Source organism: Novipirellula galeiformis (genome assembly GCF_007860095.1).
GTDB lineage: Bacteria > Planctomycetota > Planctomycetia > Pirellulales > Pirellulaceae > Novipirellula > Novipirellula galeiformis.
In genome coordinates, this window is the sequence record NZ_SJPT01000002.1 from 173,015 (window position 1) to 230,685 (window position 57,671).

44 protein-coding genes (2 of these 44 running past the window's edge) are annotated in these 57,671 nt (G+C 55.9%); 22 read left to right on the plus strand and 22 right to left on the minus strand.

What is annotated here, in order from left to right; genetic code table 11:
- Both Pla52o_RS05835 and Pla52o_RS05840 read right to left on the minus strand, forming a co-directional pair.
- Window positions 1-450 carry the start of a Tex family protein gene (locus Pla52o_RS05835; protein ID WP_146593675.1) on the minus strand. Its footprint begins 1,722 nt before the window's first position, so 450 of the gene's 2,172 nt are visible here — the first part of the coding sequence; its start codon is at window positions 448-450; the stop codon falls past the left edge of the window.
- A gap of 267 nt (window positions 451-717) precedes the next feature.
- Window positions 718-1,281 (minus strand): M50 family metallopeptidase, encoded by a 564-nt coding sequence (locus Pla52o_RS05840; protein WP_146593676.1) that lies wholly within the window; start codon window positions 1,279-1,281, stop codon window positions 718-720.
- 143 nt (window positions 1,282-1,424) lie between these two features.
- On the opposite strand from Pla52o_RS05840, the gene Pla52o_RS05845 reads away from it, so the two are divergent.
- The 3 genes from Pla52o_RS05845 to Pla52o_RS05855 all read left to right on the plus strand — a co-directional run bounded on the left by Pla52o_RS05845 (window position 1,425) and on the right by Pla52o_RS05855 (window position 4,895).
- Window positions 1,425-2,525 carry a linear amide C-N hydrolase gene (locus tag Pla52o_RS05845; RefSeq protein WP_197169030.1) on the plus strand — a complete coding sequence of 367 codons (1,101 nt, stop codon included), beginning with the start codon at window positions 1,425-1,427 and terminating at the stop codon, window positions 2,523-2,525.
- A 160-nt stretch (window positions 2,526-2,685) separates the two neighbouring features.
- Window positions 2,686-4,125 (plus strand): PDZ domain-containing protein, encoded by a 1,440-nt coding sequence (locus tag Pla52o_RS05850; protein WP_197169031.1) that lies wholly within the window; start codon window positions 2,686-2,688, stop codon window positions 4,123-4,125.
- Window positions 4,126-4,361: 236 nt separating this feature from the next.
- Entirely contained in the window at window positions 4,362-4,895 is a 534-nt protein-coding gene (locus Pla52o_RS05855) for a hypothetical protein (protein WP_146593679.1), read from the plus strand.
- Window positions 4,896-4,923: 28 nt separating this feature from the next.
- Here Pla52o_RS05855 and Pla52o_RS05860 read toward each other — a convergent pair whose 3' ends face one another.
- Both Pla52o_RS05860 and Pla52o_RS05865 read right to left on the minus strand, forming a co-directional pair.
- Window positions 4,924-5,784 (minus strand): NADP-dependent methylenetetrahydromethanopterin/methylenetetrahydrofolate dehydrogenase, encoded by an 861-nt coding sequence (locus tag Pla52o_RS05860; protein ID WP_146593680.1) that lies wholly within the window; start codon window positions 5,782-5,784, stop codon window positions 4,924-4,926.
- Between the two features lie 266 nt (window positions 5,785-6,050).
- Entirely contained in the window at window positions 6,051-7,460 is a 1,410-nt protein-coding gene (locus Pla52o_RS05865) for a Gfo/Idh/MocA family protein (RefSeq protein ID WP_146593681.1), read from the minus strand.
- A 323-nt stretch (window positions 7,461-7,783) separates the two neighbouring features.
- Here Pla52o_RS05865 and Pla52o_RS05870 point away from each other — a divergent pair, with 323 nt between their 5' ends.
- From Pla52o_RS05870 to Pla52o_RS05885, 4 genes are all read left to right on the plus strand, one after another.
- Complete coding sequence (locus tag Pla52o_RS05870) at window positions 7,784-9,142, plus strand: leucine-rich repeat domain-containing protein (RefSeq protein WP_146593682.1); 1,359 nt, start codon at window positions 7,784-7,786, stop codon at window positions 9,140-9,142.
- Between the two features lie 172 nt (window positions 9,143-9,314).
- Window positions 9,315-9,896, plus strand: a complete 582-nt coding sequence (locus Pla52o_RS05875; protein WP_146593683.1) for a DUF2760 domain-containing protein — start codon at window positions 9,315-9,317, stop codon at window positions 9,894-9,896.
- Window positions 9,897-10,159: 263 nt separating this feature from the next.
- The gene (locus tag Pla52o_RS05880; RefSeq protein WP_146593684.1) at window positions 10,160-11,962 is read left to right on the plus strand and encodes an Hsp70 family protein; all 1,803 of its coding nucleotides are present in this window, start codon (window positions 10,160-10,162) and stop codon (window positions 11,960-11,962) included.
- Window positions 11,963-12,127: 165 nt separating this feature from the next.
- Window positions 12,128-15,634, plus strand: a complete 3,507-nt coding sequence (locus Pla52o_RS05885) for a tetratricopeptide repeat protein (RefSeq protein ID WP_146593685.1) — start codon at window positions 12,128-12,130, stop codon at window positions 15,632-15,634.
- 116 nt (window positions 15,635-15,750) lie between these two features.
- Here the strand turns inward: Pla52o_RS05885 and Pla52o_RS05890 are convergent, their stop codons facing one another.
- The 6 genes from Pla52o_RS05890 to Pla52o_RS05915 all read right to left on the minus strand — a co-directional run bounded on the left by Pla52o_RS05890 (window position 15,751) and on the right by Pla52o_RS05915 (window position 24,552).
- Entirely contained in the window at window positions 15,751-16,419 is a 669-nt protein-coding gene (locus Pla52o_RS05890) for a DUF2059 domain-containing protein (protein ID WP_146593686.1), read from the minus strand.
- A gap of 34 nt (window positions 16,420-16,453) precedes the next feature.
- Window positions 16,454-17,722: a polysaccharide biosynthesis/export family protein gene (locus Pla52o_RS05895; protein WP_231612129.1), complete on the minus strand. Its 1,269-nt coding sequence runs from the start codon at window positions 17,720-17,722 to the stop codon at window positions 16,454-16,456.
- Window positions 17,723-17,790: 68 nt separating this feature from the next.
- Complete coding sequence (locus Pla52o_RS05900) at window positions 17,791-19,431, minus strand: hypothetical protein (protein ID WP_146593687.1); 1,641 nt, start codon at window positions 19,429-19,431, stop codon at window positions 17,791-17,793.
- A 480-nt stretch (window positions 19,432-19,911) separates the two neighbouring features.
- A complete protein-coding gene (locus Pla52o_RS05905; protein ID WP_146593688.1) occupies window positions 19,912-21,414 on the minus strand; it encodes a sulfatase in 1,503 nt (500 codons plus the stop codon).
- Window positions 21,415-21,587: 173 nt separating this feature from the next.
- Complete coding sequence (locus tag Pla52o_RS05910) at window positions 21,588-22,715, minus strand: aldose epimerase family protein (RefSeq protein WP_146593689.1); 1,128 nt, start codon at window positions 22,713-22,715, stop codon at window positions 21,588-21,590.
- Between the two features lie 196 nt (window positions 22,716-22,911).
- Window positions 22,912-24,552, minus strand: coding sequence for a solute:sodium symporter family transporter (locus tag Pla52o_RS05915; RefSeq protein ID WP_146593690.1), 1,641 nt, complete (start codon window positions 24,550-24,552; stop codon window positions 22,912-22,914).
- Window positions 24,553-24,838: 286 nt separating this feature from the next.
- On the opposite strand from Pla52o_RS05915, the gene Pla52o_RS26670 reads away from it, so the two are divergent.
- From Pla52o_RS26670 to Pla52o_RS05925, 3 genes are all read left to right on the plus strand, one after another.
- A complete protein-coding gene (locus tag Pla52o_RS26670) occupies window positions 24,839-25,000 on the plus strand; it encodes a hypothetical protein (protein ID WP_197169032.1) in 162 nt (53 codons plus the stop codon).
- Window positions 25,001-25,824: 824 nt separating this feature from the next.
- The gene (locus tag Pla52o_RS05920; protein WP_146593691.1) at window positions 25,825-26,220 is read left to right on the plus strand and encodes a hypothetical protein; all 396 of its coding nucleotides are present in this window, start codon (window positions 25,825-25,827) and stop codon (window positions 26,218-26,220) included.
- 167 nt (window positions 26,221-26,387) lie between these two features.
- Complete coding sequence (locus tag Pla52o_RS05925) at window positions 26,388-27,227, plus strand: sugar phosphate isomerase/epimerase family protein (RefSeq protein WP_146593692.1); 840 nt, start codon at window positions 26,388-26,390, stop codon at window positions 27,225-27,227.
- 69 nt (window positions 27,228-27,296) lie between these two features.
- Here the strand turns inward: Pla52o_RS05925 and Pla52o_RS05930 are convergent, their stop codons facing one another.
- Window positions 27,297-28,229: a hypothetical protein gene (locus tag Pla52o_RS05930; RefSeq protein WP_197169033.1), complete on the minus strand. Its 933-nt coding sequence runs from the start codon at window positions 28,227-28,229 to the stop codon at window positions 27,297-27,299.
- Window positions 28,230-28,395: 166 nt separating this feature from the next.
- Here Pla52o_RS05930 and Pla52o_RS05935 point away from each other — a divergent pair, with 166 nt between their 5' ends.
- The 3 genes from Pla52o_RS05935 (at window position 28,396) to Pla52o_RS05945 (ending at window position 31,803) form a co-directional block, all read left to right on the plus strand.
- On the plus strand, window positions 28,396-29,445 hold the full coding sequence (locus tag Pla52o_RS05935) for a ThuA domain-containing protein (RefSeq protein WP_146593693.1): 1,050 nt from the start codon (window positions 28,396-28,398) through the stop codon (window positions 29,443-29,445).
- Between the two features lie 200 nt (window positions 29,446-29,645).
- Window positions 29,646-30,137: a DinB family protein gene (locus tag Pla52o_RS05940; RefSeq protein WP_146593694.1), complete on the plus strand. Its 492-nt coding sequence runs from the start codon at window positions 29,646-29,648 to the stop codon at window positions 30,135-30,137.
- A gap of 184 nt (window positions 30,138-30,321) precedes the next feature.
- Entirely contained in the window at window positions 30,322-31,803 is a 1,482-nt protein-coding gene (locus Pla52o_RS05945; protein WP_146593695.1) for a BNR-4 repeat-containing protein, read from the plus strand.
- Between the two features lie 792 nt (window positions 31,804-32,595).
- On the opposite strand, the gene Pla52o_RS05955 is transcribed toward Pla52o_RS05945, so the two are convergent.
- Complete coding sequence (locus tag Pla52o_RS05955) at window positions 32,596-33,642, minus strand: hypothetical protein (RefSeq protein ID WP_146593697.1); 1,047 nt, start codon at window positions 33,640-33,642, stop codon at window positions 32,596-32,598.
- Entirely contained in the window at window positions 33,642-35,576 is a 1,935-nt protein-coding gene (hemE, locus tag Pla52o_RS05960) for a uroporphyrinogen decarboxylase (protein ID WP_146593698.1), read from the minus strand. Before hemE ends, Pla52o_RS05955 begins: the two co-directional genes overlap by 1 nt.
- Before the next feature lie 199 nt (window positions 35,577-35,775).
- Between hemE and trmB the strand changes: the two genes are divergently transcribed.
- The 4 genes from trmB (at window position 35,776) to Pla52o_RS05980 (ending at window position 40,331) form a co-directional block, all read left to right on the plus strand.
- The gene (gene trmB, locus Pla52o_RS05965) at window positions 35,776-36,429 is read left to right on the plus strand and encodes a tRNA (guanosine(46)-N7)-methyltransferase TrmB (protein ID WP_146593699.1); all 654 of its coding nucleotides are present in this window, start codon (window positions 35,776-35,778) and stop codon (window positions 36,427-36,429) included.
- 1,442 nt (window positions 36,430-37,871) lie between these two features.
- On the plus strand, window positions 37,872-39,149 hold the full coding sequence (locus Pla52o_RS05970; protein ID WP_146593700.1) for a valine--pyruvate transaminase: 1,278 nt from the start codon (window positions 37,872-37,874) through the stop codon (window positions 39,147-39,149).
- Between the two features lie 496 nt (window positions 39,150-39,645).
- Entirely contained in the window at window positions 39,646-40,131 is a 486-nt protein-coding gene (locus Pla52o_RS05975) for a hypothetical protein (protein ID WP_231612130.1), read from the plus strand.
- A gap of 26 nt (window positions 40,132-40,157) precedes the next feature.
- Window positions 40,158-40,331 carry a DUF1501 domain-containing protein gene (locus tag Pla52o_RS05980; protein ID WP_146593701.1) on the plus strand — a complete coding sequence of 58 codons (174 nt, stop codon included), beginning with the start codon at window positions 40,158-40,160 and terminating at the stop codon, window positions 40,329-40,331.
- A gap of 7 nt (window positions 40,332-40,338) precedes the next feature.
- Here Pla52o_RS05980 and Pla52o_RS05985 read toward each other — a convergent pair whose 3' ends face one another.
- The 5 genes from Pla52o_RS05985 to Pla52o_RS06005 all read right to left on the minus strand — a co-directional run bounded on the left by Pla52o_RS05985 (window position 40,339) and on the right by Pla52o_RS06005 (window position 47,411).
- The gene (locus tag Pla52o_RS05985) at window positions 40,339-40,956 is read right to left on the minus strand and encodes a HupE/UreJ family protein (RefSeq protein WP_146593702.1); all 618 of its coding nucleotides are present in this window, start codon (window positions 40,954-40,956) and stop codon (window positions 40,339-40,341) included.
- Between the two features lie 219 nt (window positions 40,957-41,175).
- Window positions 41,176-41,793, minus strand: a complete 618-nt coding sequence (locus Pla52o_RS05990; protein WP_146593703.1) for a phosphatase domain-containing putative toxin — start codon at window positions 41,791-41,793, stop codon at window positions 41,176-41,178.
- 223 nt (window positions 41,794-42,016) lie between these two features.
- Entirely contained in the window at window positions 42,017-42,685 is a 669-nt protein-coding gene (locus tag Pla52o_RS05995) for a response regulator transcription factor (RefSeq protein WP_146593704.1), read from the minus strand.
- Window positions 42,682-44,616, minus strand: a complete 1,935-nt coding sequence (locus Pla52o_RS06000) for a sensor histidine kinase (RefSeq protein WP_146593705.1) — start codon at window positions 44,614-44,616, stop codon at window positions 42,682-42,684. The genes Pla52o_RS05995 and Pla52o_RS06000 overlap by 4 nt, the downstream gene beginning before the upstream one ends.
- A 2-nt stretch (window positions 44,617-44,618) precedes the next feature.
- Window positions 44,619-47,411, minus strand: coding sequence for a chemotaxis protein CheB (locus Pla52o_RS06005; RefSeq protein ID WP_146593706.1), 2,793 nt, complete (start codon window positions 47,409-47,411; stop codon window positions 44,619-44,621).
- A 780-nt stretch (window positions 47,412-48,191) separates the two neighbouring features.
- Here Pla52o_RS06005 and Pla52o_RS06010 point away from each other — a divergent pair.
- The 3 genes from Pla52o_RS06010 to Pla52o_RS06020 all read left to right on the plus strand — a co-directional run bounded on the left by Pla52o_RS06010 (window position 48,192) and on the right by Pla52o_RS06020 (window position 52,468).
- A complete protein-coding gene (locus Pla52o_RS06010) occupies window positions 48,192-48,410 on the plus strand; it encodes a hypothetical protein (RefSeq protein ID WP_146593707.1) in 219 nt (72 codons plus the stop codon).
- 80 nt (window positions 48,411-48,490) lie between these two features.
- On the plus strand, window positions 48,491-48,940 hold the full coding sequence (locus Pla52o_RS06015) for a hypothetical protein (protein ID WP_146593708.1): 450 nt from the start codon (window positions 48,491-48,493) through the stop codon (window positions 48,938-48,940).
- Between the two features lie 696 nt (window positions 48,941-49,636).
- Window positions 49,637-52,468 (plus strand): hsp70 family protein, encoded by a 2,832-nt coding sequence (locus Pla52o_RS06020; protein ID WP_146593709.1) that lies wholly within the window; start codon window positions 49,637-49,639, stop codon window positions 52,466-52,468.
- Between the two features lie 128 nt (window positions 52,469-52,596).
- On the opposite strand, the gene Pla52o_RS06025 is transcribed toward Pla52o_RS06020, so the two are convergent.
- The gene (locus tag Pla52o_RS06025; protein WP_231612131.1) at window positions 52,597-52,854 is read right to left on the minus strand and encodes a hypothetical protein; all 258 of its coding nucleotides are present in this window, start codon (window positions 52,852-52,854) and stop codon (window positions 52,597-52,599) included.
- A 134-nt stretch (window positions 52,855-52,988) separates the two neighbouring features.
- Between Pla52o_RS06025 and Pla52o_RS06030 the strand changes: the two genes are divergently transcribed.
- Window positions 52,989-54,437: a sulfatase family protein gene (locus Pla52o_RS06030; RefSeq protein ID WP_197169035.1), complete on the plus strand. Its 1,449-nt coding sequence runs from the start codon at window positions 52,989-52,991 to the stop codon at window positions 54,435-54,437.
- A gap of 15 nt (window positions 54,438-54,452) precedes the next feature.
- Here the strand turns inward: Pla52o_RS06030 and Pla52o_RS06035 are convergent, their stop codons facing one another.
- From Pla52o_RS06035 to Pla52o_RS06040, 3 genes are all read right to left on the minus strand, one after another.
- A complete protein-coding gene (locus Pla52o_RS06035; RefSeq protein WP_146593711.1) occupies window positions 54,453-55,298 on the minus strand; it encodes a PA4780 family RIO1-like protein kinase in 846 nt (281 codons plus the stop codon).
- A gap of 285 nt (window positions 55,299-55,583) precedes the next feature.
- The gene (locus Pla52o_RS26675; protein WP_197169036.1) at window positions 55,584-55,733 is read right to left on the minus strand and encodes a hypothetical protein; all 150 of its coding nucleotides are present in this window, start codon (window positions 55,731-55,733) and stop codon (window positions 55,584-55,586) included.
- 141 nt (window positions 55,734-55,874) lie between these two features.
- Complete coding sequence (locus tag Pla52o_RS06040) at window positions 55,875-56,171, minus strand: transcriptional regulator (protein ID WP_146593712.1); 297 nt, start codon at window positions 56,169-56,171, stop codon at window positions 55,875-55,877.
- 417 nt (window positions 56,172-56,588) lie between these two features.
- On the opposite strand from Pla52o_RS06040, the gene Pla52o_RS06045 reads away from it, so the two are divergent.
- On the plus strand, window positions 56,589-57,671 hold the 5' portion of the coding sequence (locus Pla52o_RS06045; protein WP_146593713.1) for a hypothetical protein. Its footprint extends 1,713 nt past the window's final position; only the first 1,083 of its 2,796 coding nucleotides appear in the window; it begins with the start codon at window positions 56,589-56,591; its stop codon lies beyond the right edge, outside the window.

Consider the following 57,671-nt stretch of genomic DNA (forward strand, 5'->3'; position numbering starts at 1 on the left):
GTCGTCCTTTGATTTCCCGAGTTTGCTTTGACTTAACAACAGCTCAGCCAAAGGCGCCAAACCGCGTTCGCGTGCGATCGTTGCCCGAGTGCGACGCTTCGGTTTATACGGCAGATAGATCGCTTCGAGCGTGGCTAGGTCCGGGCACTGTTCGATCTGTTTGCGAAGCGCCGCGGTAAGCAGGCCTTGTTCGTCAATGGTTTTCAGCACGGTGGTTTTGCGTGCCGCGAGCGCCATCGCTTTTTCCAGGGCATCCTCGATCGCACGCAACGCTATTTCATCGAGTCCCCCAGTGGCCTCTTTGCGATAGCGAGCAATAAACGGAATTGTATTGCCAGCATCAAGGAGCTCGACCGCCGATTGCACCTGTTTCGGTGGCAGACCTAGTTCGCGGGCAATGGCTTGGGTGGCCGTTGCAATGTCAAACACGTTTTCCGTTTTCGTAGCCATCAGTTAACTCAGTGAAATGTTTTGTCGATGCTGTCAGCAAGGCGGCGGATTTTAGCTATCGCCGTCTTCAGTGTCATTAGCATCTTCAATGCAATCATTGCGATGGGGAATGACGTCAAAACGCTCAATTTAGAGTGTGGTGAGCCGATCCCCCCTCGAGGTTGCGCGGGGTTGAGCAAGTGAGTCGCAGGCGTGGTAGTGGTGCTTCGGTCGTCTGGTTGGGAAAACACCGGGGCAGCGCGACTGAGATGAGATGACGATGCGAGGCTAAGGTTTGACCGCCATGTTGAAAAAATGTCGCACCGCACGACCGCTGATGGTGGTCTTGAGGAGCAGTTCTTTGGCAATCAATTCGATCGCTTTGGCGTGCCCCTCGTCTCCCAATCGATACGCGGTCTTATCAATCAACCGGCGTTCAATCCGCTCCATTTGACGTGGCGTTGCAGGACGATTGTGCAATAGACGGCGGGCGGTCCGGAGGTCCTGGGCGGCGCCTTTTTCACAGTAGTGGCCCGTGATTGTCGCTTCGGCGACCATCCCGGCAAAGAGGATCAGAACCTCATCCTCGAGCCAATCGCGACTCGATTTGGTCCGCCCCTTTTGGATTTTACAGGCCCCCAATCGCACACCCTCAACTTGCAATCGACGCGGCGAGATGGTCACTTTGTCGATTGACCGACCAAGCGACAATGCCATCACCGCATGCCCCGCTTCGTGAAACGCTGTCGCGATCAATTCGGGACTTGGCGCATCTGAGTTTGGCGAATCGGGAACTGGACTCGAAGTCGCTCGTGCTGGCGGTTTTTCGCTCGATTGCGGTGGTTGTTTCATTCCCCGAGTGTATCGCACATAATGAGGGAAACAAACGGCCGTTCGGATACATCGGATCCAAATATCCGCGACGTTGTGAAGACCGCGAAGACCGCGACGCGTCGAAACGGCAAACGGCGTCTAAAAAGTCACTGGAAGATCGTATGAAATCACAACACCGCTCCGTCGCCAACATGCTGGTATGGGGTTTGATTGCGAATTTGCTGCTCGCCGGCTCGATCGGCCAAGCGTGCACGGTGATGCGATTCTCGTTTGAAGATCGAGTCATCGTTGCCCGCAATCATGATTGGTCCTTCGGCGAAGGGTTGTTGGTCGTGAATCGGCGTGGCATTCAAAAGCGGGCGATCTCGCCGAGCAATCCGGCCGAGTGGGTGTCAAAGCATGGCAGTGTGTCGTTTGTACAGTTCGGCTGTGAGATCCCCTTTGCGGGAATGAACGAAAAGGGATTAACGGTCGATTTGTTGCAGTTAAACCAAGCGGAGTTCCCTGCGTTTGACGCCAGCAAGTCATCGGTGAATGTCATCCAGTGGGTTCAGTACCAATTGGACACGGCGTCGAGCGTCTCGGAGGTCATCGCGAGTCTCGAGAGAGTCTATCCCACGCCCATGATCGCTTCGTTAGAACGGGTTCACTACTTTGTCACCGATGCCAGCGGGGATGTCGCGACGATCGCATTTCTGGGCGGCAAAGCGACTGTCACGCGAGGCAACCAGCACTATCATTGCGCGCTGGCGAATTCGACGGTCAAAGATTCGCTCGCCGCCTATCGGGGCGGTCAAGCGCAAAGCAATAGTGAATTGCGTTATTGCCAAGCGGTCGAGCAAATCGAATTGGCCAGCGGCGATGATGCTGTGGCGGATCCAATGGCTCACGCCCGAGCGTCGTTGGCGATGGTTGCTCAGCCCGGTTCGACTCAGTGGGGCATCGTCTACGAACCGAGCGAGCGAAAGCTTTCCTTCTCGACTCGCGTTGCTAATCGACTTCGCTGGATCGATCTGGATGACGTGGCCTTCGAAACGAATGCTCCGGCGTTGATCGTCGACGTCAATGCGGATCTCTCAGGCGACTTGGTTCCGCATCTTCGCGAATACACCCGGGGCGAAAATGAGCGAATTGTTAATTTTGCGTTCGATCAAATGATGCCCGCGGGTTTTGTGCGAACGGCGATCAAGCAACTCGTGCTCACCTACCCCTCGACCCTCAAACCGGTCACGGAGATGCCGGTGTCGGTGGAGTCGCGATAGGAAAGAGTCGCGATAGGAAACGCGAAATCGTCGGGGCCGTCGAAGCACCGCCGCGACGTCCGCGAAGGTCCGCTCACGCGGCTTGCTCGGGAACATCATTTGCAGCATGGTTGTCACTGAAAGTGATGCGATTGCTACTCGTGCAATGGATGATCCGACCATGAAGACATTACCAAAACCCGTCCTCGCATGGATCGTTGCGGCGACGTTCACGTTTGCTGTTTCCGGTGTTTGGGCACAGGACGCTCCCACCAGCCAAGAAACCGCCGCTGGTCAGCACGACGCGGCGGTGGAAGCCAACGCGGCATCCGAAACCTCGGAAGCGGCGCCCGCCAGCGAGGCTGATTTGGATGCACACGCCGACCACCATTCGCCGTCCCTTGGTGTCTTGGTGGGCTCATGTCCTGGACAGGGGGTGTGCGTTCACGACACAATTTGGGGAAGTCCCGCCGAGCGAGTGGGCATTCAAGCGGGCGACTATATTTTGGCCGTCAATGATCAACCCGTCTCCACCCCGCAAGAATTGAAGGAGCGAATCGACAGTCTTAAAGCGACCGATTCGGTCAAATTAAGCGTGTGGCGACGGGGGCAAAGGGTGACAAAAGAGGTTGCGTTGGCAAGCGAAGCTAAAGCATTGCTTGACAGCCGACGAGCATGGATGGGGGTGATGTTATCGGATCGGAAGGATGGCGAGTCGGGGGTGGTGATCTCGGACGTTTATCCCGACAGTCCCGCAGAGAGAGGCGGGCTGCATGCGGGCGATATTGTCGTGAAGATGGGGGATACCGAAGTGACGTCGATCAATCAATTCGTCACTCTGGTGAAGGACGTTGAACCGGGGGCGAAGGTCGATCTGACTCTGCGGCGTGGCGATGACGAACAGCAGATTACCGTCGAGGTTGGGCAAGTCGACAACGCACCGCTGAGATGGTTTCGTCGTTCGTTGGGACCCTTCGGTCCCTTCAATCGTGGTTTCCAACGCGACCTGGCTCCCTTGCTTCCCATGGAGGAATCCGATGTCATGTTCGATGGGATCGACGACCTGCGTGCCCAGCTTCGCTCGCTGCGAGAGGAGGTGGATCAGCTGAAGCAGCAATTGTCGCCTTCAACCGATCATGAACCGCAGCAAAAGGAGGAGCAACCGGCCAACAAAAACCTTGATGACGATTTGTCGAAAGGGGAGGCTCGCCAATCTGATTTCGTTCAGCTTGTCGTTCAACAAGATGGGCGATTCCCCAATCGAGGTCATCGCGAACGCGGCGATCGCGCTAATGGCGATTACGAGGACGGCGATCGCAGTTACCGAAACCGTGGTGACTATCAACGACCGTACAATCTTCCCCACCTCAGTAATGACTGGACGCGTGAACGCTATCGCTACCAGAACGATCGGACCAATCGCTATCGCTACCCGATCGATCAACCTTATCCCTATCGCTCGCCGTATAGCCCGGTGTACCGATATCCCTTCACCCCCTATCCCACGTACCCCTACGGGTACTATTTCCAAGGTGGCCGCCCCTACTACTACGGTTATGGCTATCCCTACGGTTATCGCGGCGGCATTCAAATCGGTCCCAACGCCGCCGTTCATTGGTAGTGCGAAAGCGGCCGAATACGGCTCGCTGACAATGCCGCTTGGTCTCGTTCCCTCAAGCATCAGTAAACGATTTCGCAGCGGCGAGGCAGCTCCTGCATCTCACTCGGGAGCATTCCCATTCTCCGTTCGCTGGGACGAACGACATTTTTTCCACGCCAACGGTGTTGGGGTTGTTTCCCAATCGACCTGGGTTCCGCTACAAAAGGGAGGACACCGACTCACCGAAGGGACCGAACATGCTCGAAAGTCTTCGCTGCAATTCATGTGGCGCGCCAATGGAAGTCCCTGCGAACGCCAATTATGTCAAATGCAATCACTGCGATGCTCAGTTAGTGGTGCACCGCGAGCGTGACATGACTTTTACCGAAGCCATGGACAAGCTAAACGAGACGACGCAATCGCTGAGTGATCAAGTGAGTCGTCTGAATGTCAATCAACAGATGGCAGAGCTTGATCGGCGCTGGGAAATCCAGCGCAACGACTATCGGATCACTGGCAAGGACGGGCACTCGCGTCTGCCGACCGAAGGAGCCGCAATGGTCGGTGGTATTTTTGCCGTGATATTTGGAACCTTTTGGACCGTGATGGCTTTTGCGATCACCTCCGCGTCCCCCTTTGCGGCAGCCAAAATTTTTCCTTTGTTTGGTCTGCTGTTTATCGGCGTTGGCATTTTCTCGGCCATCCATGCCCGCAATAAGGCGAGTGACTACAAGAGGGCCAAACGACGTTACGAATCCGAGCGTGATGCGTTGGCGCGACGAACACGCTGACGACTTCTCAATCGAATGCCAAGGGGGCTTACACCGTTTTCGAGATTTTGTAGATCTCGACATAATCGAGAACACGATCATTCGATTCGAACAAGGCAGCGATTGCGGCGCGATGGGTCTTCATCTTCAATCCCCCAACGCCGATCGCGCCATAGAGTTTCAAATCGCCCCGCGTTTTCGCTTTGTCGGTCACCGCGATCCCTTCGATCCCGACCGGTGGAACGGCGTTGAGGTCAATCGCCACCCGCAACGACGAACTGCTCTGGAGCGTGGCTTCGTCGACGAGCTGGACTCCCGCGGCACCACAGGCGATTAAGATTTGGGCATCGTGGAGCAGCGGTTCTACATCGGCCGGCTTGCTTGCCGATGCGGCTTGGATCGAGCCACGCTTGGTTTGCGTGCGAATGGTGTCGGCGACTTCCGTCGCGCGATCGAGGGAGCGACTCGTCACGACGACATTCGCTCCGTCGTCCGCTAACATTCGGGCGACGCGCTCGCCCACGGGCCCGGTGGCGCCCATCACCACGGCGGTCGCACCGGCGAGTTGGACCTCGCGTCCAGCGTAAACCACCGCGGCGGCAGCGGTGGTGTTGCATCCGTTGGCATCGAGCATGACCGAGTTCCGGACCGGTCCAAAAAAACAGCCCTTTACTTTTTCTAGTAACGCTTCGGCGCGACGGACATTCGAACCACCGATGAACAACGCCGTGTTTTTCAGGTCGTCGCCGCCGCGGGTGAACATAGCGCCATGCACCAACGGAGTCACGTTCTCGGGGGTCACGTTGGCGTGACTCAGCAGCGCATCGATACCGGCATCATAGGCGACTACGCTATCGAACGAACTGGCATGTGAATCGCCGTCGAGCTGAATCAAGATTTTCCGTGACATGATGGTTTTACCTGAGGCGGATGGAGGACATGAGGATGTCCTCGATTAGAGTCTGGTTCAACCGGGATGGGCAAGCAGTCAACCGTTGGAGCGTGAAGCGGGCGTTGGGCGGGCCAGCAACCGCTCGATCTAAAAAGGCCAGCGGAGCCATGAAAAAAACAGCGGAGCCAGAAAAAAGCCGCACAGGACCTTCATCCTGTGCGGCTTTGCGATTCATCGTGATTGGATGGGCGATTTCACTTTGCGTAGCAACCGCCGATCACGGATTAGGAAAGTTCCCAACCTTTGCGTGCGTCGCGTTGCACGAATTGGTTCACTTCGGGAACGTTCGGGCTCATCATTTTCTCGGCGTTCCACTCGATTCGTTTGCCTTCTCCGGCGCGAAGTGCCAAGTTGCCCACGAGGATCGTTTCGGTCAAGCGACCTGCGTAGTCGAAGTTCGCGGTCGTGCCAGGCTCATAATCGCCTTTGACGGTTTGCACAAACTCCCATTTTTGCCGCTCGTCGCCAGCACCCTTGAACGGGATGCGCGGCAGCGATTGTGCGGGTGGCTTGAAGTCGACGAAATCGGCTTTCGGCAATAGTTGATATTCAGCGCCGTAGTCGTCTGGCGAGAACATCGTGCCCTTGGTACCGATCAAGAAAGCACCGCTGGTCTTGCTGCCGCCTTCACGCTGTTGTGCGACACGCTTCTGGAACGCCTCGGGCAATTGCTTGATGACGTCTTCCGATGGCAATTCACCGCCGTCGTACCAGAAGAACTTGCAAGGTGCGAGTCCATTGCGCTCGGCGAATTCGAACATCAGCGTGGAGCTTGCAGGGAAGGTTTCGCCTTCGAAGATGCCGGGGTTCTTGATTGCCGTCACGGCGATCGGGTCGAACAAGTCCAGCGCCTTGACAGGCATGTTGGTCGTGTGACAAGCCATGTCGCCGAGTGCGCCGGTTCCGAAGTCAACCCAACCGCGCCAGTTGAAGCGATGGTACTCGCCCTTCTTGAACGGACGCATTGGTGCAGGGCCGATCCATGCTTCCCAGTTCAAATCTTCTGGAATGGGATCTTCGCCTGCGGGACGTCCCTTGCCTTGCGGCCAAACGGGACGGTTTGTCCAAACATGGACTTCCTTGACATCGCCAATCGCTCCACTTTGCAGCACTTCGATCGATTCACGGAATCCATCTGCCGAGGTGCCTTGGTTGCCCATCTGGGTGATCACGCCGGTCTTGGCCGCGGTTTCACGCATCATCCGCGCTTCGGAGATCGACCATGTCAGTGGCTTCTGGCAATACACATGCTTGCCCATGTTCATCGCGCGGATCGCAGCAACCGCGTGAGTATGGTCGGGCGTGCTGACGGTGACGATGTCGACCTTGTCGCCGAGCTCCTCAAGCATTTCGCGGAAGTCGGTGTATTGTTTTGCATCGCGGAACTCGCGTCCCTTCTTCTTCAATGTGCCGCCGTCGGTATCGCAAAGGCCGACGATGTTGACACCTTGTTCGCCAATGTGGCTGGTGTCGCTACTACCCTTGCCGCCGACACCGATACAGGCGGCCGAAAGTCCCTGCAGTGCAGAGTCTTTCCCGTAACTGATGCGAGAGGTACCCGACCAGAACCCCACGCCGGCGGTCAGCGCGGCACTCTGGCCAATGAAGTTACGACGTGTTGTTTTCTTGCTCATCAAAAGTCCTTGGAGGAGGGAATTCAAGATTGGAACGGGGAAACGAGCGGGGGCGCAAACGCCCCAATACAATAACAAGGGTGGGGCAAATAGGCAATCAAAGATGAAACTCCATTTTGCAGCGTATTCAGCAGATTGCCATAATTTAGTCAACCGTTTAGGATTTTCCCCAATGCGATCGGGTTGGTGTCACGGTTTCTGAGGAATGTAGTTCCTGGAGTTCGAAATCATCTAACCCACGCTGGACTGGTAAGCCCAAGATCAGCTTTAACGCTAAGCTCAAAGCCTTTACTTCGTGTCCCCTCCGTCAAACAGTAGCTGTTATGTCCCGAACCCCTTCCCTCGTCCGTCGCGTCTCCCCACTCGTTTCGGGTGGGCTTGGCGTCATTTTCGTGCTTGCTTTGGTCAGCGGATGTGACAAATCGAAGCCCGCCAACGATACGGCCAAGGCACCCCCCGTCGCGGCGTCGGCGAACGACTCCTCGGCGGCAACTGCGGACAATCCCAGCGACGTGGCGGCCCTTGTCGACGCCGGTTACCTGTTGCAAAAAAATAGTGCCGGTAACGTTGTTGAGCTTTCGGTATCGAGTGACACCAGCATTGCCGAATCGCTGAAACACCTTTCCGGCGTTCCCAACGTCGAGATCGCGGTCTTTAACGGCCCCGGGGTTACCGATGAAGGGATGGCGGCCCTCGAAGCCTTCAAGAAACTGAAGCGTTTGACGTTGACCGATTCGGCGATCAGCGACGCCACGCTCGAGTCGGTCGGGAAATTAGAAACCATTGAAGCCTTGTTCCTGCGCCGCACCGGAGTCACCGGCGAAGGGTTGGCCCATCTCACTTCACTCCCCAAATTGCGTGCCATCGACCTTCGCAACACCAACATCGCCGATGCGGGGATGGACTCGTTGGCCATGATCAAGTCGCTCGTCGACATTCAGCTTGAGAAGTCCAAAATTACCGATGCCGGCGTCGCCAAGCTCGCTGGACTATCGCTGAAGTCGTTCAATGCCAACTATTGCACTTCGATCAGTAATATTTCGCTCGAGGTGCTCGGCAAGATGAAGTCGCTTGAGTCCATTCAATTGGACTATACGATGATCGACGACGAGGGAATGCCTGCGATTTCAGGACTCTCGAAACTGAAGCGGCTTCGCATTCGCGGTGCCGATGTCACCGGTGAAGGGTTGAAGTCGATCGCCAAATTAAAAACACTCCAGCGTATGGAGTTGCGGGACACTTCGGTCGACGATGAAGGGATGCAGATCATCAGCGAGTTGCCCAACATCAACTTCCTCGATATCAGCGAATGTCGTTTGGTCAGCTCCGACGGACTAAAGACGATCGGCAAACTCACCAAGCTGGTCTACCTTGGTCTCTGGGAAACCAAACTTGACGATGACGCGTTAAACGCCTTCGGCAATCTTACCGCTTTGACCGAATTGAATCTGATGTCCACCAAGGCAAGTGATGAATCGGTCGATACGTTGTTGAAGCTAACGAATCTTGAGCGTTTGAATGTGGCCGGGACGCGGTTCAGCAACGATGGTTTCCGCAAAATCGCTGCGTTACCAAAGTTGAAGTACTTGAACGTCGCAAACACCGATATTGGTTACGAAGTGATCGCCGAATTGGCGGAGAAGCACACGAATCTGAAGGTCGCCGAAAGCGAACACGAATAAGGCTCAGCTCAGGGGCGATTACAACCGTTTGTGCTGCGTGCTCGCTTTCCTGCATCAAGCTCAGGAACATTTCTGGCGAGCGAGTCGCGGTTTACCCCGGATTGCCCCGGACGATGTTGTAGCAGTGTTCATGCTGGTCTAGTTTTTTTATTCATTTGTGAAGGAAACCAGGATGGGTTTGGGAATCGCAGTCCGCGCATTTTCGGCGGCGCTGTTTAACAAGCAATCTTCAGATCGCATTCGCCAAGCGCTTGAGCCGGCAAACGCTGCGGATGCGGCCCCTGCGGGTCTGCCGTCACCACCGGCGGCCACCAAACCGGCGGCCACCAAACCGGCGGCTACCAAACCGGGGGTCAAGGAAACGCCGAGTCCAGCGGTTCCCACACGCAGCGACGCGGTGACGTTGTTGTCGGCGCTTCAGCGAGAAGCTCGTTTTGTCGATCTGGTTCAAGAGGACTTGAGCAAGTTCGGCGATGCACAAGTCGGTGCGGCGGCACGCCCCTGTTTACAGCAATGTGCCTCGACGTTGGCGCGGTTCTTCGATTTGGTTCCCGTTAGTGATGCGGGCGAAGGGGGGACCGTCGAAGTCGGCGAGGGTGGTTCGCCCGAGCGATTTCAATGGATTGGCGAAGGATCGGCCACGACGGGAAAGTTGATTCATCATGGTTGGCTGGCCTCGAAGGTCGAGTTACCCCAGTACAGCGGTAGTGATCGCGATGCCAACGTCGTCGCACCGGCTCAAGTCCAACGTTAGCAGAAACATCACTTCCGGCGGCGTCATAGCACCATGCCAAGGCTCGTATTGGAACGGTCGATCGCCGCCGGGGCGCATGCCGCTTCGCTAGAGCACTGCTTCGCTAGCGTCTCGACTTGTGCCTTCAAACCGTCCATCCTCGAAATCCTTTGCGGCGGCGTTCACGATCGCCGCTTTCACCGCAGTGAACGGAACGCCGTGGACCCGATCGATGACCATTGGGTCCAACGGGCGAAACCTCCTTTTCTCAAGACCTCTCGTTTATGAACTCGCGCTACAGTATCGGTATCGACCTGGGGACGACCAACTCGGTCGTCGCTTTTTGCCCCTTGGATGCTCCCGAAGATCTTCAACTGATGAAGATCCCACAGGTGATTCAGCCAGGGCAAATGGAGTCGCGTGATTCGTTACCCTCGTTTCTGTATTTACCACGAGAATCCGAACTCGATGCTTTAAGAACGGCGTACAATCCTGATCCTGCGGGCGGAGTCGTTGGCGTGTACGCGCGTGCTCAAGCCGCAGAAAACCCGCAACGAGTCGTCGTGGCGGCCAAAAGTTGGCTCTGTCACAGCGGGGTGGGGCGAACCGATGCGATTCTGCCATGGCAATCGCCCGCGGAGGTCGCCAAGGTGTCGGCCTACGATTGCACCGTCCGTTTCTTGACCTATCTCGTCGCGGTGTGGAACGAACAACATGCCGACGATCCCCTAGGGGATCAACAAGTCGTGTTGACGGTGCCGGCATCGTTTGCACCGGCGGCCCGTGAGTTGACGCGTCAAGCCGCGATCGAAGCCGGTTTGCCCTCCTCGTTTGTGCTGCTCGAAGAACCTCAAGCGGCGGTCTATCGTTGGTTATCCGCCAAGGGCGACGGGTGGCGTCAATCGCTTCAAGCGGGCGACGTGATGTTGGTCGTGGATGTCGGCGGCGGAACCACCGACCTGACACTCGTGTCGGTGTCACAAACCGATGGCGAATTGAATCTCGAACGTTTGGCCGTTGGGAATCATTTGCTACTCGGCGGCGATAATATGGACCTGGCGCTTGCCCATTTCGTCAGCAGCAAGTTTGCCGAAGCAGGGCACGAACTCGATCCTTGGCAAAGTGTCTCCCTGTGGCATGCTTGTCGTGATGCCAAAGAACAAATGCTCGCAGCCAATGGGCCCGACCAGCAAACCATTTCGGTGTTGGGACGGGGGAGTTCGTTGATCGGCGGGACGGTTTCCGCTGAGATCAGCAAACAGGAAACAAGCGACTTGATCATCGAAGGCTTCTTTCCAAAATGTTCGGTTTCGGATCGGCCTCAACCCAACGCGGCATCGGGGTTCCAAGACATTGGCTTGCCGTATGAAGCCGACGCGGCGATCACCAAACACGTCGCTGCTTTTTTGGCAGACCAAGCGGGGCTAGCCGACCAAGGTGGCGACGGTTCGGAAACGAAAATCAAGCCAACCCATGTGCTCTTTAATGGAGGAGTGTTTCGCAGCGAACCCCTTCGCGCCCGGATGCTCAATACGATCAACACGTGGTGTGAAAGCGATCTCAATGTCCTTGGTGGACTAGAGGATTTGGACACCTCGGTGTCGATGGGGGCGGCCTATTACGGATACAGCAAACACAGCGGCGGGATTCGTATTCGCGGTGGCACGGCGCGGTCCTATTACGTTGGTATTGAAACCGCTGGCTTGGCGATTCCCGGTGTCCCGCGACCGCTGCGCGCCTTGTGCGTCGCGGCAAAAGGGATGGAAGAGGGAACGCAGTCCGAAGTACCCAGCGATGAAGTTGGCATCGTCGTCGGGAAACCGGCTCAGTTTCGCTTCTTCAGTTCCCCGGTTCGCTCGGATGACAACGTGGGCACAAAACTTGATCGTTGGAGCAAGAGCGAACTGATCGAGATTGAACCCATCACCGTCCATCTGACCTCGGAATCGACTCAAGGCGAGGCGTTCATCCCCGTTAAATTCGTCAGCAGCGTGACCGAACTAGGCATGTTTGAATTGTGGTGTCACAGTACCCGCGGTGATGAAAAATGGAAGATGGAGTTCAACACGCGTGAGACGACCGAGTAAGCTTACGGGCGGTTGATTTGCTAACCTGTCGTAACCGGGGTAACGATCTTATGTTACCGATAGACCCGCGATTCAATCAACGACTCTTCTGCGATGGATTGGGAACGATCGATTGCGTTCGAACTCCCTCGATGCCGAGGCCCTTCTTAAACGTGGATCACGAACGTGTCGAACTCGAATCCTTTCTCTGAAACCTACGCTTACGACCCCATCACGCCGCAGCCAACGTCGACGAAACGCGTGTTAGTCGTCTTGGCGGTGGTGGCGTTTCTGTTTGCACTGCTGTGTGCGGGAATCCTCAGCGTCGCGTACGTATCGGTACAACGGATGGCAAGTCCTGCCGCCGATTTCGAACTGGACGAACGCCGCGATGCATTTGCCCAAGACGAAGTCGACTTCAATCAATCACTTGATCGGTTCGTCGGCGTCAACGCCCATGTCCCCGACGTGATGGATCCGGAGATTCAAGATTTCCTTGACGCCAGTATCGAGTCGCTTGAAAACGGAGCGGAGGTTCCGTTTAGCTTGCCCCTGTTTATTGAAGCGGTGGCCAAGAGCGAACAGAGTCACGGTGCGTTGGGGATCATCAACCGTTTGTCACTTCGCAATTGGTTGACGCAGTACCAGCCGAGTCCGGACGCGATCAACCGCAATGTTCGAGTCTTAAATACACGCTACGATGCCACGAAGAAACTAGCCGTGCTGGATATGCTCAACTATTCCGCGGGTAGCCAAGCCGAGTCCATTCAATGGTTTTTGGTCAAAGAACCATCGGGATGGAAGCTCTATGATTGGCAACGCTTAGAGTTTGGACGCCGAATGTCGGACGAGTATGCATCGTACTTGCGCGGCGCTGCGCCATTGGACGACGGCTACGACACTGCGCTGGCAAAACTCAATGAAGCGGAAATCGAGTGGTATGACGGCGAAGTCCAAAAGGCAAAGCGTGAGATGCGGCGAGCGGTCAAGCATCGCATGTTGCCGCAGGATCGTCCTTCGTTCCTGCTTCAGGCCGCGTACACATGGATGCGGCTGGAGCAGTACGACGATGCGATCGAGGTGCTCAAGCAAATCCAAGAACCCGATTCGCTATGGGGAGTGTGGCCCTCGTTGGCGATTTGTTATACGAACCTTGGCGACATCGACGAAGCGCAGTTGGCACTTCAGAAAGCCCAGCAGCAATCTCCCAATCATCCCAATGGATTTTGGATCGCTTCGTTGATCCATGACCACTTGGACCGTGATGACGAAGCAGCGGTCGCCGTGCTCAGGGCCTTGAAAATATGTCCCCGCGATCCTGATATGTTTTATTCCGTGCTGCGTCGTCGCCGCGTTGAGGACTTGCCGCCATTGTTGGAAATCGTGATCGACAACCATGACGAACTTCAATGGACGTCATTGCTGAACCACGCATCGAGCTCATCCCAGGCGTGGGGGCAAGGCTTGGTCGAGGAACTCAAACGACACCCAAATTCGCCGCTGGGGCTGGTGGAAATCGCCCAAGGTAAGCTTGACTGGCGGAACGAAGAGTTCAACGCCGCAGCCCAGCACTTCTTGGCGAGTGAAGCGGTTGCGGAAACGGAGTTTATTAAATCGATTGCGCGGGACAATCTCCTCGAAGTTCGCTTGGCCGACAATCAATTTGACGCCTTGTTCACAGATGCGAGCGACCCCGATTTGCTCCTACGTGATCTCGTGCTACGGGCCTTTGAAGATGAACTTTATTGTGATGCGGAGAAACTATTGGCCGCGCTCGATCACCATGCCAAGAATGCGAATTCAGCATGGGACGAGGCACTCAAAGGATGGGCATTACACTCCATCGGTGACTGGGACAAATCGATCCCACGATTCGATGCCTTCCTGGCTTGGCGCGAGCAACAAGCCACTCGTTCCGCGGATGCCCCGAATGAGTCGCTCGATGCAACCGGCGGTGCTGCGGAAGAGAACCCGTCGGCTGAGGAAGATGGATGGCTTGATGACACCGCAGCATACTATCTTTGCGACGCGCTGCTTGAACTGGGGCGCGCGAGCGAAGTTGTCGAACGTTGGCCCGATGACCTATGGAAACACGATCAAGTGGGCGATTTTCTGTTACAGGATCACCATGCCAGCAAGGTAGCTGCTTTTTTACAATCCACCGAGGACAACGTTTCCGATTCGCTTCGAATTCAACGTTGGCGGGCCCAGGCCCACCAGGCGATGTTGCGAGGGGAGACGGAACAGGTCGATTCGATGCATCTCGCTGCCATTGAGTTGGCAAGATCCGTGTACGGCGCTGACGACAATTACTTTACCTACAAACTCGTGCGTGAACGGGCCCGAGACTTAGTTCGCAACCGAACCCTCCGCGATCCAGAGAGTGTCAATCGTGACAATCTAGGCGATGACGCTTTGCACCCAATTTTGGTGCACGCGGCAATCCGTGAAGCGATACGCTTGGGCGACAACCAGCAACTTGCACTTTGGCGAACCATAATCGATGAAGCGGAGATGGAGCCCTCCGACGGCGATGCCGCTTTGCACTATGAATTGGGGGACTACTATCGATCTTTGGATGAGATGGATCAAGCGATTCGGGCGTACCAAGTGTGTCTCCAACACGCTGACGAAGCTTGGTGGAACAGGACGCGGTGCATCCAAGGGGCGGCGTATGCGATGCTCGAGGCTGGAAACGTGGATGCCGCGAAACAGTGGTTCGCGACAAACCCCATTCCCAATAGCAATGTCGAGTCGGAAGCGTTGATCGATCTCGCCACCGGCAACGTGGACTCGTTGACCCGTCATCTCGAGGATGCCGGTAAAATCAACGCGACCGATTGGTTGAACCAACACCTTGAAGCCGCGACGTCGCTCAACCAGCTCGAGCAACCCAGGTTTCGATCGCTGTTGGAAACCTATCCGCTGGAGATTCCGTCTCTCTCGCCTCCGGCATCGGGATTCCTAATACAGAGGGAAGCGGGGCCATTGGATCCCCAGCAAATCAGCACGCAATTGCAAGGCTTGTTCGGCGAGCGGTTTGAGTTCGTGGCGGTCGAGAACGACGCGAAAGAGCCCGATTCGAGCGACGACGATATGCAAGCCTATTTGTTTCGATCGGAAAGGGGGCAACGCATTTTATTCAGCTCGGGCAAGCCGCAATACCGCGTCGATGGCGTTTCCCGGTGGCTTGCCGAGCGTTTGAATGCTCCGGTTGAGCGGACGACGGTCGCGATTTTGGACCACCGTCCCCATCCTAAACGACGTTTGTTTCGCATCGCCGAGGAACGAGCCGATGCGGACGCGATCGCGTTCAGCGGCTCGGGTGAAACGCGTATCTGGAGCGGCCCAGAGTTAGAACGTCGGTTAACCTGGAACGATCGAAAGCCGATCTCGCCCGCCGCAATGCAGCCCGCTCTCGAAGAGATGCCGCGTCCAGATGCGGTTCCCATTGAAACTCAATATGTTGAGATTGAGCGATGGGACAGCCAGTTGAAGGAGGCCGGCGGCAGTTTGAATGTGACGTTGACGCTCGCGGTGGGTAACACGCGCGAGCGGATCGCTTGCGAGTTATTCAAGGTCGATCCAGAGGAGTACGACCTGTACATCCGGCCGCAACGCGACAGCGTGCTGATACCGATCGTCAAAGCGGGTACGGCCTACACGTGCGGACCGAGTTTGTTGTCATTGTAACCCAATACCGCTGTTTTGAAGTTGCGTGTTTGTATGGCGGGGCAAAGCCTCGGGAGGTTTGCCTAGCCAGGCCCGTGGGGCTAGGCACGGCAACTTCACCTCGCATTGACGGCGACTTACTTAGGCTGCAATTCCTTAGGTTGCAGTTCGGCTTGACGCTTTAGAATCGCTTGCTGCAGTTCGCCCATGTTGGCTTGCACCCGTTGCATTCCAATTTGAGCCCCGGCGGCAGAAAGCGTCGGCAGTTTCTCGATCGCTTTCTTGCCCACGGGCGTGCTGTAGAAAGCGGTTAGCTCTTTGATTTCGGGCTCGGTGAACTCGTTCTTATACAGTTTCACCAACTCGGGCTTGAGCGATTGAAAGGAGAGATGTTTATGAAGAAACGCTTGCATCACATCCTTAAAGGCCGCCATTTGGGGTTGCTGCTGAATCTGCATCGACAACATCTGGTCGACCATTTGCTCGGTCGTGTCCTTCAAGTTCATCGCTTCAAGCAACGCTTCGACGGCAAGCGTGTGGGAATCCTGTTCGACTTCCGCTTCTTCGCTGGCCGCTGTTTCGTTGGCCGCTTCTTCGCTGGCCGCTGAATCCGTTTTCACCGCCTCGGCGACCGGGGGTGTTTCTTGAGCGTAGACTTGGCCACCCGCCGCTAGGGCCGCTAGGCATGTGGCGGACATGAAACCGAACAAGATGGCGGGACGCAAACAGACTTTCATCGATAGCTCTACGATACGATTTGGACACTGGGTTCCGGTGGCATCGATGCCACCAGATGAAGAAGCCATTGTATCGCAACGGTCCGCCTAACGGGGGCGAAAACTAGTTGACGTCGTATTGGATTCCAGGCGGAACCAAACTGTAAATGCCATTGGTAAACACCTGTTGAACCCAATTGTCGAATCGCACAATCGAGCGTTCTGGAATAATGATCACGTCGCCGTCGCGAACCCAGATCTCGTCGGCCGGGGTGGGGCGTTTTCCGTACACTGCAGCCTGCAGGTCGAGCATGGTCGAAATCATCCGCCAATCCTCGGCACGACGGAAAATCACCACTTGGCGGAGGTTTCCACCGGGTAAATGGCCTCCGGCCGAGGCGATCGCTCCAAGCACGGTCGTCGGACCGTCGAGCTGGATGCGGTTTGGATTACCAACCTGACCGAGCACGTGGACGAAGTGGGGAGCCTGGGCGGCTAAGACTGGTTCGACGTCGAGTCCGACGACGATCTCGCGATAACGGAGATTGATTTCTTTCTTTAATTCGTTCAACGAAAATCCTTGCACACAAACTTCGCCAATCCCCGGCAAACGGATTTTCCCGTCGGGCATCACGGTGACCGTGGCCGATTGTTGGCTAAAGCCACTGAGACCTCCGACCGCGGCGCGAATGTCTTCGGCGAGCGTGTTCGTTCGAACCGGCGTTACGTCGATTGCCGGTTTGGGATAGTACTTCATGTAGCGGTCATTTAGCACTTCACGCAGTTGATCGACCGTCATGCCGGTGACTCGAATTTGCCCGAGCAAACGAACCGAGATGGTTCCATCAGGCTGAATCACCAAGCCGTTCTCAAGCGTTCCGCGGTTCAATTCGGCATCCGCGAGCGACTCGATCAAAATCGAATCACCAGGCGTCAACCGGTAGAGGCCGGACGACTGAGAACGTGTGACTAAGTAGAAGGCTTGAATTTGATCGCCGGGACGCAAGCGATATTCACCAAGGTGCGATAATCGCGACGGGCCCGCGTACTCACCAGGGCCATAGGCGTCAAACGGCATTCGCCGCATGTCGTCCCACCTCGCTTCGGCACCGTTCCCATCACGGCAATCGACGCCCATCATGCACTTGCGACATTCTCCGCGACAGGGATAGCCACCGGGAACATTCCGGCAACCACAATCGCTCGATTGCGGCTCGACCTCGGCGGCCAACAAATTCCTTTCACGCGATGTATCGGCTTCGATCACCGACACCCCTGCGTCAAGGTCTTGAGCGTGGGCGGTGATTGAGAACACCGCAACCATCCCCGTGATCAGCAAATAAAGCATGCCGATGCGATGGTTTTGTTGCCGAGTGATTTCGTGCATGTTCATGGTAGAAGCGTGAGATCGTAGCATTTCAAAATGACCGTTTTGCGAAGCGTGTATTTTCCGGGGGCGTGCTACCACAAATTGCGTACCGAGTTCCACGTACGACGCATCATCGATGGTTGGACCTCGACTTCGCCTTGGTTATCCGCAGCGGATGGCGGAATGGGTTGCCGGTTGCTCGACATATCGGTGTAGATCGTGTTGGGACGTGTGGATTCCGCGGCCTGGTTCGACGTGCGATCGAGTCTTGCCGATGCGACGGTCGCGGGCACGCGGTTACCGGTTTGCGGAGGGCCCGTATTCGCAGGCATCACCGAATTGGAAACCGCCGCAAACTCGGCGGGGCTAAGTTGGATTACCTCAGGGAGTCGAATGCGTGTGGGATATCCGGTCGTCGGATAGTTCGCCAGTTGCAGTTCGGCTTGAATTTTCGCGGCCTGTTCGTTCTGGCCCAGTTGCTGCAGAACTTTCCAAAGCGTTGCTTGCGTTGGGTGATCGTTTTGGATCGCAAGGGAATGTTCCAAGACCCGACGCGCCTCGACCAACATTCCAACTCGGGCTAGCTGCGTGCCGAGATTCGTGGCCAACGTCGCGTTCTGGGGTTGCCCCTCGAGGGCGGCGCGGCGGAGACAAAGTGACGTGCTACTGGGAAGCGTGCTGGGGTCGTTACGGCTCAGGTAGATGGCTGCCAAGAGATCCATTGCTTCGGCTGCCTGGACGCTGGCGCCGGCTAGTTTCGCAAACGTTCGTCTCGCTTCATCGAGATAAGCCTCAATCGCCTTGGTCGATGACATGCCTTCGAGGTCGACATCATTCAGCGTTTTGGTGCGATGCGAGCGAACGATGGTGCTCATCTCAATCTGGCTAGCCGAAGTCGACTGTTCGGCAAAGTCACGAACTTCCATCAAAGCGGCCCGTGCTTGTTGCAAATCGAGCAACGGATCGCGGTCATCACCGAGTTCATGGGACGCTTCACGCTTGGCAATCTGGATCCCTTCGACCGCCTGCGTCAATGCAGCCCAGGTCGAGGTCTCGGCGGATAACCAAGCCTTGACGCGAAATTCATGCGACGCTTGATCGAGTAACTCACGGCATTTCAGCTGTGACTCCATCGAAGTGGTGTAGGGCAACGTGCTCGCAGACTTCACACGCTGCGAAGGTAACAACGGCAGGCTCGATGGCTGCGAATTGGAAACCGGAGTGACCCGATTGTCCATCGACGGATGACGGGCAAGTTTGGCTGGGATCGTTGCATTCGTGGCGAACCCATCGTGACTCGATTCAACCGCAGTACGATTGAACACAAAGGATGCATTGGCGGATGTCTTCGCGGTGCCCGCACGCTTGGGCTCACGCTCGATCATGTTTTCGGAAGTCAGGCTGTCTTTGGAGGGGGGCGTGTTTTCGGCTAAGACCAATTGAATGACATCGCCGGCCTCTTCGGTTTGAGAGAGCGCAGTCGAATCGACGCCATTCTCCTTTGTTGGTGCTGCACGACTGAACTCGCTCGATTCCGGGCTCGAGCTGGCGTTTTGATTGGCTTGCCGATGCGGTGCATTCGCCGGTGGCAACGAAACGCTCGATTGACGATAAGCCATCCAGCGATCGGCGATCACCAATGTGCAAAGCAGGACACACAACACAAGCACCGAAATTCTCGCCGGCGCAGTGCGTTGGCGACTCGCGTTGACGCAAGATGAGTCGATTTTCACGTGCTTGATTCCGTGCATTTCAAAGAAACCGTCGTAAGGTCGAGGTCGGCCAGATTGGGGAGAGGCAATCACGCGATCGTCCGAGCATTCGCTACGATCTGATCCCCAGGTTCAAATCGGATAATCGGAACAGCCGCTGCCTGTCAAAGTGGCCCAGCGGAGGTGCAACCAAGCAAATGTCTTGGCAAATCCGGAATAACCGTCACGGTTTGACACGCGGGGGGGGGATAGACGAGTTTCACGGGCACAACCTCGTCCTGTGGGACGCCATCGCCGCGCCGCGTTATGCGACGTCCACGACATCGGCACTCAACCCTCGCGACGGTTGCGAAGGGGGCAACGCTCGTTCCTGAACGCTCGTTCCTGATTGTGCGAACGACGGCCTACCGACGAGAGAGTGGGGCGCTTTTTTATCGGGTGGGGGACCTTGGTCCCAAAGAGGTGTTGTCCTTGCGGGCTCTGCTACGGACTCTGGCTGCTTTACTGAGGAATGCGCGACATGTCGATCTTCTTTTTTTCCCAGTAGATGCCGTCAGCACGTTGTTCCAAGATGCGATGGGCACTCCCCGTGGCCAAGCCCCGTTCGTTCTTAGGCAACCATGCACGGAGCCTGTGGACCACGCTTGCAAACTCAGCCCGCCCCGCTTCGGATGCCAGCAAATTGTCGAATTCATTGGGATCCTGTGCGACATCGTAAAGCTCTTCGCCGCCGTCGAGGTAGCGAATATAGCGCCATCGCGTGTCACAGACACTATGATTGCCAGCATTGTGGGTACAGATCGCGGGGCGGTCACGCGGGGTGGTTGGATCGCTGAGTTGCGGTTCCAAGCTGATCCCTTGAACGCCATTTGGACGAGGCAGCCCAGCCAAGGAGGCTAGCGTCGGATAGAGATCCAATAATTCCGCCGGTTGGTTGCACTTTACATTCGCCGCGATGCCAGGCCCAGCGAAGATCAGCGGCACGCGTGTGGAACGAGCCCACAACGAATTTTTGCCGGAGATCGATTTTTCGCCGAGGTGGTAACCGTGATCGCTCCACAAGACAACGATGGTGTTGTCGGCGTAGGGTGAATTCTCTAACGCATCGAGAACGCGGCCGACTTGGCTGTCGACAAAACTGATCGAAGCCAAATAGGCACGGACAAGCGGCCGCAGCTGATCGTTCGCTGCGAGCCAATCGGTACGTGGTTCGGGGAGATTCCAGTGGAGGTACCAGGATGACTTTGGTGTGTCGCTGCGATCTCCGCTGGGCATCGGCGGCATCGTCAGGGAGTCTTCGGGATACAGGTCAAACCATTTTTGCGTTGCATAGCATGGCACGTGAGGCAAGAAGAAGCCGACCGACAGAAAAAAAGGTTTTTCCTCCTGCATTGATTCAATTTGCTGCACCGCCCAAGAGGCCACCTGCCAATCGCCTTTGTCTTGATCTCGATGCGGGAAGGTCCCCCAATCCATCAGTGGATGGTTGCCATTGGGGGTGGGCGGGATCAATTTTTGCTCGGGCTTGGCGCCGACGCTGGCGTTGGGGCCCCAAACATCACACTCTTGCGGTGCCTTTCCATTGCGACCATACGCGCCATGAAAAATTTTGCCCCCGATCAGAGTATGGTAGCCGTGTTGATGAAAGTATTGTGGCAACGTCACATGAGCCTTGAACTCCGGTAAGGTGCGAAACCACGGCGCCAATCCATAGACCCCCGTCGAGGTCGGCCGCAAACCGGTCATGATCGAAGTTCGACTGGGATTGCATAGGGGAGCTTGGCAATGCGCGTTCGTAAACGTGACGGCGCGGTGGGCCAACTTTGCCAGCGCCGGTGTTTTCACGTCAGGGTGTCCTTCGAGAGGCTCGACCCAATCGTTCAAATCGTCGATGGCAATCATCAAAATATTAGGTCGATCGGGCGTCGGTTCTGCGGCGATCGACACTGACATCGTGACCCACAGCGCGGTCGAGAAGAAGACCAAGTTCGGGCGTGCAATCATGATAGCATGGGGTCGAAGTAACGAAGTAACGAAGTAACGAAGTAGAGATTTGAGGGCTGCGATAATGCGCGTTGGAAGTGCATGCCGCCCAAGACCATTGTACGCGGGCGTCCAATGGCGGTTTGGAGGGGGGGATTCAAGCGAAGCTCGATTCCCCCACCCTGCTCGAGTGACTATTCGGCTGAGAATTTGAATGTCGTGGTCGTCCGATACTCATCCCCAGGCGAGAGAATCGTTGACGGGAACGCCGGTTGGTTAGGGCTATCGGGGTAGTGCTGAGTTTCGAGACAGAGCCCGCTTCGTTGGACGTAGGGCTTGCCCGATTTTCCGATCAAACGACCATCAAGAAAGTTGCCGCTGTAGAATTGCAGGCCCGGTTCGGTGGTGAAGACTTCAAGTTGGCGTCCCGAAGCCGGGTCTTTCAATCGAGCGGCGAGCGTCATCGCGTTAGGGTCGGCACCTTTGGCTAAGACAAAATTGTGATCGTAGCCGAGACCGATTTTCAATTGTTCGTTCTCCGTCGAAATATCCCGTCCAATCGGTTTGGACGCACTAAAGTCAAACGGGGTGCCCCCGACGTCGGCCAATTCGCCCGTCGGAATCATGCTTTCATCGATGGGCGTGTATTGCTTTGCGTTGATCATCAATTCGTGATCAAGAATCGTCCCATTACCTTCGCCCCGCAGATTGAAGTAGGTGTGCTGAGTGAGGTTGACTGGAGTCTTTTTGTCCGTGGTCGCAACGTAGTCGATCACCAACTCATTGGCATTGGTCAGTTTGTAGTCGACTTTCAGGTTCAAGTTGCCTGGGTAACCTTCTTCACGGTCCTTGGCGGTGTAGTGCAACTCGACGCCGCACCAACCATCGCCTTCGATGGGCTTGGCATCCCAAACCACTTTGTCGAAGCCGATCGCTCCGCCGTGTAGATGATTTGCGCCGTTGTTAACGGCCAACGGATACGTTTCACCATCAATCGTGAATTTTCCTTTGGCGATCCGGTTTGCATAGCGTCCGACGACGGCGCCAAAGTAAGGCTTGTCCACCGCGTTGATATAGTCTTCAACACGGTGATACCCCAACGCGACATCCGCGAACTTACCCTCGCGGTCGGGAACGAGGATGGAGGTAATGATCGCCCCATAGTTAGTCACCGTGACGGTCATGCCTGCTTCGTTTTTCAACGTGTAAAGCTTGATGGAGTCAAAGTCGCCAACCGTCACGCCTGCACGCATTGGAGTCGGTGCAAGCGTGTGTAAGCCGATCGTGAACGCGGCAAAGATCAGGAAAGATTGTAAGTTCATCGGATGTGCCTATTCTTTCAAAACCAGCTACTTGGTAGATCAGCGAAGGGGGGGCTAAGTTGAACGCAGGTATTCCTGTTTCGATTGTAAATCAAATCTCAATGACTGCATCACTTTAAATGATGCGTGGATAGCGCCAGCGTTTGTAATGAACCACGCGGCATTTCTCGTTTCGACGCTATCACATTGCCGCTCGTTATGAGCGTGGAAGCAGGACGCTAAAGTCAGCAAACGTGGTGTAGATCGCGATCACAATCACAATTAAGGCAATTCCCGCTGGGGTCGCGTAACGCCACGGTGTCATATTCACCGCACCAACGTCTTGTTGCGTGAACTCGGTCTCGCGGGGATGAACCTCACCGATCACCAACATCAAAACGACCAACCAGGCGAACACCATGCCGAGGAAGTGAAAATCGTGGACCGATGCAACGATCGCATCAAACGGGCTGACGAAGTAACCGACCGCAATGACCACGAATCCGGCAATTAAACCGATCTTGGCGGCAATCGCGGGAACCCGCCGGGTCAACATGCCGACGATCACGACCGCAAAGATGGGAATGAAATACATCCCGTTCATTTTTTGCAGATACCCGAAGATGCTGGTCGTTTGAGCGAGCAAGGGGGCGAGCGTCATCGCCACAATGGCGACGATCCAGCCAAACCATTTTCCCGAGCGAACGATCGTCGCTTCGGATGCATCCGGTTTGGCGACACTTTTGTACAACCCGAGACTAAACAGTGTGCACGCACTGTTGAGCGCAGAGTTAAAGCTGGAAAGAATTGCACCGATCATCACGGCAGCAAAGAATCCCGTTAACGGCCCCGGCAGCACTCGATTGACCAGCAACCCATACGCCTTGTCCGCCTTGATGTCCTCGCCCGCAAACATCGAATAAGCGATCATCCCAGGAACCACAAGGTACAAAGGCCCAAGCAACTTAAAGGCTCCCGTTAGAAGCACTCCCTTCTGACCTTCGGCCAAACTGCTCGCACCGAATGTCCGCTGGATGATCTGTTGGTTCGTGGTCCAATAAAACAGGTTGAGCAGAAAAATCCCGGCGAAAATCGATCCGAAGGGGACCGATGAAGCATTGCTGCCCACGGAATTGAAACGATCTTTCTGGTCGGAGTAAAGCAAATCGGCACCCGCGAACACTCCCGCTCCATCCCCCAGGATATTCAACGCGTAATAAGTGATCAGCAATCCACCGACGAGCAAACCGATGCCATTGAGCGTGTCGGACACGGCCACGGTTCGCAGTCCACCGAACAAGGCATAGATCGAGCCGATGATCCCAACAAGCCAAACGATAAGCACCAACGAAAGCGTCTCTCGATCGACATTGAGTGTCTCCGGCAGCGATCCGAGCATGCTCGGCACATTCAGGATATCGAGCATCCCGCGAGCACCGGTGTAGAGAATGATTGGCAAGAGAATGCCGACATAGGCCACCAAGAAGATGACGTTGGTGATCACCTGAGTTTGGTGATCAAAACGAATTTCGAGATACTGAGGTACCGTCGCCACGCCGCTTTTCAAAAATCGGGGCAGGAAGAACCACGCCATGAAGACCAACGCGACCACGGCGACGACTTCCCACACCATCACGCACAACCCGTCGGTGAACGCGGCGCCGTTCAATCCGACCATCTGCTCGGTCGAAAGGTTCGTCAACAATAGTGAGCCTGCGATCAGCGGGAATGTGAGGGTGCGACCGCCCAAGAAATATCCTGAACTACTTTGGTGATCGTCTCTGCGAGTCAGCCACCAAGTCAGCACGCCCACGAGCGAGGTAAAGAAGAGAAACCAGAAGATTGTCAGAGCGTCCACCGCTGCCTCGTTGTCGTTTGAAGTGGGAACGCGGCATCCATGTCGCGTCGAACTGTGAAATTGGGAAATGACGATGTTCGGCTGAGGCGAAACTACAGCGCTGCGACATGCGTGGGGGCATCAAGTTTGATTGCTCGCGGGACTCCAAATCGGAATGCCGTCCACGTGAAAACGGCTTCCCCCCACAGCGATGGCAACTTCCGCAATCGTCAACCACGGCGGCGCCGAGGCTCCCGTGGGCTGACACACTTTTAAAAGCGGAGCGTCGATATAGGTTGGATTTGTAATGGAATACGGGACGGGCGGTCTGGGAATGGGCGATCAGGGAATGGGCACCGATGCAACGCCCATCCCTGCGGGGGCGGTCGAGTTCACTTGCTACTTGACGAAGGGGGCGGACGATGCAGGGCTGGTCCTGATCGGATGGGGAATCGGCTTTGCTCGGTAGAATGCATCGCGGATCGATTGCAGGCGGCCACTGTGAGGCCCCTTATTATGGGCGCCCACACGACGTGACACAATAAGCCGATCCTGTTCCTAGTTGAGGAATATTGCCAAAAACGTCCCCGCGTGTTCAAGCCCGCGTGTGCAAGCCCGCGTGTTCAAGGGAATCACTTCCGCAACGCCCGTTTCTCGTCGCTGACGAAAGAACGCATCGCAGGACGACCGAGCCGATCGATTTGCCAAGCGAGCCCCGGGGACCTCCGTGTTCACCCTACACCGTGATGGTGGCGGCGACCGTTCACGAAGCGACTTGAATTCTTTTGCCAGCGGAGTGACCGCGTCGCGCCCGCCGTTCTGAAGGAGCCATCTTGTCTCTTCCTCGGGAAATCACAACCTGAATCGTCAGCGAGGGAGTGAGCCGAAATCGATTGTCCTTCGCTTAAACGCGTTGAATTTGCGTGTTTTCATAACCCGACGCATCAGCGAGGGAATCACGCTCTTGGCTTGGTCCCGCGTTTGCGCGTCGGGTTGTGATTTGCTCTGCGATACGGCGATACTACAACTTCAAAACGGACGTCTTTGGGAGAGGAGACAGGACGCGTCGGAGGCATGAAAGACGTGGAACTTCAAAACGATTGCCACAGGGTCAACGCATGATGTGCCGCTGCGGTGAACTTCGAAACGAACGGTGGAATATTGCCGGGCCAAGCACCCCCGATTGTGGCGGCGCGCCCCACGATCGTCTAACCTAATCCCGTCTCAGATGATTCACCTTAGCGGGATCGTTTGTTTTTATTCTCTGGGTTTGCTTAACGAGATGTCCAGCTTATGTCACGAAAGAAGAATTTCACGATGGTTTACAGCATGCTTTTGGGAGCATCGATCTGTTTACCGATTGTCGGCGCGAACGTAGCCATCGGAGAAGATGCACCGGAGGAAAAACCCTCGATCAAAGCGGTCATGAAAGCTTGCTTCAAAGGCCCGCTCGTCAAAAAGGTTGTCGCTGGAAAGGCGTCCGACGACGAGAAGAAAGAGTTGCATGCGATGCTTGTCGCGATGAGCGAAACGAAGCCACCGCGTGGCAGCGACGAAAGTTGGCAGAAGCTGAACAAGGCGCTGCGCGACGCAAGCGAGAAAATGCTCGACGGTGATGCCGCGGCAGCCAATCTGCTCAACAAAGCAGCGAACTGCAAAGCATGTCACAGCGAGCATAAACCGAAATAATTCGTTGACGAAATGGTGTTTTGCACTCACCGGGGCAGGGACAACGCCTGTCCCGGTGGAGAGTGTTAACAGTCTCTTGGTAAACTCGAACGCTTGTTGCGACGACCGCGTCGTGATTGACGTTCTCGTCTTCACCATCCACTTAATCTTTTGGAGCACTTGCACCCATGACCTCTTTGACTCTTACGCGACGCGGTTTTCTGGCCGCCAGTTCGACGGTGGTAGCCGCAGCGACACTACCCTCGACCGCATTGGCGGCTCCCGCCAGCCGAGCGAAGCTTGGCATTCAGCTTTACTCGCTCCGTGGTTACAGCCTCGAGCAAGCACTTCAACACGCTAAAAACCTCGGTTTTGAGCAAGTGGAGTTTTACAGCGGGATGTTGCCCATCGATACAACGGCGGAAGATATCGCAGCGATAAAATCGAAGGTCGCTGACCTCGGTCTTTCGATTTCTTCTCACGGGGTGAATGGCTTTGGGGGTGACGAAGCTGCCAACCGAAAGGTATTCGAATTTGCCAAGGCGTTGGGGATCCCCACCATTACCGCCGACCCGGCGCCGGAGTCCTTTGACAATCTCGATGAGTTGGTCAAGGAATTCGACCTGCAAGTTGCGATCCACAACCATGGACCTGGGCATCGATACAACAAGGTGGTCGATGTTTTGAATGCGATCCAGGGGCGGGACGAACGCATCGGTGCCTGTGCCGATCTGGGACACTACATTCGCTCGGGAGAGAACGCGACCGATGTGATTCGCTCGCTCAAAGGACGCTTGTACGGAATCCACTTGAAGGATTTTGCCGAGATGAAAAAGAAGGCCAAGGGGGTGATCCTGGGGCAAGGCCATCTCGATGTCGAAGGGGTTTTCTTCGCATTGGACGAAGTGGGCTTTCCCGCGAACGGGGCGCTCTCGCTCGAATACGAAGAGAACCCCAAGAATCCGCTAGCCGAAATCCGCGACTGCGTCACGGTGGCGAAGCAAGCGATGACGAAGGTTGCTGGTTAACGATTCGAAATCGGCATACCCGAACGAACTCGGTTGAGCTCGTTCGGGGCGGGGGGGCCATCGAATCGATTATTCGTCGCCGGATTCTCCGTCCGGTTTGCTGTCGGACTTGCTGTCCTTTTTGGAGGGAGGACGGCGAGGAGTTTTACCGCCTTCTTCTGCGCGGGGTTGTCCTTGGCCCGACATCCGCTCTCGGTTGCGTGGGCCTTTCGCGTCGGGGCCATTTCCATCACGCATTCGCTTCATTGCGGTTAACAGCTCTTCTCGCGAAACCGATTGGTCCGCGTTGCTGTCGATCCGCTCCAAACGTGCTCGCATCGGCTCGGGGATCTCGTCGCCGGTAAGCGCATCGTCGGAGTTGGCGTCCCGCCGCTGGAAAATCATGCGGACGAATCGTTCAGGGTTTTCGCTCGCCTCGGGTGGGACCCCGTCCCGACGCTCACGTTGAGTGGGAGCGTCATCGCCACGTTTGGCTCCTTCGCGATCGGAATCGGGACGGCGCATACGTGGACGATCACCGCGGTCACCCTCGCGGCTACGACCGGGGAAATCTGCTTGCGGACGCAGTTCATCGAACGTCAGTGATCCGTCCTCGTTTTTGTCCAATTTTCGCAGCGCCGCGGATGCGTTGTCGAGTTCTTCCTCGGAGATCGTCCCGTCTGCGTCCGCATCCAAGGCAGCCAGAATTGGCATCCGTTGCATCATCTCTTTAGGAGAAGGTCTACCCGGTCCGCGGTCCCCATCGCCCCGCTCACGCGCGTCTCGATCGCGAGGGCCTCGCCGTTCGCCATCACGCTCACGCGGACCGCGATCCCGGGCCGCCTGTTCGCTGCCGTCTCGTTCGCTGCTGTCTCGATCGCGTGGGGGGTGTGCGTGACCAAACTCGATGCTTGCCAGGCTCAGGGAGCCAGTGATCAAGAGCATCCCGGCAACACGTTTCCAGGGAAAGAAGGGGGGCGTGGTTGTTGTTTCTACACACAACAAGTGTTTCGCTTGAGTCATCAATTACCACCTATAGAAAAGAAGAAATTTGGGGGGCCACTCAAATAAACCCCTGGGATATCGCTGGGTTCCGCGGGAATTCAAATCCAGATGTGAAATGGATCCAGGCCGCGTGTTATGATGGTGCGGACCGATGAACCACGATGACTTTCACGAGATAATTTTCATGCGACAACGATTAACGGCTTTGGCGGTGTTCACCCTAGGCGTGGCTCTTCTCTCGGCTCAGCACAGCTTTGCCGAAGATGGGCCTTTGGTTTACCAAGGTGACAGCGGGATCGGCTCAGGCAAGCATCTCGTTTTTTTAGCGGGGGATCATGAATACCGCAGCGAGGAAGCCTTGCCCGCTCTGGCACGAATCCTGGCCAAACGCCACGGTTTCAAATGCACGGTCCTATTTAATCTCGATCCGAAAACGGGATTCATCTTGCCGGGCAACAGTCACATGCCGCATACCGAGGTGATCGACTCCGCCGATCTGTTGGTTTTCGGGTTACGCTTCCAAAACTTTCCCGCTCCGCAAATGCAACCGATCGTCGATTACCTGAAACGTGGCGGTCCGGTGGTAGGAGTACGAACCAGTACACATGCGTTCAAGATCCCCACGGACTCGCCGTTTGCAAAGTACGATTTCCAGTACAAGGGCGCTGAGATGAAGGGGGGCTTTGGTCGGCAAGTGCTTGGGGAGACTTGGGCCGGTCACTACGGCAAGAATCATGTGATGAGTACGCGTTTGGAAATCGTTCCTGAAAACGCCGACCACCCCATCCTACGTGGGGTCAAAGATCTTTGGGTGCAAGCCGGTGGCTACTGGACCGATCCCGAGGCGAACTGCGTTGTGCTGGCTAACGCCCAACCCCTACAAGGAATGGCTCACGATTCTCCCCCTGCGAAAGACAAACAACCTTGCCCGGGCGCCTGGGTGCGCACCTACCAAAGTGAAAGCGGAACCGCAGGACGTGTCTTCACCACCACCTACTGTGCTTCCGAAGATATCCTTAACGATGGATTTCGCCGGTTGATGATCAATGGATGTTTGTGGGCATTGGGCAGTGAAGACAATATCACCGACGACTTGAATGTCGAGTTTGTGGGGCCCTACGATCCTTCGACGTTTAGCTTTGAAGGGCATCGTAAAAACGTCAAACCGCTCGACCTTTCTGGCTGGGATTCCCCCATCATGCCACGCCGAGAGGACGCCACCGAGGACAAGTAGCCGTCGGCAAAGAAAGCGGCAAGCGTCTCCCCGGATGCCGCGATTGAGCTGGTTTTCGTTTCTAGCAACGTCTTGATCGCTGGGATCACTCACTCGTGAATCCCGGGCGATCGTTGTCGTGTTCAAGGGGGGATGCAAGACACGATCCGCTGCTACAATCGCAGCTAAAACCTCTTACCTCGAATTACGATGGGAATCTGATGAACGGAAAAGACGCGATTCGTTCGGCCATGAAGCTTAGTGACATGGTATTCCGCAGTTACATGAGCGATCTAGACGACGCCGAGATGATGCGGCGTCCCTGTGAAGGGTGCAACCACATCGCTTGGCAAACCGGGCATTTGATTGCTGCGGAAGTCTCGATTCTCAACAGCATTGCACCGGGCGCGGGGGCTGAATTACCCGCGAAGTTCGCAGAAGCCCATTCGAAAGAGACCATCGCTTCGGACGACGCATCCGCGTTCCTCAGCCGTGAAGAATATTTGGCGTTATGGGACAACGTGCGGGCCGCGACGCTGCAGACTCTCGAAGCGATCAGCGAGGAGCAGTTGAATGCCGAATCGCCCGAGCATTTCCGTTCGTTCTGTCCCACCGTTGGCGATGTCTTTCTCTTGATTGGTACGCATCCAATGATGCATGCCGGGCAACTGGTACCCGTTCGCCGCCAGCTGGGAAAACCGGTACTGTTCTAGCCATCGTTTAGTTGAATTCAAGACGTCGTCTACGATGGCGTCTTTCGTTGATGCACGCTTACGGCTCGAGTAATCGAGCAGCAGTGCCTCGTAGCGAAGCGGTTCCTTTTACTACGATGTCCGGTCGTAACAATCGCTCGAGCTGCGCAGCAGACCACCTAAGACCCGCTTGAGGTATCCACCGATGAATTTGTCTCTCCGTATTGCCACATTGCTTTTAGCCGCATTTGCCGGAGCCGGGTTACAGGCCGAGGAAGCGGCGCCGCAGGGCGCACAAACCGCCAATGGCTACAAAGGCATCTGGTTTACGCTGGGGCAATTTTATGGCAAAGGCGAGGGGGATAATGTCTACGCAAAATCATCGCCCACGCCAACGTTCCCATACGGGGACAAGTACTCCGGCGGCTTGGGAACCTATACAGCCAAGCATACGCCGTTGGCCATCTACAGCAGCGAGGTCGACAAGACATTCTTTGTCTATGGCGGAACGACCGGCCCCCAAGAACGTCATCTGTTGTGCATGGTGTCGTACTACGATCACAAGACAAATCAAGTCCCGCGGCCCGTCGTCGTGCACGACAAAAACGGCGTTGATGATCCACACGACAATCCGAGCCTTGCGCTCGACCAAAAGGGACACCTCTGGATTTTCATCAGTGGGCGCGGACAGAAACGACCAGGCTTCAAGTATCGTAGTGTGAAGCCCTACAGCATTGATGCCTTTGAGCAGGTCTCCGTCGAAGAGATGACTTATCCGCAGCCGCATTACATGCACGAGTCGGCGGCGAACCAACGAGGGTTTCTGCATCTGTTCACCAAATACACCGGCGTTCGTGAGTTGTACTTTGAGCGTAGCGAGGATGGAGTGACTTGGACGGAGGACGCAAAGTTGGCGGGAGTTCGAGAAGCGGGACATTCACGAGGCGGTCACTACCAAACCAGCGCGAGTGTGGAAGGCAAAACAGGAACCTTTCTTAATCGCCACCCCAACGGGAACGTAGATCGACGGACGGATCTCTATTACGTCCAAACCAAAGACATGGGCCGAACTTGGACGACCGTTGAGGGAACAAAGTTGGCGGTTCCGTTAGTCGATGTCGACAGCCCGGCGCGAGTGGTCGACTATGCCTCCCAAGGCTTGAACGTCTACTTGAAAGACATGGGATTTGATGACCGGGGAAATCCCGTGCTGTTGTACGTCACCAGCCCGGGACACGAACCGGGGCCGCCAAACGATCCTCGTCATTTTCGGCTCACTCGCTGGGATGGAAATGCATGGAAAACGACGACGATTTGCACGACCGATCACAACTACGACATGGGAAGCCTCTATCTCGATAGGAACATTTGGACGGTGCGGATCCCCTCACAACCAGGCCCTCAGCCACATCATGGCGGTGGCGAAATGGTCGCGTGGACGAGCCGTGATCAGGGCGCCACGTGGTCGATTGAGCAAACCATCACCCACGATAGCCCACGCAATCACAACTATGCCCGCCGTCCGCTTCACGCCAAAGATCCTTTCTACGTCTTCTGGGCGGATGGCGATCCGACGAAGCTAAGCGAAAGCCATTTGTATTTCGCCAACGCCAAAGGCGACCAGGTTTGGCGTTTGCCCTACGAGATGAACGAGGCCCTAGCCACCCCCGAGCGCGTCGATCAGTGAATTTTCCGTGAACTTCGCTTAAGAAATGGAGTGCGGCGGCCCCGAAAATCGCGTGTTTGACGTTCTCGCGAACCTTTGGGGACCCAACATGCGTCTGACTGGGGACTTGCCTCATCGGGGGCGATCACGAATGATGGCGGTTGTTGCGTGAGGTTTTGAACACCTGTATAGGTGTAAACGCGGCAACTTTTCTTGAGTTCGGCGGGAATCCGCGGCAAATCTGGCCCAAATTTAGACTTTAATCATCCTCAATCGGGGGGCGATGGTGCCGGGAAACACGTGCTTTTTCACCTCAACCCGTTTCTAACCCAATGGGGAAAATGGCTCTTGTGGCATTTTTGCTTGCCTTAGGGTGGATTCAAGGCTAGAATCTCGGCAGCTAACACGGATTGGACTGGTTCAAAGGATCTTATCATGACCTCAAACAACAGCGTACGCTTTACGCAATCGTGCCCAAGATGCGGCAGACGCGTGGAAGTACGTGCTTCGCTGCTGGGTTGCACCGTTGCATGTCAACATTGCCATGCGGAGTTTGTTGCAAGCACAAATAGCGATGGCCCGCAACATATCGACCGCAGCATCGATTTGCTTCAGCGAGTCGAAAGTGCCCTCCGGCGTGCGGACCAAGGAACCACCGTCTAGTTGCATCGTTGCTGCCCGAATGCATCTACAACGCACCAGCAAGGCCGCCACGATGGTTGGCTTGTCGGGCGATGCAATTTCCGTGCTTCCCCCAAACACGCGTCCCCGCACCCTCACACGCGTCCCCGCAAACTCACTCGGGCATTACGATCACGCGGTGATCCATTGGTGCAAACGTTCGATCGGTGTGGGTTGAACGCTTGCGGTTACAGCCACCAAGGGTAACGTGACGGTGCCGTCGCCACGCACCACCACGGCGTCTCGATGGATACCAATCGTGGAGGCGGGCAAGAACACCTCCGCGAACGCTTTTCCCCGATCGATGCCGCCAATTTGCAGTCGCACCGGGCGAGCCCCGTCGGGCGGAGTGCCCAAACGAAGGTCGATTTTGCGAGTTTCGTTTCCTGCAATCGAAGAGATAACGGTGTTGGATTGCCACGCCGTCACGGATCGATTGGTGGCCGCGTCATCGAGTTGAAGCACCACGGCGCGACGTTTCTGATTCAGATGCCAAAGCAGTTTGCAGAGCATCTCTGCGGTCGCAGTCGCTTCGGAATCGACGAACGCATGTCGCCCCAGGATGATCGCGAGATAGGCCGACGCCCGAATCGCCTCGGTGACCGCAGTGCCGCTATCCTCGGGCACCGTCTCGGCGCGGATCGCAAACGCAATTTCAGCGAGGGATTCCGCATCGAGTGAACTCGATTGAACCCATCGTTTCTGATCGGCGTCGATGCGTTCTCGCAATCGGGGCGTTTCGGCGTCCACCTCTCCGATCGTCCAGAGCACGTCCGCATGGGTGCGAATATCCCCCAGCGTTGCGGCCAACGTTCCCTCGCGGCTGATCGCGGCACGCCACGCTTCGGCCGAAGCAGTCTCGTCAACGAGGACACGAATGCGTCCCGCCTCTTGAAGCTGATGCAATTGTTTCGCGGAGTCTAAGTCGGTCCCGGTGGTCACCAGAGAGTACGGGATTGAGCCGGAGAGCAGCGTTTGAGCGTGCTTGCTGGCCTCCATCGCCGTACAGCGATCGTCTCCGCAACGCGCGTCCAGCGCGTCGCGAAATGCATGCTGGTAGCCCGCGGTGGCTCGGTCACAGGGAACGTTTGCGACCCAGCCGTGCTTCGCAACCTCATCAATGCGCACATCGTCGCAGTGGAGCGAACAGAATGGACAAATGTGCAGCGGTCGTGGCATTAGCGTTGGCTCAATTCTTTGACCGATTCGACGAGCGCGATCACGTTCTCGACCGGGGTCTCTTTCAAGACGCCATGGCCGAGATTGAAGATGTGGCCGGGACGTCCCTCGACCGATTGCAGCAATTGGTCGACCGTTTCCCGAATCACATCAGGATCGGCTAACAACACCGATGGGTCCATATTGCCTTGGACCGCACAATCGTGGCCGATGCGTTGCCAGGCCTGATCAAGCGAAATACGCCAATCGACGCCCACCACGGTTCGGCGATCCCCGCGAAGCAGCGGCAGCAGCTCGGGGTTGCCGGTGGCAAAGTTGATCACGGGAACCGAAGGGTCGATCCCTGCAATGATCTGTTTCATCCAGGGGAGTACGAATTTGGTGTAGTCGGCTGGGGACAGGCAGCCGGCCCAACTATCGAACAATTGCACACATTGGGCACCGGCGGCGATTTGATGGTTCAAGTAAACGGTGATCGATTCGGACAACTTGTTCATCAAATCGGCCCAGGCACCGCCATCGCTGTGCATCAATTTCTTGGTGTGGGTGTATTGGCGACTGCCGCCACCTTCGATCGCATAGCTAGCCAGCGTAAACGGGGATCCGGCGAATCCGATCAAGGGGATTGATGCGGGTAAATCGGCGCGTGTTTGACGAACCGTTTCGTAGACGAAGTCGAGTGCCTCGGGGCGATCGAGCGGTCGGACGCGAGCCAAATCCTCACCGCTGCGGACCGGGTTGTGGATGACCGGGCCATCGCCAGCAACAAACTCCAGATCAAAGCCCATCGGCACTAACAACGGCAGCAAGTCCGAGAAAATGATCGCGGCATCGACCCCGAGACGATCCACGGCGGTGCACATCACCTCGCTACAAAGTTTCGGGTTGGCACACAGTTCGAGGAACGATTGCTTAGCCCGGACTTCGCGGTACTCGGCCATGTAACGACCGGCTTGACGCATTAACCATACGGGAGTTCGCTCGGTCGCTTCACCGCGACACGCCTTCATGAACAAGCTGTCGTTGGACGGATGGAGGGGCATATTTTCGCTCTGCGGCTTAGTTTCGTGAGACCATCGGATGGGTTTGACACGTCGTTTGGCTTGAACCAGTTCACTCGATTGACGTGCCGACTCGGTGACCAGATGGCCCATTTTGGGATGGGAAGGTTCAAAGTCAACGTGGAACTCGCATTCTTGTAGCATTTGGCTTGTCGTCGGGCCAATCGATGCGATCACGGTAGAATGCAACCCGCGACGAAGATCGTCAACCAGCTCCATTTGCTCGGCCATGCGAAGCAGATTAACCACTTGGTGAGCACTGGTGACCAATAACAGATCACGCTGGCCGGCAGCCAGGGCACGCACGTTCTGCTGCAGCGGTTCGGTCGCTTCGGGAAACTCCCAACCGTACACACGGACGGGCTCGACCGTGGCGCCGCGGGCTTCCAAGCCAGCGACCAACGAAGTGTTGCTGACACCATACTCTTGTACCCCGACCACTTGGTTGGCGATCGACAGATTGGCGTCGATCGTTTGTAGCAATTCACGCCACGTGTTGGGTTCGGGAACGCGGAACGTCGTCGTCACGCCGACCTCACGCATAGCCGCAGCCGGTTTGGGACCGCGACAAATGGTCGTGATATCCGAGAGCGCGTCGAGGAACCGTTGTTGATCGAGATGCCGTTCGATCGCTTTTAGCAGATAACGGAATCCCACCCCGGTCATTACGATGACCACGTTAACCTCGCCCGTCATGACGCGATAGGCAAAATCGATTGCCGCGCGATTCGGTTCGATCGGAACCTCTCGCATCGAGGGGCTGACATGGGCCACACCGTGATGGCGTGTGATCAGCCGTGTCATATCGTCGGCGCGACGACTTTCGAGCGCAGCGACATTCAATCCACCAAAATCGGCCGGTGCCTTTACCATGAAAATCTATTCGTAGAGCGATGCGAGTGGGGGGGATGGGGACGCAGAATGCAAATGCCCCAAAACAATCGGTCATTGTAGAGATTTTGTGCTCGGTTACGATGTGAGGACCGCAATTCAATCGTAGTTTCCTCAGCGGGGGCCCGTCTCGTCTCGAATCGGCGCCGCTGTAACCCTCCCTATAGTTGTAAGTTCGAACGTGTCTCGAAGTCCCATTCGCCGTCCCCCAGCCAGTCTTGACCTCAGTAAAGTCTTTCGAGTGGTCGATCAGCTGCCCGAGCTGCTCACCAGCGAATCGATGTTTGACAACACCAAGCCGCTTGAAATGGAGGTCGGCTCGGGCAAAGGCTTGTTCATGGCGACCGCGTCGGTCGAAAACCCCAGGCATAATTTTGTCGGCATTGAGATTAACAACAAGTGCGCCGAACACGCCGCCGGACGGCTTGCGAGAACGGAGGCCTGTAACGCCATCATGATTAGTGGCGACGCCGAACCGCTGTTCAACGAGCGAGTTCCGGCGGGAAGCCTCGAGGCGGTCCATGTTTATTTCCCCGACCCTTGGTGGAAAAAGAAACAACGCAAACGCCGGGTGCTGAACGAGCGAAGCATTTTGAACTTTTCCAAGGCGCTTCGCCCGGGAGGCCGGCTGCACGTTTGGACTGATGTGCTTGACTATTTTGAAGAAACCGTGGAAATCATCGCCGAAATCGCGCCGGAATTAGGCGTGCCGATTCCCGAAGAAGAGATCGAGGCCCAACACGATCTCGATTACCGCACCCACTTCGAGCGACGAAGTCGACGGTACCGCATCCCCGTTTATCGCGTCCGCTATGAAAAACGGAGTAATGCTTGATCGGATCGGTATCGACTGAGACGTGAGGGGGATTGGAACAGATTAAAATAAGCCAGCCGCCTCGGGATGAAGCGACTGGCCGGTTTCTCATCGGATCAATGAGCGAGGTTGGGATGAACCCGTTACGTTGGTTTACTCAACCCATTGCGCTGGTTCACTCAAACAGTGCAGCCGCACGGAGCTCCCACGCATCCACAATCGTCGGTGCATTCACAAACGTCGGTGCATTCACAAACGCAGTGGCACTCGCAAGGGTTACCCTCGGCGATTGTGGCGTCCGAACCCTCGGCGGTAGTGGTGGCGCCCGAGTCGCCCCCAGCACATGATTCGCCCGTCGCACAACAGGCATTCACCTCGGCTCCGGCCGTAGTATCGCATCCACACGCGTCACAAACGCAGTCAGAGCAAACGCATTCGCTCCCGGCGCAGCAATCGCACCCTGGCTCACACGCTCCGCACGGACACGCTGCGTCCATCTTGGCGTTCCCCGACACTCTCACGGGGCTGAAAGCCGACGCGACCGCAACGGTCATCATCGTTGCGACAACCAAGAGCCCAAACAATCGAAACATCTTCATCTTCATTCTCCAAAACATCGAATCTATCGTTCAATCACAAAGCGGACCTTCTTGCGAAGTCTATTTCCGCCAACGACAAAGACGGGCGCACTGTGCTTGCGCCGGGAGAAAAAGGGTCGGGGCGACAACGCGAGTTGAAAACGTTGTGCCCGACCAAGGATCATTCAATGAGGGTTCGGCCGCGTCCACCGCGAGCGAAATCGGATTGCCCGAGGGGACCGGAACGGGATGATGAGATTCGATTGGTCCCCAACAAGTCTCGCAGGGACATCGGTCTATCAGTCCATCGGTTGTTGCGATGCAGTGGACATGATCCATTTGCCCCGCAACGTCGGTCGCACAACACGATTGAACATCGGATGTGCCCCCCTGGGACGCCCCGCACGCCTCGCACGCCCGGCAACTCGCACTTGCGACCGTGGGCGCAACCACCATCGTCCCCAAGGCGAGCAGAGCTAGCCAAGCGGTAACGATTTGCGGGAGGTGACGTTGGTTTTGCATCAGTTTGCGGAGGCGAACAGGAAGTGATTTGGGAAGACACAGGAAGAGCGAAATCGGAACCGCCGTGGGCGCACCGTAATCGGTGATTGCGTCCACTGCGTCTGGGAATGCTCTTATTTTAAGCAGGTTTGTCGAAAGCGTCTCGTTCAGAAAATGCACGACGCGTGGCTTCGTCCGCCAAGCATCCGGCAAAGTAAAAGTATCTGCCAAATCCCATTCACGCGACGACCGGCTACAGGGGACGGTTCCCCCCGAGAACCGCAAGCTTGTCGATGCTAGGAACTCGCTATGGTTTCGAACTTCCTTGCGATTCACCATACTTGCGTCGGTAGGTCACGAACGTCCCCCGCGAAGAAGAATGCAATGAAACAACACTGGTCTGAATTTGGCGAACAGCTTTGTAGCGGCAGCGGTATCAGCGAGTTGATGGAGGATCTTGGACATGCGATCGCTAAGGGCGGCGATCAGATCTGCATGCTCGGCGGTGGACAACCTGCACACATTCCCGAGATGGACGCGTTGTGGCGAGAACGTATCACCGCGCTCGCAGCGGAGCCTGGGAAATTAGAGCATGCCTTGGGCAATTATGAACCGCCGTCGGGGAATCCCGGTTTTCGCTCGGCGTTGGCGGATTTATTCAAGCGACAATTCGGCTGGGACGTGGGGTCCGAGAACATCGGGGTGACCGCAGGCGGCCAATCCGCGTTCTTCATGCTCTTCAATGCATTGGCCGGCAAGTTCCGCGATGGTAGTCGCAAGAAAGTGTTGCTCCCGTTGGTGCCTGAGTATATCGGCTACGCAAACCAATCCGTCGATGGTGAGATGTTTCGTGCGGTCAAGCCGCGAATCGAAATTACCGGCGACCATGAGTTTAAATATCGCGTTGATTTTGATGCGTTGGAAGTCACGGACGATATCGCGGCAATTTGTGTGTCGCGTCCGACCAATCCGACCGGCAACGTTTTGACCGATGCGGAAATTCAACGTTTGACGGAAATCGCCGCCGCGCACCACATTCCGCTGATCATCGACAACGCTTATGGCGCTCCATTCCCGAACGCGATTTTCACCGCCTCGACTCCGGTTTGGAACGAGCACATCATCCTGACACTCAGTCTGTCGAAGATTGGTTTACCAGGAACTCGGACCGGAATCGTCGTCGCCAATCCCGAGCTGATTCGGTCGCTCTCTTCGATGATGTCCATCATCGGCCTCGCCAACACCAATATCGGGCAAGCGATTACAACTCCACTGATCCAAAGCGGCGAAATCTTGCGTTTAAGCAACGAGATTGTCCAACCGTTTTATCGCCAAAAGTCCGAACAAGCCCAAGGCTTCGTGCGAGAATTTTTTGATCCCCGATTGCCTTATCGAATTCATCGCAGCGAAGGAGCGTTTTTCTTGTGGATGTGGTTCGAGGGGCTCCCCATCACGTCACGTGAATTGTACGAGCGGTTAAAATCGCGAGACGTGCTCGTCGTTCCTGGCAATTACTTCTTCTTCGGGCTCGAGGACGACCAATGGCGCCATCGCGACGAATGCATTCGAGTGACATTTACGATGCCCGAACATGCCGTCCGAAACGGATTTCGCATCATCGCCGAGGAAGTCGCCAAGGCTTATGCCTCGTCCGCGGTGTAGCAACGGGTTCGTCCGGTTTGTAGCGAATCAGACGCACGACGGGGGATGGATTGGGCGTTTCAAATGCCCATCACGCCCCGGGATCTCACACGCGGCTGTCTGTGAATGCACGAAGCGTGCGTATAAAATGACGTGATTGCCATTTTCCCATGGACGTCACAACCAGACGCGTCAGTGCGCAGGTTGCGTTACGGCCGTTTTTGCCGGCAAATCATACTCCGAAGCGTCAGCGACGGGACCGAGTCTGGAGTGAGCTTCCCTCGCTTACACTTCGGAGTGTGAAAAACACGCGATTTCACATCGTGTCAGCGAGTGACCGAATGAAGAGTGCGATTTCTCTTGTTTGCAGGCCGGAGTGCAAATAATCCGGAGTGCAAATAATCCGGGGTAGAATTTTGGATGGGTTCGTCCCGCTTGTTGCAAGTGTGGAATTCCATGCCAAGATCATCGCCCCGGCGGATAGCGGTACGGTGTGGCGGATGGGGATGGAGGTGACATGAGACCAGCGTACTATTTCTTCGCGATCCTAATGCTTGCCGCATGGTGCGTGATGACCACGACGCACGAACTTGGCCACTTGATCGGCGGATGGCTCAGCGGTGGAACCTTGCAACACGCTGAACTTTGTCCGTGGCGTTTGCCGCACAGTCACTTTGCTCCCGACCCGCACCCCTTGATCACCCTTTGGGCTGGCCCGCTCCTGGGCTGTGCGATCCCCTTGGCATTTGCATTGGCGATTGGAAAACCGTCCACCTGGTTGGTCGCGAACTTCTGTGTTCTTGCCAACGGTGTCTACCTTGCGTTGGCTTGGTATTCGGGGGCCCCGTTTCTCGACACCCCGCGACTGCTGGCGGCCGGAGCTTCACCGCTTTCGATTGCCGCTTATTGCGCCGTGACGATCGGTTGGGGCTATCCCGCATTGCGAGCCAGCATTGTTGACATTGTTTTCCCGAAACGGGGCGAAGGTTCCGGCAAAGACTAAGTCGAATCGCCTTCACGCATCTCGTAATGCGAGATGGCATTCCGAATGCAATCTTTGGCAACCGACTCGAGCAACGCGGATTGCTCGACGAGATGGGCGTCGTTGAGGGAGGCGAATTTGGTCGCACTCCCTGTGGGGAGAGCCATCACGGCAATGGAGCGGTGACGGGTCGGGCGCGACCACTTCCGCTGCTGCGTTAACGCTGCTTTAAAACAACATCAAAGCGATCGCGGCGGCGGTGAGCGAACCACCGATGTAGCGACATGTCGTTGCAAAAGTCTCGTTGGAACGAGATCGTTCAACCCAACGCCCGGTCGCAATCACGGCAAGCATCACGCCGAGTGACGCAGCGATCAAGCCGCTCGCGTATAACGCCACTGCGGAGCTGCCGGTGAGTTCGCTGAAATGAGCACTGCCGTGGAAAAGTCCAAAAACGGTAATCGCCGTTAGCAAAAAGCGAGGCAGCGTGCGATGTAAAGCCAACGTGAAACCGCCGATCAAGACCGTTGCGACCACCATCGTTTGAGCCATTGGGAGAGACCAACCGAGTGCTGCAACTCCGCCGCCAACGACGCCCATCAAGAGGAACGCAGCGGGCACGGCCCACAATGCACGCCCTCCCAGGCGAACGGACAAGACCGCAACCGCGATCAACGACAACAGGTGATCGATGCCGGTTAATGGATGCAGCAAGCCGTGAACCAAACCACCCAGTTCCTGTCCCGCTAAACCATGACCGGCGGGGCCGTGTCCGGGATGGGCAAACGCGATCGAAGGCAGGCTGATCACAACAACGACCGCGGCGAACGGCAACAATCGATTCATCTTTCAAATTTCCTGGTAGGTAGATTTCCATTTCGCAGCATGAAAGTAGGGTCCACGCTTGGCGTAGTGTATGCCAAAAGAAGCGGCGCCGTACATTGGGCTTGGGGGGCCTCGCTCACGCGGGGAGGTACGCTCGTCTTTTTCGCAATTTGTGCCTTGCCACTTTCCTGAAAACCATCCTGAAAACTAGAGGGAAATCGATCGCGGCGGCCTCCTCGGTTACTCTTTTCCTTCCGCCTTAAGGTATTCAATCACTTTGGCTTCGAGGACCGACGCACGCATCCCCACTTGCTTCGCTTCGTTGCGAGCCTCTTCCACACTCAGATTGTCTTCCATGACACGGTAAGCCATCCATACCGGGCCCACGCGTCCGGCGACCGCGCAGTGCACCAACACCCCGTTGTCCTCCTTTGCGGCGCGCATCAATGCCAGACTCTCCTCGAGCATTTTCGGGGTCAAATCGTCCGGTCCTTGGATGGGAAGTTGAACAAAACGGAGCCCCGCAGCCTCGGCAACCTGTTTTTCGTCCCAGTCCAACTCAATCGTCTCACGCAATGAGAGCACCGTGGTAATCCCATGCTGCTTTAACTTGGCAAACATCGCTTGATCGGGCTGCCCCGCCAACACAATGTTGCCAAAGCGATGCACACGTTCTGTATTGCCCAGTTCGTATGCTTCGAGTTTCACAGGGGCTGGTGAAGTTTTAGACGTGCTTGTCGACGCCCCCTCCTGGGCGAGCAAACGCGTGCATGGTGAGAGTCCAAGAACGGATAGCGTGAAGGTCACGATCGCAGCAAGGCATCCAAAGCGAACTGTCATGATCTTTAATTTGCTCATCAAAGTAGGGGGGATGCGAAATCAAATTCACTCGGCTTCGCGGGGCTTTTAAAATTCGGGGCTTTCAAATTTCGTGGTGATCAAGTTGAGGCGACATGATCGCTCACAGCCAATCACCGTGTAGCATATCAGGAATTCCAGTGGGGTTCGATTGTCGATCGCAGCCATGCCAGCGGAGCGATATCCCAAACCGTCTGCGCGTCCCCGTTTGGGTAGCCGCGTTTCAGTAGCCGCGTTTCAAGACCCAGCGGGTGGCATGTTGGACTAATTGGGTGGCATTGTCGACGTTCAATTTACTTTTGATGTTCTCTTTGTGTCGTTCGATCGTCTTGACGCTGAGGAACAACGCGTCGGCGATTTCACGCGTGCTGCGGCCATTTCCAATCTGTTCAAAGACCTGTAATTCACGATTGGTCAACGATTCGAGACCTTGCATTGTCGCGGGCTTGGGATCACCTAGGCGGCGACGAATGAGGTTCTTTGTCACCGATTTGCTGAAGAAAAAGTCGCCACCCAGCAACGCGTGAATTCCTTCGATCAGCTTCTCGGGGGCTTCCTCTTTGTTGATATAGCCATGCGCTCCGGCGGCCAACACACGGTGTGCGAACAAGCTCTCGTCGTGGGCCGAGATCACCAAGATTTTGATCGCAGGACAGATTTTGATTGCCGATTGAACCAAGTCCATGCCGCTGCCCTCTTTGAGCGTCAGATCGACGATGACAAGGTCGGGGCTTTCACGAGAAAGAAACATGATTCCCTCTTGCTCGTTGCTGGCCAATCCACACACTTCCATGTCGGGTTCTTGATTGATCAGTTGGGAATAACCAAATCGGACGATGCCGTGATCGTCGACGACGACAATTCGGGCGGCGGGGGAGATCGTTTGATTCATGATTGGCAATTCCTTTGGGGGATGGTCAAGGTGACGCTCGTTCCCTGGTTGGGAGCCGTGTCGATTTTTAATTCTCCACCGATCGACTCAGCGCGATATCGCATGATTCGCAGCCCGTGGGCGCTGGTTTTGTGTGCAGGTCCGGTGAAGGTGAACCCGACGCCGTCGTCTCGGACCGTCATCGCAAAATGATCCATGCTGCGAAGCTCGATCACAATTTGATTTGCTTGGGCATGCTTGATTGTATTATGGACCGCTTCACATGCGATTTGATAGATCACCAGTGCAACGGAATCGTTGCACACGAATCCTTCGTCGAATCGATGATGATCAACGTCGCATTTCAAATGGAAACGATCCACCGTATCGGCGGCAAGCCCGTGTAGCGTCGGTAGTAGATCAACAGACTCGATCGGGCTTGGCAGCAGACCATTGGACAGTCGGCGTACGTCTTGGTGAGCCTGTTTCAAAATATCACTGAGGTGTTTGACATTTTCAAATTGAGACTTCATCTGCTCCGGTAGGCTGCGACGAAGGGTTTCGGCAATCAATGCTCCCCCGGTCAATTGCTGGGCAATCCCATCATGCAGCTCACGACCGATGCGTTGCTGTTCAGCGATCGCGATATTAGCGGCGATTGCTTCGAGCCGCTTGCGGGCGATCAGATGGCCAAGTTGAATTCCGATGTGGGGTAAGATTTCTAAGAAAAAGTGATTTCGGGAGAGGACGTGATCGGAAAGGAATTCCATGACGGCAACGATCTCGCCGTCGACGGTGATGGGAAACGCGATTGCGGCGCGAAAGCCGACGTCGGAGATGCGGTTTAAGAGCGGATCGAGAGTGGCATCTTCGACCCACTGAGGTTCATTGGTCTGCAGCACCCTCCCGATCATTCCTTGGCCGCTCGCAAAGCGTAGGCCGCCGCGAGTCTGCTGGAAATCGCCTAGCTTTTGGAGCGATAACGCAGCGTCCTTTCGCACATGCCATAATCCCGTGCTTTGCATCTGCCCGCTATCGTCGTCCGCCAAACGCCACACATGCCCGACCAACCATCCGTTGTACTGAGTGATTTGATCGAGCGTCACTCGCATTGCCATCTCGACCGTTTTGGCTTCATTGGCGATACGGGTGATGTGTTGCAGAAGCTCGCGTAATTCGTTTCGTTGGATTGCTTGCTGTTCAAGCGTTTTGTTCAGCTCGCGGGTACTTTGCTCAGCCGCCTTGCGTTCGGTAATGTCGAGCAGCATGCCCACCGCAAAACGTGGTTGCAACTTCCCCTCTTCGTCAATCGCAAGCACTTTGCCACGATTTTCGAACCAGCGTATTTCGCCATTGCTGCGCACGATTCGAAACTCGGCGTGATAACCGTCCTCGTCGCATTCACGCAGCGACTTGTTGAGATGGCTTTGGATGAAGGCGCGGTCTTCGGGGTGGATGAGCTGTCGTAGTCGCTCCAGGTTAAGCGGCTCATCAGGTCCCACTTGAACGATCGATCTCAATTCTTTGGACCAATAAATCTCTTCGCTCACCACGTCATAGGAGTACCAGCCCAATTTCGCCGCCGTCGATGCGGCACGTAGTTTCTCTTCGGCTTGTCGCAGTTCCGTTTCCACCCGCTTGCGTTCGCCGATATCAACGCAGTGCATGACGATGGTGCCATCTTCCAACGTGCAACCCGATTGGATCATCCAAAATTGTGAGCCGTCCTTACATAAGCACTTCATCTCATACGGCCCCACGTGGCCGCTTCGACGCACCGTCTCAAACAACGCCTCCATCGGCTTGCTCCACTCCGGCGGTGTCAATCGTGATGACGTCAGCGATCGTGTTTGCACGTCCTCGCGGGAGTAACTGGTTCGCTGGAGAAACCAATCGTTGCAATCCAAGAGCGTTGCATCGGCCGCGTAGAACAGAATGCCAATACCGTCCACACTCAGCGCGCGACGAAAACGTTCCTCGCTCGCAATTGTTCCTCACGTTGTTTTCTCGCTGTAATGTCGATCATTGTCACGACAACGCCTCCCACCTGATCCCCATTCAACCGGTAGGGAATGACGCGACGCACGAAACAGCGGCCGTCACGACAATCGACTTCGTTTTCGATCGGCTGCAATTCGGCAAGCACTCGCTCACATTCCGCGGTCAAACTCTCATCTTGAAAATCGTGCGCGAGTTCACTCAGTGGTCGCCCCTTATCCGTATCTCGAATCCGCACCAACGACTGAGCCGCTGGCGTGAACCAGCGGATGGTCAAGTCGATACCGAGGCAGATCGTGGGGATCTCGGTTGCGGAAATTAAGTTCTCCAAATCGGCATGCTTTCTTTCCAACTCCTCGACTTTGGAGCCTAACAATTGGTTGGTCGTTGCCAGTTCCTCGTTGAGCGATTGCAACTCCTCTTTGCTGGTTTCAAGCTCTTCGTTCGTGCTTTGCAATTCCTCATTGACACTCATCACCTCTTCATTGGAAGCCTTGTACTCTTCATGCGAGATTTCGAATTGTTCCAAAGAGCTTTGCAGTTCATCTTTCACTGCCGATAACTCATCCTCCAAATGGCGAATCGTCGACTCCGCCTCGGCGCTGAAGGGGCCCAGTACAGGCTCGTCGGGATAAACCGAGCTGGACGATGGCGGCGGCGAAGCTGAGGGTTCTTGTTCAGCGGCATTGTCGGTTGGCTCACGGAAAATGATGAGCGCAAGCGTTTGCTCGTTTTCATCGTCGTGAAGAGGGCGAACTTCGATGTCCAATTCCCCCGAGTTCGTTCCCTGGGCCAGCCGACACGACAGTCGCACCGGTTGCTGCTTTGCGAACGACCTTTGCACCGCTTCCTGCAAACGGGATCTCAAGTCACGCCGCAGTTTGCTGAGCAAATCATCGTTAGGGACCCCGGAGGTGTGTAAGAGAAACGGATTGACGTCGCCGTTGATATAAAGGATGCGCCAGTGGCGATCGATTAAGATCGCGCGAGGAGCCACGAGGTCGAATAATTTGTGCTGAATCAAATGGGTCACTTTCTGATCGCGCCGGGGCAACGAGGATAAACGAGGAGGATTGCGGCGCACGCTGCCAGTGGAGATTGGTAAGGGAATGCCTTCGTCCGGAATGGAGCCGATTCTACGAAAAATTCGCTGTTTCTTCTTTACCGTCTCGAACCGGTTCTGTTGACGTCCCACCGTTTCCGCGGTGCCCAGCATCAAGTAACCAGATTTCCGGAGCACAAAGTGAAACAACTTGATGACCTTCTGTTGCGTTTCTGGATTGAGGTAGATCAAAACATTGCGACAACAAACCAAGTCGAGTTGGGAAAACGGAGGGTCGGAAATCAAATTCTGGTCCGCAAAAATCACCGTCTCACGCAGCGTTTTATTGACTCGGAATGGACCGTCACCCTCCTCCGAATCGAAGTAACGCTGGAGTCGCTCTGCGGAGACGTCGCTTTGGATGCTGCGAGGGTAACGCCCGATCCGAGCGTACTGAAGCGCGGCTTTGTCAATATCCGACGCGAATACCTGCACGGTACAACGCTTGTGTTGGGTGCGAAGTTCATCGAGGATCAGCATCGCGACCGTGTACGCTTCTTCCCCAGTGGCACAACCGGGAACCCAAACACGAACGGCATTGTCCTTTATGATGGCGTCGTCGTTGGAGTCCAGGTTGTCCGTTTTGTTGGCCACGATCTTGTGGATCACATTGGTTGACAATTCATCCCAGGCTTCGCGATCACGAAAAAAGTCGGTGACGCTAATCAGCAAGTCCTTCGCCAGTGCTGTGATCTCGTCGGGATTCTGTTTGAGATAGGCCAAATAGGTCTCGATATCCTCAATCTGATGCAGACACATTCGTCGCCGCGTTCGCCGTACCAGCGTGGCGTCTTTGTAGTTGCGAAAGTCGTGATTGTCGTGGTCTCGCAGCAGGGAGATCATCGCGTACAGCGAGTCGGACGATATCGCTGGCGTTGGAGCGTCCTGTTTCGTGGAGGATACTTGTTTCGTGGGTGAGTTTGGTTGCGGCGCTAGCGGCGTGCTCGGCTGAAGGTACGAATGCTGAGCGAAACGGGCAATCGCCGCTGGAATTTCCTGGGGGGATAGCACTCGATCGACCACTCCCGATGCAATCGCACTCTCGGGCATCCCTGCAAATTCAGCAGTGCTCGGTTCTTGGACGATCACGAAACCGCCTGCTTCCTTGATCGCCTTGGCACCGCGTGTTCCGTCGCTGCCGGTTCCCGACAGGATGACGCCGATGGCGCACCGCGTTTGGTCCTTGGCAAGTGATTTGAAAAACAGGTCGACCGCGACCGGAGTGGTCCGCCCCCCTTCTATTTCGGTTAATTGCAACCGACCTTCCTGTATCCCCAGATAGCTTCCCGGCGAGATGATGTAGACGCAGTTGGGCCGCACCAAAGTCTCTTCGTGAACTTGACGCACCTCCATGGTCGTATACTTCGACAGTAGGGAGGGGGCGAGACTCGGCTTGTCACGGGCTAGATGCAGGATGATGACAATGGCGAATTCCGGACGCTCGGGCATCGCTTCGAGCAGTTGACGCAAGGCGTCCAAACCGCCTGCCGACGCACCGACCCCCACAATCGGAAAATGATCAGCCTGTTGCGTTTCCGCCGTGGCGATGGCGATGGCGGAGGCGGTTGGGGATTCGTCCTGGCTACCCGGCGGTAACGAGTCGTCAGCGGATGCCGATGAAGTCTTTTTCTTTCGTTTTCTCGTCACGACGATTCCAAGTAGGAGCTAATCAGAGGACGCAAATCCCGGTTCAAAATTCTGGTTTAACGCTGTTCCCTTTGATTCGGACCATTCGGGATGGCGTGTCGCCAGCGGGGGGGCGACTCGATCGCGTCTTTCCTCGTGCATGATTCTACCATCCTGCGCGCGAACCCGGATGAGGCATCTGACGACTGGTTATTGCTGCAATCGGTTTGCTAACAACGGATTACCTGAGCGAATTTGAAAGCGAGTGCATGCCTTAACCCTCCGCCTTCGGTTGGAACGTGCGCTATTGCCGTATTCGCAGCAAATCGCAACCCCAAGCGTTAGGCGAGCGACCGGGGCAAGATTGAGACTCCCTCGCTGGCGCTGCGGTTAGGAAAACGTGCAACCTCTAAACTTGACTCGCCGGGTTGTGAATAGTCTAGGTGTGGGGCACCGTTCTCGATTGCCAAGAGAGTTACACGCACTGGGGGATTCCCCCAGAGTGAGATTGGGGATTCTCTACTATTGCCAGATAAGCGAGATGGTCAAAATCGGGAGATCAATGAGGACTTTTCTATTGAATTTGGCAAATACCTCGCCCTCAATCGCATGTAAGTGGAGCCTTACCTGCGATCCAATGAAATGGATTGCAACTACCCCAGTTCGCCAATTGAACGAATTCATTGACCTAGAGTGAACGCGAGCTAAATTCAAGTCGGATTCAATCGAGAGTCTCGAGCGATTCGCGACATTTGTCCGGAGCAAGATCAAGGCCCCGGAATCAACCACAGGAGGTTAATTGTGTATACCGACGATAGTAAAGAATGTCTAAGTGGCGGTGCCATTGATGATTTGCATCGTGTTGCAGCAGCGTTGGAAGCACTGGAACTCCAGATGAGCGTGCTCAGTGTAAAGATGCATTACGATCAATCACCCCATTCCCCACAGGCGATGGAGTTGACTCGCAAGGTCGCCGAGATTCACCGACAGCTTGACAATGTGCTGACGTTTGGGAGTTAGGTCTTCGCGTCGCAAAGGAAATTTTGGTTATGGAACTGCGAGATCAAAGACTCACAAGTGTACTGGATGATCTTTTGTGCATGCAAAACGACCTTTCGATGCTTGGAGTGAATCAGACGCACGATGACGAGAGTCGTCGCGTTTTCAAATGGGTTACTGACTCGATGCATGCACGCAACGGTTCATTGTCCCTAGAGCACGAATTGGGAACGATCGTCGAAATGATCGTGCCGGAATTTTCGGACTCGTGCTGCATCGACTATTTTGCGTCTAGTGGATGCACACGACGTTTTGCTGCTTATGGGAGTGATGACTTGCTGTTGGCGACACCGATCCGGTCGCTGACGCTCGAGTTGGATCCCTCGCGACGATTCAAGGTCGCGTTAGCCGATGGCGTTAAGTTTTTGGGGGTAATCGAATTCACGCGTTCGCCCGATCACCGTTCTTTCTCGTCGGTTGAACGACTTGGCGCAAGCGTTTTTGCCAGCCGCATCTCGGCGAATATAACGAACGTGCTAAGCTCGCTTTAAGATGCGTCGGCGTTTCCGCGAAAGGTCCGCAAAAGGATTGCGAATGGATGGAGTTCCGCTTGCATCCCTTCGGTAATCCAAGGCAAGCCAACTCCTGCTGAGCTAAGTGGGGTAATCCCGCTTCACGTAACGGACCAACGATGCAACGGGCCCAACGATGGCAACGGGACTACGATGGCAATGGGCCTACGATGCAACGGGCCCGCTGGTAAGGCAATCGGCGGTCGTCACGGTAACGCCAATACCAATCACCAATAGGTTTGATAGCGCAAACGAGTTGGGCGGACGTGTTGTGGTTGGAGTGACTGCGGGGCTGGGCTTGCTCGTCTGCCGCCGAGGAAGACACGGAGGAAGATGCCGAGTGACGACACGCGATGGCGGCCGCGACCGATCCCTTTGTCGCCCAAACGGCGGCCCCTTCCGGTGGGTGGTGCGTCGGTGCGGCGTTTGCTTGGCGGGCGGTTTGCGCTTGGCGGGGAGGAGGGGGCGCTGCGGCGTAAATCGTTAAAGAGGGGCGTGATGGATGGGAAAGACGCGATCAGGAACCGATGGCCAGAATTGGGCTCAGAGTATAACCTGCATCCCCCGGCAACGAAGATCCCGCGTGATTGTGGGCTCGACGATAATGAGTCCTACGATGACGGGATTGTGAACCGGTTCGCCACTGCAAATTCCCCACGCCCATCCTAGTTTCCCGTGCCAAACTCTGACCCCGCCTGCAACGAATTTGACGCCCAACCGTCTCGCTACGTGGTCGGGATCGACTTGGGGACCACGAATTGTGCACTTTGCTTTATCGACACCGCAGCGACGTCATGGTCCACCGAGACGTTTCGAGTCCCCCAATGGATCGATTTTGGTCAATGTGAGAGTCGTGAGACGTTACCGTCGTTTCACTATGAATTGACAAGCGACGAACGTTCCGCCGGCTACCGTTTGCCATGGCAAGACGACGTTTCGCCCACCTGCGTTGGGGTGTTGGCACGCGACGCAGGGCACCGTCATCCGGGGCGTCGGGCGGCATCCGCGAAAAGTTGGTTGTCACATGAAGGGGTCGACCGCACCGCCGACCTGCTGCCATGGCACGGCGATGCCGAAGTGACGCGTTTGTCGCCGGTCGATGCATCGGCACGTTATCTGGATCATTTGCGTTCGGCTTGGGATCACGCTCACCCTGACTTTCCACTGGCCGACCAAGACGTGGTGATTACTCTGCCAGCGTCATTTGACGAGGTTGCTCGTGAGTTGACCGTCGCAGCAGCGAAGCAGGCAGGGTTGTCGCGTGTCTATCTGATCGAAGAACCCCAAGCCGCCTTCTATGCTTGGATCGATCGGCAAGGGGATGAATGGCAAAAAAGTGTTCAGCCCGGACAGCTGATTCTTGTTTGCGACATCGGGGGTGGGACCACTGATTTGACGTTGATCCGAGTTCGCGCGGCAGGTGAATCAGGCGATCAGATCCAATTCCATCGCGTCGCAGTGGGGGATCACTTGATCCTCGGTGGCGACAACTTGGATCTCGCGATCGCCAAACTCGCCGAATCCAAAATCACGGCGTCAGAGGAGGGAAGTACGCTATCGCCGAGTCAATGGGACCGCTTGGTTCAAGTATCACGCACCGTCAAAGAAACGATGCTCACGACCGATCGGCCGGATCAATATACGATCAACCTGCCCTCGGAAGGCTCGCGATTGGTCGGCGGCAGCATTCAAGTACAGATCGCGGCCGAAGAGATCGATGCGGTATTGATGGATGGTTTTTTCCCTGAAGTCGATTTGAACAGTACAGCGATCGCTGGCGAGAGTGGCTTTCAAGAATTTGGTTTGCCGTATGCAGCCGATGCGGCGATCACACGTCACTTGGCTGAGTTTCTCAATACGCATCGCCGCACTGGACTCGATGAACAGGACGAGAACGATGCGGACCGTCCCGCTTTGGTGCTGTTTAACGGAGGCGTGATGTCGGCCCCGGCGGTGCGTGAACGGATTGTCACGATGTTGTCGCGTTGGTTCGCAGGCGATGATGTCGATTGGAAACCCCGCGTACTCGATTCACCTCGGCTCGATTTGGCCGTCGCTCAAGGTGCCGCCTATTACGCTGGCGTGCGGCGCGGTCATGGGGTACGGATCGCTGCGAACTTGGGACGATCCTACTACATGCAAGTCGCCGACCACCCGCCGCAAGGGTTGTGCTTGATTCCGGGAACCGCCGAAGCGGGCCAGCGTTTTCGCGCCGAGGGGCACCCCCTGGAATTGCAAGTTGGCTCGCCCGTGCAGTTTCCCCTGTGGGTTAGCAGCACGCGATTGGCCGATTCGGTGGGCGAATTGATTGAGATGGATCGTAAGGAAGCTTCGCCATTGCCGCCCATCTGTACAGCATTAGTCCAGGGCAAGCGACGCCAAAACGAAACGATCAATGTGGTCATCGAAGCCGAGTTGAGTGAGATCGGAACCGTCGGTCTGTTTTGTGTGGATACCCAATCGAGCAAACGTTGGCGATTGGAATTCGATATCCGTAGCACGCTTGAAACCGATCGTGACGCTCATACCGGAACCGGGGAAGCGGCCGGGATTGTCGATTCCGAAACGGTCGCCGAGTGTGCCGCAGCGATGGAAGGTGTGTTTGGAGATCGCAGTGGCGCGGGTTCACTGAAACCCAATCAATTGATCAAGCGATTGCAAACGATTACCGAAACGCATCGCAACGCATGGCCTCCGTCGCTGCTCCGCGACCAGTGGCAATTCTTGTTTGACCACCAACAAGGACGTCGTAAATCGGCGCAACACGAATCGCGTTGGCTGAACCATGTCGGTTTCTGTTTGCGGCCTGGATACGGTGTCGCGGTCGACGATTGGCGAGTATCGCAAGTTTGGCGAACGGTTCACAACAAATTGGCGTTCCCCGCAGCGTCATCGCGCACCGAATCGATGATTTTGTGGCGGCGTATTGCGGGTGGATTGACCGCCGGTCAACAAGCACAACTCGCGGCCCCTTGGATCAGTGCCTTGAAGAACGGGACGCGAAAGATCGAAGCTCACGAGGCGTCCGAAGCATGGCGGTTGATCGGATCGCTCGAGCGGTTGGCGGTCCACGACAAGGTGACACTTGGTCGAGTCGCCATACAGGCTTTGTCGCAAAAGAAGCACGAGAAGATTCGTCACGCGTTGCTATGGGCGATCGGGCGTCTGGGGAGCCGGCAACCACTTTACGGTCCGCTCAATGGCTGCGTTGGCTCGAGCGAGGCCGCTGGCTGGGCCGAGTCGTTGATGCGGTTTGACCGCAGCGTTGATGCGGGGGCTCATGACTCCGTGTGGACGTTGGCGCTTGTGCAAATCGTACGAATGACCGGCGATCGCTATCGAGATCTGCCCGTGGCCATTCGCAACGAGGTGATCGATTATCTGGTGGCTCGATCGGCACCGACGCACTCGATCGACTTGTTGAAAAATGTGGGGCGTTTGCAAAGCGAAGAGGAAGCCGCGATCTTTGGCGATTCATTGCCGTTGGGAATTCGCTTGGTGAGATAGACCTGGTGAGATAGACCTGGTGAGATAGACCTGGTGCGAAAGACTTGGTGCGATAAACTCGCCAGCGCCCATCAGGGGGTGGCGTGGATCGCCCTCACGCCAAGCGGAGCTTCCGCGATGGCGACGAATCAACGGTTGTCGATTTGCATCGGTTCGGCCGCCTGTCTTCGCTCTCCGCCGCTACTGAGCAGCGCGATCGCGATGCTCCCCAGCACGATCAAGACGGCGACCGAAAGGACGTGAGCTCGGTACTGCTGCCACATCGTTTGCGGGGGCTCAGCGGTCGGTTTCGTTAATCGAGTGCTTACTTGGGGACGAGGCGTTTTCATCATGCAAATCGCTGATACGGTAAGATGAGTCGAGATCGAGACGAGCAGCTCACTCAATCCTAATCCACACGAATCCATGGTGTCGACCGGTTACTTTGCTCGCTCCCAATCCTTCGATACGTCTGTCGATGCGGAATCGAAGCGTGGCCGCAAAACTGAAACCCAAAGTTCCCCTTGATCGAGTCCAAAGCATGATGTGTTCTACCACCCCATTGGCTCCTCGCATTCTGGGCCTGTTTTTGGCATTCTGCGTTGCCGCTGAAGCCGCCGATGCGCTGACACAGGAGCGGCCCCACATCGTCTTGGTGATGACGGATGACCAGGGTTGGGGGCAGACGGGCTACTACAACCACCCCATCTTGAAGACGCCTCATTTAGATGCGATGGCCGAAGCGGGGCTGCGTTTTGATCGCTTTTATGCGGGGGCGCCGGTCTGCTCGCCAACACGAGCGAGTGTTTTGACCGGACGCTCTAACGACCGTACCGGGGTGAAGACGCATGGCTATGCACTACGGTTGCAAGAAACAACGATTGCCCGCGTGCTTAAGAACGCCGGTTACGCCACCGGCCATTTCGGGAAATGGCATCTCAACGGATTGAAGGGAGCGGGAGTGCCGATTCTAGCGTCCGACACTCACCATCCAGGCCATTTCGGTTTTGATCAGTGGGTTTCGGTGAGCAATTTCTTTGACCGCGATCCGCTGATGAGCCGGCAGGGAAAATTTGAAGACTTCGCGGGCGACTCGTCCGATGTCGTCGTCGCTGAAGCACTCGAGTTCATCTCGCAACAAGCACACTCACAACAACCATCCTTTACCGTCATCTGGTTTGGATCGCCTCACTCGCCCTGGCTGGCCAGCGATCAGGATTTGAAGCCGTTCGAAGGATTAGACGAGTCATCAAAGCATCACTACGGTGAATTGGTTGCGATGGACCGTAGCATCGGAACCTTGCGTGATGGCTTGCAACGTTTTGGCATCGCCGACAACACGCTGGTTTGGTTTTGCAGCGACAACGGAGGGCTTCGTAAAATCAACCCTGGCACCACGGCCAGATTGCGAGGCAAAAAGGGCAGTGTTTATGAAGGTGGCTTGCGGGTCCCCGCGATCGTGCAATGGCCTGGTAAGATTAAACCAAGCGTGACCGATCATCTGGCGTGCACGATGGATATCTTCCCGACCTTGGTCGACTTGCTCGGGCTCGACGATTCGGTTGCCCCAAATGAACTCGATGGCATTAGCCTCAAACCGCTGTTTAACGCCAAGGTTAAGCAGCGAGAAAAACCGATTCCATTTCGCTTTGAGAACCAAATCGCATTGATTGACCATCGCTTTAAACTGATGTCGCTTGATCGCCGGCAAGCATCGTTCACGCTTTATGACCTTCACAACGATCCACGTGAAACGACGGACGTTGCCGCACAGCATCCCGAGGTGGCGGCGCGGATGCAGGAGCAATTACGGACGTGGAACGAATCGGTCCAAGCAAGCGCCGCGGGGAAGGATTACCCCAGCGGTAAAGTCGACTCAAACCATCCCGGAACTCGTGCCTGGACCGAGGTCGAAGCTTACAAGCCGTTCTTTCCCGAATGGAGGCAACGCTGGGAATACGAGCGTTATTTCGCTCCACGACGCAATTGATTTTTGCGTTAGGTGTCAACCGTTGAACATTCGGTCCCGCCGTTCCTGTTCTTCGGCATGGGCAACATCGATGAGATGCAACACGGAATCGACATCGGCAGCCGCGGACGAAAACTCAAACGCCCCGGTTAGTTTCAAATCGGGGTGGAGTTCCCCCTTTTCGTGCAAATCCCAGATCTCTTCTGCGTAGTGGGTGTCTGCCAACTCGGGGGCATACTGCGAATAGTATTGGGTGATGTTACCGACGTCGCGCTGCAGCATCCTTTTGGCATTGTTGTTCCCCGCGGCATTGACGGCCTGCGGCAAGTCAATGATGACGGGGCCAACTTCGTTCTGAAGGACATTGAATTCGGAAAGGTCGCCGTGCACCAGTCCGACGCACAACATGCGCAAGACATAGTTCATCACCGTCGTGTGATCTTTCACGGCTTGTTCGGCAGATAAGGTGATGTCGTTCAGGCGTGGAGCCACTTCGCCATCCGCGTCGGTGATCAACTCCATCAGCAGCACGCCATCGCAGAAGCCATATGCCTTGGGGACGCGCACTCCCGCTTCGGCGAGCAGGTAGAGTGCGTCGACTTCGGCCCTTTGCCAAACCACCTCCTGTTGATCACGACCGAATTTTGAACGCTTTTCCATCGCTCGTTGTCGGCGGCTGTTGCGAATTTTCCGGCCTTCCTGGTACAGCACCGATTTCTTGAAGCTGCGATCGGCCACCTCCTTGTACACCTTGGCACAGCGAGTCTCGTCACCACAACGTACAAGATAGACTTGGGCCTCTTTGCCGCTCATCAAGGAACGCAGGACTTCATCAACCAAACCGTCATCGATCAGGGGCTGAATACGCTTGGGGGCTTTCAAAATGTTACTGCTTCGGGAAGATGGAAACTTCCACAGAAAAAGGAATCCGCTGTTAACGAGGTCACCGGGCACGTTGGCTAGGCATGTCCGAGGACACGCTCGCGGCGGTGGGGGGCCAGATCATTCAGTGGCAGCGGCGAGAATTTACGGTGAAGGTAAAACGCGGGCCGCAACTGGCGTGATGTGAAGGGACCGTGATGTGAAGGGACCGTGATGTGAAGGGACCGTGATGTGAAGGGAGGTGGCACTTTGAAAGCCGCCCCACCGGTGGTTCATCGCGATTGCTCACCGCGACTCGGCATGGTTGCGGAAGTTAGCACAAGGGGGCAACCGCCGCAATCGCCAACGAACGACGGCACCCACGAACCATTCGATCACGGTGGTTTTGCCGTGCTGCGACGTTACCGATCGCTCCGAGATGCTAGGTTGGAGCATCGTCAATGCTGGACTCTTTCATCAAGCCAGCGCGATCGACATTCGCTCGATCGGGCGTGCACAGAACCGGGCGTGCACAGAACCGGGCGTGCACAGAACCGGGCGTGCACAGAACCGGGCGTGCACGCGGCACGAAGTGGCTTAGGCTTCGCCGCGTTCTTCGAGTTGCTCGCGGAACGAGTCGCGTTCTCGACGGGTCGCTTCGAGATCAAAGATTAGATACTTCATATCCAAACGCAGTTGGGATAACGCTTCTTGAACCAAGTTCAGGATCCGGCGCCGACGGGTGCTGCACTCGACCACTCGCTGAAGGGACGGAGCGACTACATCGCGGTAGCGTGCCGGAAGCGAATTGATCGCTTGGATCATCTCTTGAAGCTCAACCGGAGTGTCGTGGTTGAGCTGGTTGTTCGCGGTCGATCCAATGGTCTTAGGCATCTAGTCGTGCTCCGTAGAGTGAAATCAGCAAGGGTTGTTTTGGAATACTTTTGCTATCCATCGCATCTGCAGTGCCGATTCCCTGGCCGAGAGTCCTGATTCGAGCGTAAGGCGTTTAACCTCAAAGACTTAGGGTGATCCGAATGGGGCTGTTGTCAAAATGCAACGTTGCATTTTTTGAACAGACTTCCTCTTGGCTTCGGACTCTAAATCTTGGTATGGAAACGTTTTACGTTTGTAGAGAGGGCGTGCGACGTGAGGTGTTTTTTTTTCAACACGCTGTTGCATTTGCCCTACATCTCGGCTGTGAGTTGCTGGTAGCGAGTGATTGCGTGGGTGAACAGGTCACCGCTTGCAGGAGTCGAACGAGCAACTGTGGCTGATTGTTTCGTACCCGAGCTCGGTGGTCAACGATCAATGTCTTTGCCAAGGCAATCCGAATTCAAAATGCCGCGGGTGATTCCGTCTTGGCAAAGCCTGCGCATTGTGCTTCGCGGATTGGTTTTCGCAGTTGCGGGATTCGCGTTAAGCGTGCCGCCACTTCATGCCCAGTTGTACGATTCGTTGGACGCGTATCCGCCCCGCTGGCACCTGGACACCTCGGATTGTGATGCCCGCATTGTGTCGCACAAGCATCTTGCCGACGGTGGCGTCGATGGGCGGGCGTGCGAAGTGGTTACGATGACCGCGTCAAACGGCACTGAGGTCGTATTGGCATATCCGATCGAGCCCCTCGTTCCCATTGATGGTTTGACAGCAAACCTTTCGGTCATGAGCGCGCGGCCGGGAGCACGGATTGGATTTCGCGTTCGCTTTCCTTACCTGCGCCCCGAACCCACGCGGCGGCCGGCGTCGGTGATTGTGTATGGAGCGAGCTATAAAAACTCAGGCGAGTTCTCGTCGATTGGCATCGGCATGATCGAACGCCCGCTGCGGTTGAAGACGATGGCGCTGCGTGGTGAATACGGGGCGGACGCCAATTTGAAAGATCCGTATGTCGATGCTGTCGTGGTCAACGCGTACAGCGGCGTCGGTGTCACAGCGCTGCGGCTCGATGAACTGCGAGTCGATGGAATCGTGAGCGTCAGCGATGTTTCGCGCGCGGTTCCGCATGACGCTTCGGCCGGAACCGATCAAGCGGTTGCCAATCGAGTGGATGCCGACGAGCCCGCATCCGCTGCGAACAAGGACCGCGACAATGCGTTCCCCAATGGAAAAATCACACGAGTTTTGCAACACAATGGTGAACCGCTTTCATGGGTGCGGACTCTTGGCTTTGACGCCGTTTTATTATCGAAGCCGCCGGACGCTGCGATCTTAAATGAAGCGATTCAAACCCGAGTTTCGATCTACGCACCGGCTCCCTCGGCTCCCGATCCATCATTGCAATCGCTGCTGCAACCGATCGCGGGTTGGTACATCGGACACAACGAAACGCTCGATGCGACACGAATCGAGAGTGTGGAAATGACATCGCGGCGTCTGCGTTCGCTTCCGAGT

What these genes read in the sequence shown, in the direction of transcription:
- Pla52o_RS05840 (WP_146593676.1), bottom strand. Translation starts at nt 1,281, where the DNA reads ATGAAACAACCACCGCAATCGAGCGAAAAACCGCCAGCACGAGCGACT.
- Pla52o_RS05845 (WP_197169030.1), top strand. Translation starts at nt 1,425, where the DNA reads ATGAAATCACAACACCGCTCCGTCGCCAACATGCTGGTATGGGGTTTG.
- Pla52o_RS05850 (WP_197169031.1), top strand. Translation starts at nt 2,686, where the DNA reads ATGAAGACATTACCAAAACCCGTCCTCGCATGGATCGTTGCGGCGACG.
- Pla52o_RS05855 (WP_146593679.1), top strand. Translation starts at nt 4,362, where the DNA reads ATGCTCGAAAGTCTTCGCTGCAATTCATGTGGCGCGCCAATGGAAGTC.
- Pla52o_RS05860 (WP_146593680.1), bottom strand. Translation starts at nt 5,784, where the DNA reads ATGTCACGGAAAATCTTGATTCAGCTCGACGGCGATTCACATGCCAGT.
- Pla52o_RS05865 (WP_146593681.1), bottom strand. Translation starts at nt 7,460, where the DNA reads ATGAGCAAGAAAACAACACGTCGTAACTTCATTGGCCAGAGTGCCGCG.
- Pla52o_RS05870 (WP_146593682.1), top strand. Translation starts at nt 7,784, where the DNA reads ATGTCCCGAACCCCTTCCCTCGTCCGTCGCGTCTCCCCACTCGTTTCG.
- Pla52o_RS05875 (WP_146593683.1), top strand. Translation starts at nt 9,315, where the DNA reads ATGGGTTTGGGAATCGCAGTCCGCGCATTTTCGGCGGCGCTGTTTAAC.
- Pla52o_RS05880 (WP_146593684.1), top strand. Translation starts at nt 10,160, where the DNA reads ATGAACTCGCGCTACAGTATCGGTATCGACCTGGGGACGACCAACTCG.
- Pla52o_RS05890 (WP_146593686.1), bottom strand. Translation starts at nt 16,419, where the DNA reads ATGGCTTCTTCATCTGGTGGCATCGATGCCACCGGAACCCAGTGTCCA.
- Pla52o_RS05895 (WP_231612129.1), bottom strand. Translation starts at nt 17,722, where the DNA reads ATGAACATGCACGAAATCACTCGGCAACAAAACCATCGCATCGGCATG.
- Pla52o_RS05905 (WP_146593688.1), bottom strand. Translation starts at nt 21,414, where the DNA reads ATGATTGCACGCCCGAACTTGGTCTTCTTCTCGACCGCGCTGTGGGTC.
- Pla52o_RS05910 (WP_146593689.1), bottom strand. Translation starts at nt 22,715, where the DNA reads ATGAACTTACAATCTTTCCTGATCTTTGCCGCGTTCACGATCGGCTTA.
- Pla52o_RS26670 (WP_197169032.1), top strand. Translation starts at nt 24,839, where the DNA reads ATGGAATACGGGACGGGCGGTCTGGGAATGGGCGATCAGGGAATGGGC.
- Pla52o_RS05920 (WP_146593691.1), top strand. Translation starts at nt 25,825, where the DNA reads ATGTCACGAAAGAAGAATTTCACGATGGTTTACAGCATGCTTTTGGGA.
- Pla52o_RS05925 (WP_146593692.1), top strand. Translation starts at nt 26,388, where the DNA reads ATGACCTCTTTGACTCTTACGCGACGCGGTTTTCTGGCCGCCAGTTCG.
- Pla52o_RS05930 (WP_197169033.1), bottom strand. Translation starts at nt 28,229, where the DNA reads ATGACTCAAGCGAAACACTTGTTGTGTGTAGAAACAACAACCACGCCC.
- Pla52o_RS05935 (WP_146593693.1), top strand. Translation starts at nt 28,396, where the DNA reads ATGCGACAACGATTAACGGCTTTGGCGGTGTTCACCCTAGGCGTGGCT.
- Pla52o_RS05940 (WP_146593694.1), top strand. Translation starts at nt 29,646, where the DNA reads ATGAACGGAAAAGACGCGATTCGTTCGGCCATGAAGCTTAGTGACATG.
- Pla52o_RS05945 (WP_146593695.1), top strand. Translation starts at nt 30,322, where the DNA reads ATGAATTTGTCTCTCCGTATTGCCACATTGCTTTTAGCCGCATTTGCC.
- Pla52o_RS05955 (WP_146593697.1), bottom strand. Translation starts at nt 33,642, where the DNA reads ATGCCACGACCGCTGCACATTTGTCCATTCTGTTCGCTCCACTGCGAC.
- hemE (WP_146593698.1), bottom strand. Translation starts at nt 35,576, where the DNA reads ATGGTAAAGGCACCGGCCGATTTTGGTGGATTGAATGTCGCTGCGCTC.
- Pla52o_RS05970 (WP_146593700.1), top strand. Translation starts at nt 37,872, where the DNA reads ATGAAACAACACTGGTCTGAATTTGGCGAACAGCTTTGTAGCGGCAGC.
- Pla52o_RS05975 (WP_231612130.1), top strand. Translation starts at nt 39,646, where the DNA reads ATGAGACCAGCGTACTATTTCTTCGCGATCCTAATGCTTGCCGCATGG.
- Pla52o_RS05980 (WP_146593701.1), top strand. Translation starts at nt 40,158, where the DNA reads ATGCGAGATGGCATTCCGAATGCAATCTTTGGCAACCGACTCGAGCAA.
- Pla52o_RS05985 (WP_146593702.1), bottom strand. Translation starts at nt 40,956, where the DNA reads ATGAATCGATTGTTGCCGTTCGCCGCGGTCGTTGTTGTGATCAGCCTG.
- Pla52o_RS05990 (WP_146593703.1), bottom strand. Translation starts at nt 41,793, where the DNA reads ATGAGCAAATTAAAGATCATGACAGTTCGCTTTGGATGCCTTGCTGCG.
- Pla52o_RS05995 (WP_146593704.1), bottom strand. Translation starts at nt 42,685, where the DNA reads ATGAATCAAACGATCTCCCCCGCCGCCCGAATTGTCGTCGTCGACGAT.
- Pla52o_RS06015 (WP_146593708.1), top strand. Translation starts at nt 48,491, where the DNA reads ATGCAAAACGACCTTTCGATGCTTGGAGTGAATCAGACGCACGATGAC.
- Pla52o_RS06030 (WP_197169035.1), top strand. Translation starts at nt 52,989, where the DNA reads ATGATGTGTTCTACCACCCCATTGGCTCCTCGCATTCTGGGCCTGTTT.
- Pla52o_RS26675 (WP_197169036.1), bottom strand. Translation starts at nt 55,733, where the DNA reads ATGCTCCAACCTAGCATCTCGGAGCGATCGGTAACGTCGCAGCACGGC.
- Pla52o_RS06040 (WP_146593712.1), bottom strand. Translation starts at nt 56,171, where the DNA reads ATGCCTAAGACCATTGGATCGACCGCGAACAACCAGCTCAACCACGAC.